The organism is Tepidimonas alkaliphilus (assembly GCF_007556595.1).
In the GTDB taxonomy this organism is placed as follows: Bacteria; Pseudomonadota; Gammaproteobacteria; order Burkholderiales; family Burkholderiaceae_C; genus Tepidimonas; species Tepidimonas alkaliphila.
Window position 1 is genome coordinate 1 of record NZ_VJNB01000009.1, and the last position, 54,161, is coordinate 54,161.

At 68.0% G+C, this 54,161-nt stretch carries 53 protein-coding genes, 3 tRNA genes and 2 pseudogenes (1 of these 58 running past the window's edge); 31 read left to right on the forward strand and 27 right to left on the reverse strand.

The features are described from left to right. From Talka_RS08700 to Talka_RS08725, 6 genes and pseudogenes are all read left to right on the forward strand, one after another. Positions 1 to 136: pseudogene (locus Talka_RS08700) on the forward strand (signal recognition particle-docking protein FtsY); the annotation flags it as partial. A 113-nt stretch (positions 137 to 249) separates the two neighbouring features. Then, positions 250 to 1,635 carry a M16 family metallopeptidase gene (locus tag Talka_RS08705; RefSeq protein WP_143890737.1) on the forward strand — a complete coding sequence of 462 codons (1,386 nt, stop codon included), beginning with the start codon at positions 250 to 252 and terminating at the stop codon, positions 1,633 to 1,635. Next, positions 1,632 to 2,981, forward strand: coding sequence for a M16 family metallopeptidase (locus tag Talka_RS12110; RefSeq protein ID WP_143890739.1), 1,350 nt, complete (start codon positions 1,632 to 1,634; stop codon positions 2,979 to 2,981). The genes Talka_RS08705 and Talka_RS12110 overlap by 4 nt, the downstream gene beginning before the upstream one ends. Then, the gene (gene rsmD, locus Talka_RS12115) at positions 2,873 to 3,583 is read left to right on the forward strand and encodes a 16S rRNA (guanine(966)-N(2))-methyltransferase RsmD (RefSeq protein ID WP_425472662.1); all 711 of its coding nucleotides are present in this window, start codon (positions 2,873 to 2,875) and stop codon (positions 3,581 to 3,583) included. The genes Talka_RS12110 and rsmD overlap by 109 nt, the downstream gene beginning before the upstream one ends. Then, a complete protein-coding gene (gene coaD, locus Talka_RS08720; RefSeq protein ID WP_143890742.1) occupies positions 3,580 to 4,095 on the forward strand; it encodes a pantetheine-phosphate adenylyltransferase in 516 nt (171 codons plus the stop codon). The genes rsmD and coaD overlap by 4 nt, the downstream gene beginning before the upstream one ends. Before the next feature lie 18 nt (positions 4,096 to 4,113). Further along, complete coding sequence (locus Talka_RS08725; RefSeq protein WP_143890744.1) at positions 4,114 to 4,425, forward strand: YfhL family 4Fe-4S dicluster ferredoxin; 312 nt, start codon at positions 4,114 to 4,116, stop codon at positions 4,423 to 4,425. On the opposite strand, the gene pth is transcribed toward Talka_RS08725, so the two are convergent. From pth to Talka_RS08760, 7 genes are all read right to left on the reverse strand, one after another. Beyond that, on the reverse strand, positions 4,407 to 5,063 hold the full coding sequence (gene pth / locus Talka_RS08730) for an aminoacyl-tRNA hydrolase (protein WP_143890746.1): 657 nt from the start codon (positions 5,061 to 5,063) through the stop codon (positions 4,407 to 4,409). The two genes, Talka_RS08725 and pth, sit on opposite strands and share 19 nt — an antisense overlap. A 141-nt stretch (positions 5,064 to 5,204) precedes the next feature. Then, entirely contained in the window at positions 5,205 to 5,837 is a 633-nt protein-coding gene (locus tag Talka_RS08735; RefSeq protein WP_143890749.1) for a 50S ribosomal protein L25/general stress protein Ctc, read from the reverse strand. A 91-nt stretch (positions 5,838 to 5,928) separates the two neighbouring features. Next, positions 5,929 to 6,924 carry a ribose-phosphate pyrophosphokinase gene (locus Talka_RS08740; protein WP_143890751.1) on the reverse strand — a complete coding sequence of 332 codons (996 nt, stop codon included), beginning with the start codon at positions 6,922 to 6,924 and terminating at the stop codon, positions 5,929 to 5,931. A 27-nt stretch (positions 6,925 to 6,951) separates the two neighbouring features. Further along, positions 6,952 to 7,028 (reverse strand) — tRNA-Gln (locus Talka_RS08745). Between the two features lie 120 nt (positions 7,029 to 7,148). Continuing rightward, entirely contained in the window at positions 7,149 to 8,015 is an 867-nt protein-coding gene (locus tag Talka_RS08750) for a 4-(cytidine 5'-diphospho)-2-C-methyl-D-erythritol kinase (protein ID WP_143890753.1), read from the reverse strand. Between the two features lie 15 nt (positions 8,016 to 8,030). Next, positions 8,031 to 8,531, reverse strand: a complete 501-nt coding sequence (locus Talka_RS08755; protein WP_246100639.1) for an outer membrane lipoprotein LolB — start codon at positions 8,529 to 8,531, stop codon at positions 8,031 to 8,033. Positions 8,532 to 8,548: 17 nt separating this feature from the next. Next, complete coding sequence (locus Talka_RS08760) at positions 8,549 to 9,970, reverse strand: tetratricopeptide repeat protein (protein WP_143890755.1); 1,422 nt, start codon at positions 9,968 to 9,970, stop codon at positions 8,549 to 8,551. Between the two features lie 40 nt (positions 9,971 to 10,010). Between Talka_RS08760 and mutM the strand changes: the two genes are divergently transcribed. Next, positions 10,011 to 10,820 carry a bifunctional DNA-formamidopyrimidine glycosylase/DNA-(apurinic or apyrimidinic site) lyase gene (mutM, locus tag Talka_RS08765; RefSeq protein ID WP_143890757.1) on the forward strand — a complete coding sequence of 270 codons (810 nt, stop codon included), beginning with the start codon at positions 10,011 to 10,013 and terminating at the stop codon, positions 10,818 to 10,820. Then, positions 10,817 to 11,911 carry an A/G-specific adenine glycosylase gene (locus Talka_RS08770; RefSeq protein ID WP_143890759.1) on the forward strand — a complete coding sequence of 365 codons (1,095 nt, stop codon included), beginning with the start codon at positions 10,817 to 10,819 and terminating at the stop codon, positions 11,909 to 11,911. Before mutM ends, Talka_RS08770 begins: the two co-directional genes overlap by 4 nt. On the opposite strand, the pseudogene rapZ reads toward Talka_RS08770, so the two are convergent. From rapZ to Talka_RS08785, 3 genes and pseudogenes are all read right to left on the reverse strand, one after another. Then, positions 11,896 to 12,762 (reverse strand): annotated as a pseudogene (gene rapZ, locus Talka_RS08775) (RNase adapter RapZ); the annotation flags it as partial. The gene Talka_RS08770 and the pseudogene rapZ overlap by 16 nt on opposite strands. Positions 12,763 to 12,770: 8 nt before the next feature. Beyond that, on the reverse strand, positions 12,771 to 14,420 hold the full coding sequence (recN, locus tag Talka_RS08780; protein WP_143890762.1) for a DNA repair protein RecN: 1,650 nt from the start codon (positions 14,418 to 14,420) through the stop codon (positions 12,771 to 12,773). Positions 14,421 to 14,448: 28 nt separating this feature from the next. Further along, on the reverse strand, positions 14,449 to 15,375 hold the full coding sequence (locus tag Talka_RS08785; protein ID WP_143890764.1) for an NAD kinase: 927 nt from the start codon (positions 15,373 to 15,375) through the stop codon (positions 14,449 to 14,451). Between the two features lie 36 nt (positions 15,376 to 15,411). On the opposite strand from Talka_RS08785, the gene hrcA reads away from it, so the two are divergent. From hrcA to Talka_RS08805, 4 genes are all read left to right on the forward strand, one after another. After that, positions 15,412 to 16,434, forward strand: coding sequence for a heat-inducible transcriptional repressor HrcA (gene hrcA, locus Talka_RS08790; protein WP_143890940.1), 1,023 nt, complete (start codon positions 15,412 to 15,414; stop codon positions 16,432 to 16,434). 111 nt (positions 16,435 to 16,545) lie between these two features. Continuing rightward, positions 16,546 to 16,622: transfer RNA gene (locus Talka_RS08795), tRNA-Ile, on the forward strand. Between the two features lie 118 nt (positions 16,623 to 16,740). Then, positions 16,741 to 17,004: a hypothetical protein gene (locus tag Talka_RS08800; RefSeq protein WP_143890766.1), complete on the forward strand. Its 264-nt coding sequence runs from the start codon at positions 16,741 to 16,743 to the stop codon at positions 17,002 to 17,004. Positions 17,005 to 17,160: 156 nt separating this feature from the next. Beyond that, entirely contained in the window at positions 17,161 to 17,421 is a 261-nt protein-coding gene (locus Talka_RS08805) for a hypothetical protein (protein ID WP_143890768.1), read from the forward strand. Between the two features lie 275 nt (positions 17,422 to 17,696). Here Talka_RS08805 and Talka_RS08810 read toward each other — a convergent pair. Beyond that, positions 17,697 to 17,782, reverse strand: a tRNA-Leu gene (locus Talka_RS08810). Between the two features lie 142 nt (positions 17,783 to 17,924). Here Talka_RS08810 and Talka_RS08815 point away from each other — a divergent pair. Then, positions 17,925 to 18,533, forward strand: coding sequence for a DUF6806 family protein (locus tag Talka_RS08815; protein ID WP_143890770.1), 609 nt, complete (start codon positions 17,925 to 17,927; stop codon positions 18,531 to 18,533). Between the two features lie 84 nt (positions 18,534 to 18,617). Here Talka_RS08815 and Talka_RS08820 read toward each other — a convergent pair whose 3' ends face one another. After that, the gene (locus Talka_RS08820; RefSeq protein ID WP_143890772.1) at positions 18,618 to 20,168 is read right to left on the reverse strand and encodes a fumarate hydratase; all 1,551 of its coding nucleotides are present in this window, start codon (positions 20,166 to 20,168) and stop codon (positions 18,618 to 18,620) included. An 86-nt stretch (positions 20,169 to 20,254) separates the two neighbouring features. Continuing rightward, positions 20,255 to 20,857 carry a TIGR00645 family protein gene (locus Talka_RS08825; protein ID WP_143890774.1) on the reverse strand — a complete coding sequence of 201 codons (603 nt, stop codon included), beginning with the start codon at positions 20,855 to 20,857 and terminating at the stop codon, positions 20,255 to 20,257. Positions 20,858 to 21,039: 182 nt separating this feature from the next. On the opposite strand from Talka_RS08825, the gene acs reads away from it, so the two are divergent. Then, entirely contained in the window at positions 21,040 to 23,034 is a 1,995-nt protein-coding gene (acs, locus tag Talka_RS08830; RefSeq protein ID WP_143890776.1) for an acetate--CoA ligase, read from the forward strand. A 158-nt stretch (positions 23,035 to 23,192) separates the two neighbouring features. On the opposite strand, the gene Talka_RS08835 is transcribed toward acs, so the two are convergent. Further along, entirely contained in the window at positions 23,193 to 23,498 is a 306-nt protein-coding gene (locus Talka_RS08835; protein ID WP_143890778.1) for a c-type cytochrome, read from the reverse strand. 144 nt (positions 23,499 to 23,642) lie between these two features. On the opposite strand from Talka_RS08835, the gene Talka_RS08840 reads away from it, so the two are divergent. Both Talka_RS08840 and ilvD read left to right on the forward strand, forming a co-directional pair. After that, positions 23,643 to 23,885 carry a TIGR04438 family Trp-rich protein gene (locus tag Talka_RS08840; RefSeq protein WP_143890780.1) on the forward strand — a complete coding sequence of 81 codons (243 nt, stop codon included), beginning with the start codon at positions 23,643 to 23,645 and terminating at the stop codon, positions 23,883 to 23,885. A gap of 128 nt (positions 23,886 to 24,013) precedes the next feature. Then, positions 24,014 to 25,876, forward strand: a complete 1,863-nt coding sequence (ilvD, locus tag Talka_RS08845) for a dihydroxy-acid dehydratase (RefSeq protein WP_143890782.1) — start codon at positions 24,014 to 24,016, stop codon at positions 25,874 to 25,876. Positions 25,877 to 25,920: 44 nt separating this feature from the next. Here ilvD and Talka_RS08850 read toward each other — a convergent pair whose 3' ends face one another. After that, positions 25,921 to 26,157 carry a hypothetical protein gene (locus Talka_RS08850; protein ID WP_143890784.1) on the reverse strand — a complete coding sequence of 79 codons (237 nt, stop codon included), beginning with the start codon at positions 26,155 to 26,157 and terminating at the stop codon, positions 25,921 to 25,923. Between the two features lie 124 nt (positions 26,158 to 26,281). Here Talka_RS08850 and lgt point away from each other — a divergent pair, with 124 nt between their 5' ends. From lgt to Talka_RS08905, 11 genes are all read left to right on the forward strand, one after another. Beyond that, a complete protein-coding gene (lgt, locus tag Talka_RS08855) occupies positions 26,282 to 27,082 on the forward strand; it encodes a prolipoprotein diacylglyceryl transferase (protein ID WP_143890786.1) in 801 nt (266 codons plus the stop codon). A 38-nt stretch (positions 27,083 to 27,120) separates the two neighbouring features. Then, positions 27,121 to 28,677 (forward strand): malonate--CoA ligase, encoded by a 1,557-nt coding sequence (locus tag Talka_RS08860; RefSeq protein WP_143890788.1) that lies wholly within the window; start codon positions 27,121 to 27,123, stop codon positions 28,675 to 28,677. 84 nt (positions 28,678 to 28,761) lie between these two features. Then, a complete protein-coding gene (locus tag Talka_RS08865; protein ID WP_143890790.1) occupies positions 28,762 to 31,140 on the forward strand; it encodes a heavy metal translocating P-type ATPase in 2,379 nt (792 codons plus the stop codon). Between the two features lie 36 nt (positions 31,141 to 31,176). Continuing rightward, positions 31,177 to 31,314, forward strand: coding sequence for a cbb3-type cytochrome oxidase assembly protein CcoS (gene ccoS / locus Talka_RS08870; RefSeq protein WP_143890792.1), 138 nt, complete (start codon positions 31,177 to 31,179; stop codon positions 31,312 to 31,314). A 116-nt stretch (positions 31,315 to 31,430) separates the two neighbouring features. Further along, positions 31,431 to 32,867 carry a cytochrome-c oxidase, cbb3-type subunit I gene (ccoN, locus tag Talka_RS08875; protein WP_143890794.1) on the forward strand — a complete coding sequence of 479 codons (1,437 nt, stop codon included), beginning with the start codon at positions 31,431 to 31,433 and terminating at the stop codon, positions 32,865 to 32,867. A gap of 21 nt (positions 32,868 to 32,888) precedes the next feature. Next, entirely contained in the window at positions 32,889 to 33,593 is a 705-nt protein-coding gene (gene ccoO, locus Talka_RS08880) for a cytochrome-c oxidase, cbb3-type subunit II (RefSeq protein ID WP_143890796.1), read from the forward strand. A 30-nt stretch (positions 33,594 to 33,623) separates the two neighbouring features. Further along, entirely contained in the window at positions 33,624 to 33,764 is a 141-nt protein-coding gene (locus Talka_RS08885; protein WP_143890797.1) for a cbb3-type cytochrome oxidase subunit 3, read from the forward strand. 26 nt (positions 33,765 to 33,790) lie between these two features. Next, complete coding sequence (gene ccoP, locus Talka_RS08890) at positions 33,791 to 34,699, forward strand: cytochrome-c oxidase, cbb3-type subunit III (protein ID WP_143890799.1); 909 nt, start codon at positions 33,791 to 33,793, stop codon at positions 34,697 to 34,699. An 89-nt stretch (positions 34,700 to 34,788) separates the two neighbouring features. After that, entirely contained in the window at positions 34,789 to 36,201 is a 1,413-nt protein-coding gene (gene ccoG / locus Talka_RS08895) for a cytochrome c oxidase accessory protein CcoG (RefSeq protein WP_143890801.1), read from the forward strand. Positions 36,202 to 36,345: 144 nt separating this feature from the next. After that, positions 36,346 to 36,579 (forward strand): hypothetical protein, encoded by a 234-nt coding sequence (locus tag Talka_RS08900; RefSeq protein WP_246100641.1) that lies wholly within the window; start codon positions 36,346 to 36,348, stop codon positions 36,577 to 36,579. A gap of 63 nt (positions 36,580 to 36,642) precedes the next feature. Beyond that, the gene (locus Talka_RS08905) at positions 36,643 to 36,957 is read left to right on the forward strand and encodes a hypothetical protein (RefSeq protein WP_143890803.1); all 315 of its coding nucleotides are present in this window, start codon (positions 36,643 to 36,645) and stop codon (positions 36,955 to 36,957) included. 21 nt (positions 36,958 to 36,978) lie between these two features. Here Talka_RS08905 and fnr read toward each other — a convergent pair whose 3' ends face one another. Then, positions 36,979 to 37,698, reverse strand: coding sequence for a fumarate/nitrate reduction transcriptional regulator Fnr (fnr, locus tag Talka_RS08910; protein ID WP_143890805.1), 720 nt, complete (start codon positions 37,696 to 37,698; stop codon positions 36,979 to 36,981). A 174-nt stretch (positions 37,699 to 37,872) separates the two neighbouring features. Between fnr and hemN the strand changes: the two genes are divergently transcribed. Continuing rightward, the gene (gene hemN / locus Talka_RS08915) at positions 37,873 to 39,258 is read left to right on the forward strand and encodes an oxygen-independent coproporphyrinogen III oxidase (RefSeq protein ID WP_143890807.1); all 1,386 of its coding nucleotides are present in this window, start codon (positions 37,873 to 37,875) and stop codon (positions 39,256 to 39,258) included. 41 nt (positions 39,259 to 39,299) lie between these two features. Further along, positions 39,300 to 39,971 carry a sulfite exporter TauE/SafE family protein gene (locus Talka_RS08920; protein ID WP_143890809.1) on the forward strand — a complete coding sequence of 224 codons (672 nt, stop codon included), beginning with the start codon at positions 39,300 to 39,302 and terminating at the stop codon, positions 39,969 to 39,971. Here the strand turns inward: Talka_RS08920 and Talka_RS08925 are convergent. The 6 genes from Talka_RS08925 to metG form a co-directional block, all read right to left on the reverse strand. Further along, a complete protein-coding gene (locus Talka_RS08925; protein WP_143890944.1) occupies positions 39,940 to 40,884 on the reverse strand; it encodes a DMT family transporter in 945 nt (314 codons plus the stop codon). The genes Talka_RS08920 and Talka_RS08925 overlap by 32 nt on opposite strands. 2 nt (positions 40,885 to 40,886) lie before the next feature. Next, positions 40,887 to 42,512 (reverse strand): L-aspartate oxidase, encoded by a 1,626-nt coding sequence (gene nadB / locus Talka_RS08930; protein WP_143890811.1) that lies wholly within the window; start codon positions 42,510 to 42,512, stop codon positions 40,887 to 40,889. A 30-nt stretch (positions 42,513 to 42,542) separates the two neighbouring features. Beyond that, entirely contained in the window at positions 42,543 to 43,409 is an 867-nt protein-coding gene (locus tag Talka_RS08935; protein ID WP_185970117.1) for a segregation and condensation protein A, read from the reverse strand. Then, positions 43,406 to 43,618, reverse strand: a complete 213-nt coding sequence (locus tag Talka_RS08940; protein ID WP_143890813.1) for a DUF3460 family protein — start codon at positions 43,616 to 43,618, stop codon at positions 43,406 to 43,408. The genes Talka_RS08935 and Talka_RS08940 overlap by 4 nt, the downstream gene beginning before the upstream one ends. Then, positions 43,615 to 45,342: a SulP family inorganic anion transporter gene (locus Talka_RS08945; RefSeq protein WP_143890815.1), complete on the reverse strand. Its 1,728-nt coding sequence runs from the start codon at positions 45,340 to 45,342 to the stop codon at positions 43,615 to 43,617. Before Talka_RS08945 ends, Talka_RS08940 begins: the two co-directional genes overlap by 4 nt. A gap of 121 nt (positions 45,343 to 45,463) precedes the next feature. After that, complete coding sequence (gene metG / locus Talka_RS08950; protein ID WP_143890817.1) at positions 45,464 to 47,581, reverse strand: methionine--tRNA ligase; 2,118 nt, start codon at positions 47,579 to 47,581, stop codon at positions 45,464 to 45,466. A 140-nt stretch (positions 47,582 to 47,721) separates the two neighbouring features. Between metG and apbC the strand changes: the two genes are divergently transcribed. Beyond that, positions 47,722 to 48,813: an iron-sulfur cluster carrier protein ApbC gene (gene apbC / locus Talka_RS08955; RefSeq protein ID WP_143890820.1), complete on the forward strand. Its 1,092-nt coding sequence runs from the start codon at positions 47,722 to 47,724 to the stop codon at positions 48,811 to 48,813. Here apbC and Talka_RS08960 read toward each other — a convergent pair. From Talka_RS08960 to Talka_RS08980, 5 genes are all read right to left on the reverse strand, one after another. After that, entirely contained in the window at positions 48,791 to 50,299 is a 1,509-nt protein-coding gene (locus Talka_RS08960; RefSeq protein WP_143890822.1) for an O-antigen ligase family protein, read from the reverse strand. The two genes, apbC and Talka_RS08960, sit on opposite strands and share 23 nt — an antisense overlap. 107 nt (positions 50,300 to 50,406) lie before the next feature. Then, on the reverse strand, positions 50,407 to 50,850 hold the full coding sequence (locus Talka_RS08965) for a pilin (RefSeq protein WP_143890824.1): 444 nt from the start codon (positions 50,848 to 50,850) through the stop codon (positions 50,407 to 50,409). A 167-nt stretch (positions 50,851 to 51,017) separates the two neighbouring features. Further along, positions 51,018 to 51,557, reverse strand: coding sequence for a ribonuclease HepT family protein (locus Talka_RS08970; protein WP_143890826.1), 540 nt, complete (start codon positions 51,555 to 51,557; stop codon positions 51,018 to 51,020). Next, positions 51,554 to 51,853, reverse strand: a complete 300-nt coding sequence (locus Talka_RS08975) for a nucleotidyltransferase domain-containing protein (protein ID WP_143890828.1) — start codon at positions 51,851 to 51,853, stop codon at positions 51,554 to 51,556. The genes Talka_RS08970 and Talka_RS08975 overlap by 4 nt, the downstream gene beginning before the upstream one ends. After that, the gene (locus tag Talka_RS08980; RefSeq protein ID WP_143890830.1) at positions 51,844 to 53,475 is read right to left on the reverse strand and encodes an ATP-binding protein; all 1,632 of its coding nucleotides are present in this window, start codon (positions 53,473 to 53,475) and stop codon (positions 51,844 to 51,846) included. The genes Talka_RS08975 and Talka_RS08980 overlap by 10 nt, the downstream gene beginning before the upstream one ends. A gap of 74 nt (positions 53,476 to 53,549) precedes the next feature. Between Talka_RS08980 and folE the strand changes: the two genes are divergently transcribed. Beyond that, a protein-coding gene (gene folE, locus Talka_RS08985; RefSeq protein ID WP_143890948.1) for a GTP cyclohydrolase I crosses the window boundary here: on the forward strand, positions 53,550 to 54,161 show its 5' portion. It continues 120 nt past the right edge of the window; the window shows 612 of its 732 coding nt (coding positions 1–612); it begins with the start codon at positions 53,550 to 53,552; the stop codon falls past the right edge of the window.

The window sequence follows — 54,161 nt, forward strand, 5'->3', positions numbered from 1 at the left end:
GGTCATTGTGGACACCGCCGGGCGGCTGCCAACGCAGCTGCACCTGATGGAGGAGCTGCGCAAGGTCAAGCGCGTGGTGGCCAAGGCCGAGCCGGGCGCGCGCCGCCGAAGAACTTTTCCTTTAGAAAGCGAAACATAGTCTGGGCACTGCCTAGAATGGAGCACCATTCTATGAAAGCGTCGAAACTGTTACCGAATGCCCTCGGTATGCGCCCGCGCGCGGCGGCGAGGCGAGCCGCATGGCTGGCGATGGCGCTGCTGGCCGGCGCGGCGCTGGCCGATTCCTCGGCGCCAGCTGCCGCGCCCGACGCGCCGCCGGCCGCGGCGTCGCTGGAGGCCCCGGCCGCCGCGCGCCCGCACGTGACCACGCTGCCCAACGGCCTGACGGTGATCGTGCAGGTGGACCGCCGCGCCCCCACGGCGGTGCAGATGCTGTGGCTGCGCGTCGGTGCGGTGGACGAGACCGACCGCGAGGCCGGCGTGGCGCACGTGCTGGAGCACATGATGTTCAAGGGCACACCGACGCTGGCCGAGGGCGAGTACTCGCGCCGCATCGCCGCGCTGGGCGGGCGCGACAACGCCTTCACCGCGCGCGACGTCACCGCCTACCACGTGCAGGTGCCTGCCGGCGCGTTGCGCGAGGCGATGGCGCTGGAGGCCGAGCGCTTCGCGCGCAACGCCTGGACGGCCGAAACCTTGCAGCGCGAGCTGGCGGTCATCCGCGAGGAGCGGCGCCAGCGCATCGAGGACGATCCACAGGCGCAGTTTTATGAGCAATTCATGGCCACCGCGCTGGTGGCGCACCCGTATCGCCGTCCGGTGATCGGCTGGATGGCCAACTTGGAGGCGCTGGACGCCGCCACCGTGCGCGCGTTCCACCAGCGATGGTACGCGCCGAACAACGCCGCGCTGGTGGTGGTGGGCGACGTCGAGCCGGCCCAGGTGGTGCGCTGGGCCGAGGAGCTGTTCGGCGCGCTGCCGCCGCGCGTGCTGCCGGCGCGCGCGCCCGAGGCCGAGCCCGAGCAGCGCGGCGCGCGTCGATTCGAGTGGCTCGGGCGCGTGCGTCAGCCTTCGCTGCTGATCGGCTGGCGCGTGCCGCGCCTGCCGCATCCGGACGACGACAGCGAGGCCGCGCGCGACGCGCTGGCGCTGGCGCTGCTGGCCGGCGTGCTGGATGGGCACAGTGCGGCGCGGCTGGAGCGCGCGCTGGTGCGCCCGCCCGATGGGCGGCGGCTGGCGGATGCGGTCGGCGTCGGCTACGGTCTCGGTGGGCGCGGGCCGGAGCTGTTCCTCGTCTCGGCCACGGTGCGGCCAGGGGTGGAGCCGGCGCGCGTCGAGCAGGCGCTGCGCGAGGAGATCGCGCGCGTGGCGCGCGATGGCGTCAGCGACGCCGAGCTGCGCCGCGTCAAGAACCAGTGGGCGGCGGCGGAGGTGTTCAAGCTGGATTCGCCGTTTGCGCAGGCGCGCGAGCTCGGCCAGCAGTGGGCGCTGGGCTGGCCGCCGGATGCGCAGGCGCGGCTGCTGGCGCGCGTGCAGGCGCTCACCGCCGCCGACGTGCAGCGGGTGGCGCAGCGCTACTTCGGCGAGCGGCAGATGACGGTGGGCTGGCTGCTGCCGGAGGAGGGCGCCCGATGAAGGGCTTCGTGGCACGATGGCGCATCGCGGCGCTGGCGCTGCTGACGTGGGGGATGCTGTGGGCACCGGCGGCCTGGGCTGGCCCGGCGATCGAGCACTGGGTGCGACCGGACGGCGCGCGCGTGTACCTGGTGCGCAACGACGCGCTGCCGATGCTGGACGTGCGGCTGGAGTTCGACGGCGGCAGCCGGCGCGACCCGCCGGCGCAGGCGGGGCTGGCCGGCGCGGTGGCGCTGATGCTCGGCAAGGGATCGGCGGCCTGGGACGATCAGCCGGCGCGCGACGAGGAGGCGCTGGCGGAGGCGTGGGCCGACCTGGGGGCGCAGTGGTCGGCCACGGCGACGCTGGACCGCTTCAGCCTCGCGCTGCGCACGCTGACGCGCGCGGACGTGCTGGAGCCGGCGGTGGCGCTGCTGGCGCAGCAGCTGGCCGCGCCGGCGTTCGACGAGGCGGTATGGGCGCGCGAGCGCGAGCGCCTCGTGGCGGCCTGGCGCCAGGCGCAGGCGCAGCCGGAGACGCGCGCGCAGCGGCTCTACGCCGAGGCGCTCTACCGCGGCCATCCATACGGCCGCGAGGCCACGCCCGAGACCTGGGCCGCGATCGACGCGGCGGCCATGCGCACGTTCTGGCAGCGCCACGCGCGCGCCTGCGACGCGCGGCTGACCTTTGTCGGTGCGGTCGATCGGGCGCAGGCCGACGCGATCGCCGCGCGGCTGCTGGCGGGCTGGGCCGCGCACGGCTGCACGAAGCTTCCGGCGTTGCCGGAGGTGGAGCCGCTGCCCGAGGCGCGCACGATCGCCGAGCCGTTTGCCGGCGCGGCGCAGGCGCAGATCCTGATCGGCCAGCCGGGCGTGGCGCGGCGCGATCCGGACTTCCTCGCGCTGCAGGTGGCCAACCACATCGTCGGCGGCGGCGGCTTCACGTCGCGCCTGATGCGCGAGCTGCGCGAGCGCCGTGGCCTGACTTATGGGGTTTACAGTTACTTTTTGGCCGGGCGGCACGCTGGCGCCTGGACGGTGACGATGCAGACCCGGCCCGATCAGGCCCAGCAGGCGGTGGCGCTGATCCACGACGTGCTGCACCGCTTCGCCGAGGAGGGGCCGACCCCGCAGGAGCTGGCCGAGGCCCAGCGCAGCCTGGTGCAGGGGCATGCGCTCAAGCTCGACAGCAACCGCAAGATCGCCGACCAGGTGGCGGCGCTGGCGTGGGCGGAGCTGCCGCTGGACGAGCTCGACACCTGGCCGCGGCGCGTGCAGGCGCTGACGCGCGACGATCTGATGCGCGCCTGGCGGCGCGTCATCGACCCGCAGCGGCTGGTCACCGTCGTCGTCGGAGGCGCGCCGTGAGCGCGCCGGTGCGCCGCGGCGCGCCGCCGGGCGAGGTGCGCATCGTCGGCGGGCGCTGGCGGCGCAGCAAGCTGCCGGTGCCGCCGCTGCCGGGCCTGCGTCCGACGCCCGACCGCGTGCGCGAGACGCTGTTCAATTGGCTGGGTCAGCACCTGCACGGCTGGCGCTGCGTCGATGCGTTCGCCGGCACCGGGGCGCTGGGGCTGGAGGCGGCTTCGCGCGGCGCGGTGGAGGTGGTGCTGGTGGAGCGCCAGCCGCAGCTGCTGCGCGCGCTGCACGAGCACGTGCAGCGGCTGCAGGGGGCCTCCGACGTGGTGCGCGTGGTCGGCGGCGAGGCGCTGGGGGTGTTGGCGGGGCTGCCGGCGGCGCGTTGGCACTTGGTGCTGCTCGACCCGCCGTTCGACGGCGGCGCGGCGCTGTTCGAGGCCGCGCTGCGCCAGGCGCGCCGGCTCGTCGCCGCGGACGGCCTGGCCTACCTGGAGGCGCCGCAGCCGTGGGACGAGGCGCGGCTGGCGAGCCTGGGTTGGGCGGTGCAGCGCCACCTGCGCGCCGGGCAGGTGCACGCGCACCTGCTGCGCCCGCTCGATAATCTGCAGCCATGACCGAGTCCGCCGTTCCCTCCCTTTCGCCGCGCGTGGCCGTCACCAGCGGCACCTTCGACCCGATCACGCTCGGGCACGAGGACGTCATCCGTCGCGCGGCGGCGCGCTTCGAGCGCCTGATCGTCGCCGTGGCGGCGGCGCACCACAAGACGACGCTGCTGCCGCTGCAGGAGCGGCTGGCGCTGGTGCGCCAGGTGCTGGCCGACTGCCCCAACGTCGAGGCGCACCCGTTCGACGGCCTGATCGTGGACTTCTGCCGTGCGCACGGCGCCGGCACGATCGTGCGCGGCCTGCGCCACGGCACCGACCTCGACTACGAGACGCCGATGGCCACGCTCAACGCCCGGCTTGCCCCTGGCGTTGAGACGGTGTTCCTGCTGCCGCAGCCGCAGCTGCAGTGCATTTCCAGTACCCTCGTGCGCGAGATCGTGCGCCTGGGCGGCGACGTGTCCGCGCTGGTCAGCGCGCCGGTGGCGCAGGCGCTGCGCGCGGCTTGCGCGGCGTGCGGCTGAAACGCGAGGAGTGCGGCGATGGCCCTGATGATCACCGACGAGTGCATCAACTGCGACGTCTGCGAGCCGGAGTGCCCGAACCAGGCCATCTCGATGGGCGAGGAGCACTACGTCATCGACCCGCAGCGCTGCACCGAGTGCGTGGGCCACTTCGACGAGCCGCAGTGCGTGCAGGTCTGCCCGGTCAGCTGCATTCCGCTCAACCCGCAGTTCGTCGAGAACCGTGCCACGCTGTGGGAAAAATATCGCCGGCTGCAGGCGGCCAAGGTCGCTGCGGCACCGTCGCAGTCGCCGGCACTGCCACAGCCGGCTCAGGCCGACGGCGGCTGAGCGGTGGCGCTGTCCGCCGGCTCGGTCTGCGCTGGCGGCGGGCGGCGCGGCGGCTTGGGCCGCGGCGGCTGCGTGGTGTGAATCTGGCTCGTGGCCTTGGCGACATCGCCAGCCAGCAAGAGCGGCAGCGCGCGTGCGGCGCGCTCGATCGCGGCGTCGATCGCCTGGCGCTGCTCCTGCGGCGGCCGGCGCAGCACCCAGTGGGCCACCTCCGCCTTGACGCCCGGATGGCCGATGCCCAGCCGCAGCCGCCAGTAATCGGCGCTGCCGAGCTGCGCGTGGATGTCGCGCAGGCCGTTGTGGCCGGCGTGTCCGCCGCCGCGCTTCAGGCGCGCGTCGCCCGGCGGCAGATCCAGCTCGTCGTGCGCCACCAGGATTTCGTGCGGCGCGATTTTGTAGAAGCGCGCCAGCGCCGCTACGGCCTGCCCGGAGCGGTTCATGTAGGTGGTGGGCTTGAGCAGCCACAGGGTGTGGCCCTGCACCTGCGCGCGCCCGGCCAGGCCGAAAAAGCCGCGCTCCGGGTGCAGCGTGGCCTTCAAGTCGGCGGCGATGCGATCCAGCCACCACCAGCCGGCGTTGTGGCGCGTGTCCTCATACTCCGGCCCGGGGTTGCCCAGGCCCACCAGCAGCTTGAACATCGATGCAGGCCCTCGTGCGCGTGGCGTCGCCCGCGCATCATCCCATGAAACGCAAGGCCCGCGCGAGGCGGGCCTGCAGAAGCGCCGTCCGCCTCAAGAGCGGTTGGCGTGGGGCTGGGGGCTGCGCGGCCCCCGCGGGCGTCATTTCTTGCCCTTCTTGCCCTTCTTGTCGTCGGCAGCCGCAGCGGCGGCCTGCGGCTCGGCCACCACCTCTTCCACCGGCTCCACCACGGTGGCGATCGTCGGGTTGGGCTTGCCGTGCGTGACGACCTTGACGCCCGGGCCAAGCTTGAGGTCGCTGACGTGCAGGCTCTGGCCCTTGTGCAAGTGGCCCAGATCCACTTCGATAAAGTCGGGCAGCTGGGTGGCCAGGCACTCGATCTCCAGCTCGGTGACGACGTGGTTGATCAGGCACTTGTCGGTCTTGACCGCCGGGCTGTTGTCGGCGTTGACGAAGTGCAGCGGCACCTTCTTGCGCAGGCGGGTGGTTTCGTCCACGCGCTGAAAGTCCACGTGCAGCACCTGCGGCTTAAACGGGTGATACTGCACATCACGCAGCACCACTTTGGTGGTTTGGCCGCCCAGCTCCATCTCCAGAATGGAGGTATGGAAAGCCTCCTTTTGCACCGCTTGCCACAGGGCGTTGTGGTCGAGCTCGATTGGTTGCGGCGGCGTGCTGCCGCCATAGACGATGCCCGGCACCTTGCCGGCGCGGCGCAGGCGGCGGCTCGCACCCGTGCCCTGCGCTTGACGCTCGAAAGCGACAAATTTCATTGGATGACACTCCAAACAACGAGGTGGGGCGGCCGCGACCAGCGCGCCCCAGTTGAGAATGCCGCACAAATGTGCGGCGCCACAAAAAAGCTTAGGCCGCGGCCACGGCGGCCTCCATTTCGGCAAACAAGCTCATGACCGACTCGCCGCTGGCGATGCGCGCGATCGTTTCGGCGATCAGCGGCGCGACGGTCAGCTGGCGGATCTTGCCGCAGGCGCGCGCCGCGTCGCTGAGCGGGATCGTGTTGGTGACGACCAGCTCATCCAGCGCGTCGCCGCGCGCCACGCGCTCCACCGCCGGGCCGGACAGGATCGGGTGCGTCACGTAGGCAAACACCTTGGCCGCGCCGCGCGCCTTGAGCACCTCGGCGGCCTTGACCAGCGTGCCGGCGGTGTCCACCATGTCGTCCATGATGACGCAGTGGCGGCCCTCGATGTCGCCGATCACGTGCATGACCTCCGACACGTTCGGCTTGGGGCGGCGCTTGTCGATGATGGCCATGTCGCAGTCGAGCTGCTTGGCCAGCGCGCGCGCGCGCACCACGCCGCCGACGTCGGGCGAGACCACCAATAAATCGGGGTGGTTCTTTTGTTTGAGGTCGCGCAGCAGCACCGGCGACGCGTAAATGTTGTCCACCGGGATGTCAAAGAAGCCCTGCACTTGGTCGGCGTGCAAATCCATCGTCAGCACGCGCTCCACGCCGACCACCTGCAGCATGTTGGCCACGACCTTGGCGCTGATCGGCACGCGGCTGGAGCGCGGACGCCGATCCTGGCGCGCGTAGCCAAAGTAAGGGATCACCGCCGAAATCCGCGCGGCCGAGGCGCGCTTGAGCGCATCGACCATGATGACGAGCTCCATCAGGTTCTCGTTGGTCGGCGGACAGGTCGGCTGGATGATGAAAACGTCGCGCGCGCGCACGTTTTGGCCGATTTCGACCATCACTTCGCCGTCGGAGAACCGACCGACATGGGCCTGCCCCAGCGGCGTGCCCAGATACTGGGCAATCTCGGCAGCCAGCGCGGGATTGGCGTTGCCGGTAAAAAGCATGAAGTCAGGCGTGGGCGCTGGCGTCGAGCGTTCCATGGTCAACCGGCGTTGGGAGGATGAATTTGGCAGGGGAGGAAGGATTCGAACCCTCGCATGTCGGAATCAAAATCCGATGCCTTAACCAGCTTGGCGACTCCCCTACACAGGCTTGCTGCTGACGCGGCACGCCTTAGTCGCTTTTCGCAAGACCGTTGTCGGCTGCGAGACTTGAATTATAGCACGTTTTAGATCCCGTGCTGAGCGGGGGAGGCCGGTTGCGCTTACCAGGCGGCAAGCGGCAAGCGCGGCAGCGTCGGACCGCGCCAGATCGTCCAGCCTGCCGGCCAGCGCGCTGCGTCCTCCAGCCCGGCGGGAGCGCCCGCCGGCAGCACGGCAAAGACCGCGCTGCCGGAGCCGCTCATGCGCGGGGCGAGCCCCAGGTCGCGCAGACGCTGCAGCGCCTGGGCCACATCGGGGCACAAGCGCGCGGCCACCTCCTGCAGGTCGTTGCCGCCCCAGCGCAGCAGGGGATCGGCCTGCAGCCGTGCCAGCGCCTCGGTCACGACGGCGCGCGGCGTGGCGCGCGGCAGGTCCGGCGCGCTGAATACCGCAGCGGTCGGCACGCCGCTGGGGGGCTTGACGACCAGCAGCTCGCGCGGCGGCAGCTCCACCGGCGTGAGCCGCTCGCCAATGCCCTCCACCCACGCCGGCCCCGGCCCGAGGAAGAACGGCACGTCGGCGCCGAGCGTCGCCGCCAGCGCCGCCAGCCGCGCGCGCGGCCAGTGCAGCCCCCACAGGCGGTTGAGGCCCAGCAGCACGGTGGCGGCGTCGCTGGAGCCGCCGCCGAGTCCCGCCTGCTGCGGCAGGCGCTTGTCCAGCGCGATATGCGCGCCAAGCGCCGTCCCGCTGGCCTGCTGCAGCGCGCGTGCGGCGCGCAGGCACAGGTCATTGACTGGCAGGCCGGCGCTCGCGTGCAGATCCTCGCGGCTCAGTCCCCCGTCGCGGCGCAGCTCGAGGTGAATCACGTCGTGCCAGCCCAGCGGCACGAACAGCGACTGCAGCTCGTGGTAGCCGTCGGCGCGGCGGCCAACCACGTGCAGAAACAGGTTGACCTTGGCGGGGGCAGGCAAATCGAGCAGGCGCTGCATGGCGATTGCGTTTCGTCAGGGCCGCTGCCACGCCAGCCGCAGCTCCACCACCGGCGCGGGCGCGTCGCGGCGCGCGTGCAGCCGGCCCTGCGCGGCGTCCAGCTGCAACAGCGTCCAGCCCGGCACGTTGGCGGGGCGCCCGTCCAGCCAGTCGAACAGTGCCGGCAGCGGCAGCGCCGCGCCGGTCAGCGCTTCGGTCAGCGCCGCCACGTCGGCGTAGCGCTGCGGCTCGGCGTCGGGGCGCTCCAGCCACGCCCCGCCGTCGTCCCAGCGCACGCGCGCCGCCAGCTGGCCCAGCGGGGTGCTCAGCAGCAGCTCGCCGCGCTGCGGCGCGCCGCGCAGCTCGAAGCCGGCGCTGGCGCGCTGCGGCGGCTCGCCGTGCACCGTCAGCGCCAGCCGCCCACTCCAGCCGGAGGTGGCAGTGTCGGCGGGGGAGCGCGGCGGCGGGGCCGCGCAGCCGGCCAGCAGTGCGGCGGCCAGCGCCAACCCGATCCCGCGTCGTCGCCAGGCGGTCACCGAGCGCGCCCCGATCCTCACGGCTCGACGCCGAAGCGGCGCAGCGTCTCGCGCAACGTGCGGTTGCGCGCATCCAACTCCAGCCCCTGGCGCCAGATGCGGCGCGCTTCGTCCCGTTCGCCGAGCACCCACAGCACCTCGCCGAGGTGGGCGGCGATCTCGGCGTCAGGCTTGAGCTCCATCGCGCGCGCGAGCCAGCGCCGCGCCTCGGCGACGTTGCCGAGCCGGTATTCCACCCAGCCCAGACTGTCGATGATGTAGCCGTCGTCGGGGGCACGGCGCAGCGCCTCCTGGATCAGCTGGCGCGCCTCTTCCAGCCGCACGCCGCGGTCGGCCAGCGAGTAGCCCAGCGCGTTGTAGGCGTGCGGGTCGTCCGGGCGGCGCGCGATCAGCTCGCGCAACAGACGCTCCATTTCATCGTGGCGGCCGAGCCGCTCCGCGCTCATGGCCAGCTCGTAACTGAGGTCGGGGTCGTCGGGGTGCGCACGCAGGGCTTGCGCCAGGGTGTCGTAGGCGTCTTGGTCGCGTTCGGCTTCGCGCAACAGGCGGGCTTGCGCCATCCAGAGACGGCGCTGTTCGGCGCTGTCGCGCACCCGGCTGGACTGCAACAACGCCAGCGCGGCATCGAGCTCGCCGCGGCGCGCCAGCGCCTGCGCCCAAGCAATGGGCACATCGGCGCTGGCTGCGGGCTGATCGCGCGTGGCTTGCTGATACCGGTAAAGCAGCGCACGGGCGGCTGCAGGGTCGGTCTCGATCAGCTCGGCTGCCAACAGGGCGCCAGCGGGATAAGCGGCGTCGGCCTGAACCGCGCGCGTGGCCGACTGCAGCGCGTCCTCCTTCAGACCAGCGCGCCACTGCACGGCACCCAGCGCGGCCCAAGCCGCAGCGGCGGTGGGGGGGCGCTGCAGCCAGGCTTGCAACGCTGTGCGTGCGGCAGCCACGGCTTGCGCCGGCTCAGCGCTGCGGGCCAACAACGCTGGGATGGCGTCGATGATCTCCAGCCGCCGGCTCGGCGAGGCCACTTGCAGCCAATCGCGCAGGGCTGTGCCGAGCTCCTCGGTGCGCTGCAGGCCAGCCAGCAGCTGAACCAGCACCCGGCGGGCGTCTTCGTCGTCGGATTGGGCGCGTACCCAGGCGCGGGCGGCATCCAGCGCGGCATTCGGCGCGCGACCACTGAGCGCAATGTCCACCGCGCGACGGAACAAGTGCGGATGGCCGCTGCGGCGCGCGGCTTCCAGAGTCAGCGAATACGCGGCGCCGGGATCATCCCGTCGGGTCAGCTCAGCCAGCAGGAGCTGATAGAACAGCTCCGCATCCAATCCCTGCTCGGCAGCGGCGTGGGGCGCACCCTTGGGGCGAGCCTGCGCGGCGGCGCACCCAGTGGCCGTCAGCGCCACGGCCAGCAGGGGCCCAAGCAGCAGCAAGCGCGCGGCGGTCATGCGGCCATCATAATCGAGCCTTTGCCTTTATGCCTGAGCCATGCCGGAACTGCCTGAAGTCGAGGTGACCCGCCTGCGCATCGCGCATGCGCTGCAGGGCGCGCGCATCACGGCGCTGCGGCTCGGCAAGCCGCTGCGCTGGCCGCTGGGCGCGCCGCCGGAGGTGCTCCAGGGCCGCGTGGTGCAGGCGGTGCGCCGGCGCGGCAAGTACCTGCTGCTGCCGCTGGACCGCGGGCTGCTGTTGATGCACCTGGGCATGTCCGGCAGCCTGGCGTGGCTGCCGCAGGCGCCGCCGCCGGGGCCGCACGACCACGCCGACCTCGTCACCGACCGCGGCACGCTGCGGCTACACGATCCGCGCCGCTTCGGCGCCGTGCTGTACGCCGACGGCGAGGACGACGCGCGTGTGCGCAAGCTGCTGGGTGGGCTCGGCGTGGAGCCGCTGACGCCGGACTTCACGCCGCAGCGGCTGGCCGAGGGCCTGCGCGGGCGGCGCGCGCCCATCAAACAGGTGCTGCTGGCCGGCGACGTGGTGGTCGGCGTCGGCAACATCTACGCCAGCGAGGCGCTGTTCCTGGCCGGCATCCGCCCGACGACGCCGGCGGCGCGGCTCGGGCGCGCGCGCATCGAGCGGCTGCACGCGGCGATCCGGCAGGTGCTGGCGCGTGCGGTGGAGGTCGGTGGCAGCTCGCTGCGCGACTTCCGTGTCAACGGCCAGTCGGGGCATTTCCAGGCCGAGCTGTGGGTGTATGGCCGCGCCGGCGAGCCGTGCCGCGCCTGCGGCACGCCGATCCGCCCGCTGCGGCAGGGGCAGCGCTCCAGCTTCTACTGCCCGCGCTGCCAGCGATGAGTGCGGGCCAGCCCAGCTTTTTCGAGCGCCTCGTGGCCTGGCAGCGCGCCTGCGGCCGCCACGACCTGCCCTGGCAGGGGACGCGCGACCCGTACCGCGTGTGGCTGTCGGAAATCATGCTGCAGCAGACCCAGGTGGCCACCGTGCGGCGCTACTACGAGGCGTTTCTGGCGCGCTTTGCGGACGTGCAGGCGCTGGCGCGCGCGCCGCTGGACGAGGTGCTGGCGGCCTGGAGTGGACTCGGCTACTACCGGCGCGCGCGGCTGCTGCACGCGGCGGCGCGGCAGGTGGTCGAACGGCTCGGCGGGCGCTTTCCGCACGATTTCGACGGCTGGCGCGCGCTGCCCGGTGTGGGCGACTCCACCGCGGCGGCGATCGCGGCCTTCTGCCACGGGCAGCCGGTGTCGATCCTGGACGGCAATGTGCGCCGCGTGTTGCAGCGCTGGAGCGGTGCGGCAGGGGCCGAGGCCACCCCGCGCGCGCTGTGGCGGCGCGCGCAGGCGCTGTTGCCGCCGCAGCCGCCAGCCGAGGCGATGGCGGCCTATACGCAGGGGCTGATGGACCTGGGCGCCACGGTCTGCACGCCGCGCCAGCCGCGCTGCCCGGCGTGCCCGCTGCGCGCCGACTGCGCCGCGCACGCCGGCGCCGCACCGCTGGCGTCCGCTCCGCCGCGCCGCGCCGCGCGGCGGGCCGAGGCGTGGTGGCTGCCGCTGTGGGTGCGCGCCGACGGGGCGCTGTGGCTGCAGCGCCGTCCCGCACGCGGCATCTGGGCCGGGCTGTGGGCGCCGCCGGTGCTGGTCGGCACCGAGGGCGAGCAGGCGCTGCGCGCGGCGCTGGCGACGCAGCCTGCGCAGGCGCTGCGGTGGCTGCCGCCGCTGGCGCACGCGCTGACGCACCGCGACCTGACGCTGCACCGCGTGCAGCTGCGCTGGGACGGGCCGGATGAGGCCGCGCCGGACGGCCCCGGCGTGCAGCCGGATCAGGGCGCCTGGTGGACGCCGTCGGCGGCGCTGGCGCTGGGGTTGCCGGCGCCGGTGCGCGCCTGGCTGGCCGGGGCCGGGCCGGCCAGCCGCACGTCCAGCTCGCGGTGACGGCGCAGCACCGGCCAATGCGGCGCGAAGCGCTGCGCCAGCCGTTCCACCAGGTACACCGAGCGGTGCTGTCCGCCGGTGCAGCCCACCGCCACCGTGACGTAGCTGCGGTGGTCGCGCGCCAGCCCGGGCAGCCAGTGGTCGAGGAAGTCGCCGATGTGCGCGAGCATGCGCGCCACCTCCGGCTCGCCGGCCAGGAAGGCCGCCACTGGCTCGTCCAGCCCGGTGAGCGCGCGCAGGTCGGGTTCGTAGTGGGGGTTCGGCAGCATGCGCACGTCGAACACGAAGTCTGCATCCAGCGGCACGCCGCGCTTGAACGCGAACGACTCAAACACCAGCGTCGGCGCGTGCGGCTCGGCGGCCAGCAGCGCCTTGACCTCGCTGCGCAGCTGCGCGGCGCGCAGGTGGCTGGTGTCGATGACGAGCGCCCCCTCGCGCAACTCGGCCAGCAGCTCCCGCTCGAGCTTGAGCGCCTCCAGCAGCGCGCGGCGCTGGTCGGTGCTGCCGCGCACCGACAGCGGGTGCAGCCGCCGCGTCTCCGAGAAGCGCCGCACCAGCACGTCGTCGGCGGCGTCGAGGAACAGCACCGTCAGTTCCAGGCCCTGCCGCCGCAGCACCTGCAGCCGCTGTGGCAGTCCGGGCAGCGAGGCGGCGCTGCGCACGTCGATCGCCACGGCGATCTGGCGCGCCTCGTGCGTGCGCTCCACGGCAACGAACGCCTCCAGCAGCTCCGGCGGCAGGTTGTCCACGCAGTAGAAGCCCGCATCCTCCAGCGCGTGCAGCGCCACCGACTTGCCGGAGCCGGACATGCCGGTGATGAGGACGAGCTGCAAGGGCTTGGCGGCGTCCATGGCGATGGTCAGGCCTGCAGCAACTCGCGCGCGTGCGCCAGCGCCGCGGCGGAGTCGCCGCCGCCCAGCATGCGCGCGATCTCGTGTACGCGCGCCGGCGCATCCAGCGGTGTGACTTCGCTGACGGCGCCGCCGCCGCGCGCGGCCTTGGCCACGCGCAGGTGGTGGTGCGCGCACGCCGCCACCTGCGGCAGGTGCGTGACGGCCAGCACCTGGCGCTGCGCGCCGAGCTCGCGCAGCAGCCGCCCAACGGTGTGCGCCACGCGCCCGCCGATGCCGCTGTCGATCTCGTCGAAGATCAGCGTCGGCGCCTCGCCCAGGGCGCTGGTGACGACCGCGATCGCCAGCGCCAGCCGCGACAGCTCGCCGCCGGAGGCGACCTTGGCCACCGGGCGCGGCGTGGCCCCGGCGTGCCCGGCCACCCGCAGCTCGACGCGCTCCAGCCCGTGCGCGGCGGGCTCAGCGAGCGGCTCCAGCCCCACCTCGAAGCGGCCGCCTTCCATGCCGAGCGATGGCAGCAGGGCGCTGACCGCCTCGCCGAGGCGCTGCGCCGCCGGCGCGCGCTGCGCCGAGACGGAGCGCGCCGCCTCCAGGTAGCGCTGGCGCGCCTGCGCGGCGCGCGCGGCCAGCGCGTCGAGGTCGGCGACGGCTTCAAGCGCCTGCAGCTGCGCGCGCCACGCCTTCAGGCGCGCCGGCAGTTCCTGCGGCGGACAGCGATGGCGTCGCGCCAACGTGATCCAGCGGCCGAGCCGCTCGTCGAGCGTGGCCAGCGTGTCGGGGTCGAGCTCGGTGTGGTGGGCCAGATGCTGCAGGTCGCGGCAGGCGTCGTCCACCTGCGCCTGCGCCGCCTGCAGCACCGCGGCCAGCTCGCCGTAGCGCGGCTCGATGTGCGCCTGCGCCTGCAGCGCGGCGATGGCCTGCGCCAGCAGCCGGTGGGCGCTGAGCTCGCGGCCGTCGAGCGCCTCCAGCGCCTCGTGCGCGGCATCCAGCAGCGCCTGCGCGTGCGCCAGCCGCGCGTGCTGGCGGTTGAGCTCGTCCCACTCGTCGTCGCCGGGGTTGAGGCGCGCCACCTCGTCGATCTGCCACTGCAGGCGCTCGCGCTCCTGCTGCGCGCGGCTCTGGTGCTGGCGCGCCTGTTCCAGCGCCGCTTCGGCCGCGCGCCAGTCGTCCCAGGCGGCGCGCAGCGCGGCGGTGTCGATGCGGCCGTAGCCATCCAGCAGCGCGCGCACCGCGTCGGGCCTCATCAGGCTCTGCCAGGCGTGCTGCCCGTGGATGTCCACCAGCCAGTCGCCCAGCGTACGCAGCTGCGTGGCGGTGGCCGGGCTGCCGTCGATCCAGGCGCGGCTGCGGCCCTGCGCATCGACCACCCGGCGCAGCAGCAGCGGCTCGCCGTCGCCGGCCGGCTCGAAGCCCTGCTCGGCCAGCCACGCGCGCACTGCGGGCGGGGCGTCGAATTCGCCGGCCACCTCGGCGCGCGCCGCGCCCTCGCGCACCAGCGCGCCGTCGGCGCGCCCGCCCAGCAGCAGCTGCAGCGCGTCGATCAGGATGGACTTGCCGGCGCCGGTCTCGCCGGTCAGCGCGGTGAAGCCGCTGTTGAGTTCCAGCTCCAGCCGCTCGACGATGACGAAGTCGCGGATCGTCAGCCGCAGCCAGCCCATGGTTTGCCGTCTCCTCCTCGGGGCCCGATCATGCCACCACGCCCTCGTTCCAGTGCAGCTTGCCGCGCAGCGTGTCGAAGTAGTTCCAGCCGAGCGGATGCAGCAGCCGCAGCACGTGCTGCGAGCGGCGCACGACGATGCGGTCGCCCTCCAGCAGGCTGGTGAAGGTCTGCATGTCGAAGTGGGCGCTGGGGTCGCGCGCGGCCACCACCTCGATGGCGATGGTGCTGCTGGCCGGCAGCACCACCGGCCGGTTCGACAGCGTGTGCGGCGCGATCGGCACCATCACCCAGCCGTCGATGGCCGGGTGCAGCAGCGGCCCCCCAGCCGACAGCGCGTAGGCGGTGGAGCCGGTCGGCGAGGCGATGATCAGCCCGTCGGCGCGCATGTTGGCGACGAAGTGGCCGTCCACCTCCACGCGCAGCTCCACCATGCTCGGCGCGCCGCCGCGGTTGACGACGACGTCGTTCATCGCGATGGTGTCGAACTCGCAGTGCCCGTCGCGCCAGACCCCGGCCTGCAGCAGCGCGCGGCGCTCCTCCAGGTAGGCGCCGCACAGCATCGGGCGCAGCACCGCCTCGAAGCCGTCGAACGGAATGTCGGTGATGAAGCCGAGCCGCCCCTGGTTGATGCCAATCAGCGGCACGCCCCACGGCGCCAGCCGCCGCCCGATGCCCAGCATCGTGCCGTCGCCGCCGACCACCAGCGCGAGCTGGCAGTGCGCGCCGATGCCGGCCACGTCGGCCACGCGGTCGCCCAGCGCGCCGACGTGCTGCGCGGTGTCGTGCTCCAGCGTCACCTCGCAGCCCTGCGCGTGCAGGAAGTCCACCACGCGCGCCAGCGTCGCGCCGCTGCCGGCGGCGTTGGGTTTGCCCACCAGCGCTACGCGCTCGAAGCACAGCGCGCCGGCCACGGCGGCGGCTCGGTCGGCGGGATGCGCAGCGCGTCGATTCATGCTCAAATTACAACATGTTCTCTTGATCCTGCCATGATGCTGGACGAGCGCTCGAAACTGTTGCTGAAGGCGTTGGTGGAACGCTACATCGCTGAAGGGCAGCCGGTCGGCTCGCGCACGCTGTCCAAGGCGGCGGGGCTGGATCTGTCGCCGGCCACGATCCGCAACGTGATGAGCGACCTGGAGGAGCTGGGCCTGGTGACCAGCCCGCACACCTCGGCGGGGCGGGTGCCCACCGCGCGCGGCTACCGCTACTTCGTCGACACGATGCTGACGGTGCGCCGCGCCGACCTGCCGCCGGAGGTGCTGCCGGGCGCGCAGGCTTTGGTGGCCGACCAGCCGAGTCAAGTTCTCAGCCAGGCGGCGCAGCTGCTGTCGCAGCTGTCGCACTTCGTCGGCGTGGTGCGCGTGCCGCGGCGGCCCGTGGTATTTCGCCACATCGAGTTCCTGCGCCTTTCGGAGCGGCGCGTGCTGGTCATCCTCGTCACCCCCGAAGGGGAAGTGCAGAACCGCATCCTGCACCCCGCCACCGAGTTCACGCAGGAGCAGCTGCAGACTGCGGCCAACTACCTCAACGCCCACTATGCCGGGCTGACGCTGGATGCGGTGCGCGAGCGGTTGCGCGGCGAGGTTGATGCGCTGCGCGGCGAAATCGCCGGGCTGATGGTCAAGGCGGTGGAGGCCAGCTCTGAGGCCGCGCAGCAGGACGACGTCGTCATTGCCGGCGAGCGTAATTTGCTGGAAGTGGATGACTTTGCGCGCAACATGGACCACCTACGCCGGCTGTTTGACCTGTTCGAGGAAAAGACGCAAGTGATGCGGCTGCTGGACATCTCCAGCCAGGCCGACGGCGTGCGCATCTTCATCGGCGGCGAAAGCCAAGCGGTGCCGTTCGAAGAGCTGTCGGTGGTCAGCGCCCCGTTCGAGGTGGATGGCGAGGTGGTCGGCACGCTCGGGGTCATCGGCCCGCAGCGCATGCCCTACGAGCGCATGATCCAGATCGTCGACATCACCGCCAAGCTGGTCGGCAACGCACTGAGCCAGACGCGCGGGGAGTGACGCAAGGCTCTGAGCGCCGATCCACTTTCGCTGGAATTGGCAGCGGGGCTCCCGCGCCATCGACAAGCAGGAAGGCAACGAGCGGCCCGCCCTACAATCCCGCTTTGGGTCGGGGCGTTAGCTCAGTCGGTTAGAGCAGGGGACTCATAATCCCTTGGTCGCAGGTTCGAGTCCTGCACGCCCTACCAGCGAAATCAACAATTTACATCACATCAGCGGCATCCAAAGTTCGCCCGTTCCGATCCGTGTAGCCACGATGTAGCCAGTTTTGGCAAGAGGCGGGTCGTCCGCTCCGGCCGCGTAGGTGTGGCCGGGAAAGGCTACCACGACGGCGGGCTGGGCGGCAAGCTGCGCGCTGACCTGCGCGAGTGGTGGCCGCGCCTTGGCCCGCAGGTTGACGGCGCCCCGTTTGCGGTGCTGTTCCTGATGCTGCAGTCGGTCATCTTGAGCGCCTGCATGCACTACCCGCGCGCCGACCAGGATCCGGAGCGGGCGCGGGAGATGGCGCCTTACATCCGCTACGCGGTGCAGGTCATTCTGGGGATCGAGGAACGCGAGAAAGCGCAATGAAGCCCTTACAGGGCTGTTACAAGGAGATGCACCATGGGGCTCATCACCCCGATCGGCTTCTTCAGCATCGTCCAGAAACCCAGCGACCGCACCCACGACACCCTGACCGTTCGCGCGCGCATGCGTGGCGATCTGGCGGCTCTCAAGTAGCATTACTTGCTTGGCCTCGGGCCGATCCGGGAAGGCCGCGGCACCGATTACCGCTACCGGGCGGTGGCGCCGCGCGCCGAGGTCGCCGCGGCGATGGCCCGCATGGTCCAGGAGCTGAGCTACACCAACTTCAAGTCCGAGGTCTCCCGACGCCAGGGACACCCACGCGCCAACCTCGACCACAGGGTCTGGGATGTGCTCGACGACCTGCAGACCGATCCGATTTGGGCTGGTTCGGGGCTGCCACTAGTTGGAGGTGTCGGTTAGCAGGGCCTCGATCAAGGTCGGTAGGGAGGATGGATGTGAGCCTGCATGAAGACCTCCGTCATGCGACAAAGGCCGCCTTGTCATGAGGGCTGGGTAATCCGGCAAATTTCAGAAGGTGATTTCGCCAGCACGCGCCAACGATTCAGGCGATTCAGAAGGCGGAGATCAGCTGCGATCCGATGGTGTCCACAGGCAGCTGCTTTCGAGTTGCGCCCGAGTGACTGCGGTCGCAGCGGATTGAAACCACCGCTTGCCCAATGAAGAGAGGGGCAGCTTGGTGCGGGTGGCGGGACTTGAACCCGCACGGCTTAACGCCCCAGGATTTTAAGTCCTGTATGTCTACCGATTCCATCACACCCGCGCAAGCTTTTTGGAATTGTATGCGGGGTATGCGGGTCGGCTTCGCCCAAGAGAGGGCCCGCGAGGGGGCCAGCCCTGCAGACGCCGGGGTGACGAGGCGGCAGCCTTAAAATGGGCTCTTTGACCCCCAAACGGTGGCGAGCATGAGCCAAGACAATCCGCCTTTTGAGATCCATGTGCACGGCGACGTGCCGCTGCGCGACGACGTGGACTTTCCGCAGATCCAGGAGGCGCTGCGCCCGCTGTGGCAGTATGTTGGCGCCCGCTCGCTGGTGGATGCGGCGGCGAGCAACTACGAGGAAGAGCCCGGCATCCGCTTCGACCCCAAGGCCCACTTGTTGCAGATGTGCTGGACGATCGAAGGCGACGAGGATTTTCGCTTGGCGATCGAAGAAGCCTGCATGGGCCTCAATGAAATTTCGGCCATGGGCGCGGCGATCGAGGTGTCGTTCTACGACCTCGAATACGATGAGGAGGAGGCTAGCCCCGAGGCGCAGGCACGCGATGACTTTTTGATGTGTTTTGTAGGCCCGACGCCGGCGGCCATCATGCAGGTGCAGCGCGACATGCTGGTGCGCGATGTGGTGGAGCTCATGGAGCGGCACTTCGACGCCTCGGAGTTGGGCGGCGTCATCGAAGCGATTGACCGCTTGTTTGCCAATCGTTTCGATGCCATGGTCAATTCGCTGCAGCTGGGCAAGCCACCCCGCGGGGGGCATGGCGGCCCGCGCAAGCCGCGTCATCTGCACTGACGCGACCTGGCGCGGGCAGTCGGCGATGCCGCTGGCTGGGGCGCCCGGCGCGGCCGGCCCTGCGGGTCGCGGAGCCGAGGAACGTCAGGCGACGCTGATGGCGATGCCCTTGAACTCGCCGCGGGCGATGCGCTGGCGCCACTCAGCCGGGCCGCTTTCGTGCACGCTGGTGCCGTTGGCGTCCACCGCCACCGTCACCGGCATGTCGCGCACCTCGAACTCGTAGATCGCCTCCATGCCGAGGTCCTCGAAGGCCACCACGCGCGCGGCTTTGATCGCCTTGGCCACCAGGTAGGCGGCGCCGCCGACCGCCATCAGATAGGCGCTGCGGTGGTCGCGAATCGCCTCGATCGCCACCGGGCCGCGCTCGCTCTTGCCGATCATGGCGATCAGGCCGGTCTTCTCCAGCATCATGCGCGTGAACTTGTCCATGCGCGTGGCGGTGGTGGGGCCGGCGGGGCCGACCACCTCGTCGCGCACCGGGTCCACCGGGCCGACGTAGTAGATGACGCGGTTGGTGAAGTCCACCGGAAGCTTCTCGCCGCGCGCCAGCAGGTCGGCGATGCGCTTGTGCGCGGCGTCGCGTCCGGTCAGCATCCGGCCGTTGAGCAGCAGCTTGTCGCCCACCTTCCAGCTTGCCACTTCCTCGCGCGTGAGCGTGTCGAGGTTGACGCGGCGCGCGCTGCGCGTATCGGGCGTCCAGGTCACCGCCGGCCAGTCCTCCAGCCGCGGCGGCTCCAGCCGCGCCGGGCCGCTGCCGTCCAGCTCGAAGTGCACGTGGCGCGTGGCGGCGCAGTTCGGGATCATCGCCACCGGCAGGCTGGCCGCGTGCGTGGGGTAGTCGAGGATCTTGACGTCCACCACGGTGGTCAGGCCCCCCAACCCCTGCGCGCCGATGCCCAGCGCGTTGACCTTTTCGTAGAGCTCCAGCCGCAGCTCCTCCACGCGCGTCAGGCGCTCGCCGCGGCGGTGGCGCTCGATCAGCGCGTGGATGTCCACCGGCGCCATCAGCGCTTCCTTGGCCAGCAGCATGGCCTTCTCCGGCGTGCCGCCGATGCCGATGCCGAGGATGCCCGGCGGGCACCAGCCCGCGCCCATCGTCGGCACGGTCTTGAGCACCCAGTCCACGATCGAGTCCGACGGGTTCAGCGCCGCGAACTTGGTCTTGTTCTCCGAGCCGCCGCCCTTGGCGGCGCAGATCACCTCGACCTTGTCGCCGGGCACGATTTCCACGTGCAGCACCGCCGGGGTGTTGTCGCGGGTGTTGCGGCGCGTGCCGGCCGGGTCGGCCAGCACCGAGGCGCGCAGCGGGTTGTCCGGGTGGGTGTAGGCGCGCCGCACGCCCTCGTCCACCATCTGCTGCAGGCTCATGGTGGCGTCGGGCCACGTCACGTTCATGCCGACCTTGAGGAACACCACCGCGATGCCGGTGTCCTGGCAGATCGGGCGGTGGCCCTCGGCGCTCAGGCGCGAGTTGGTCAGGATCTGCGCAATCGCATCCTTGGCGGCAGGGCTCTGCTCGCGCTCATAGGCTTGACCCAGCGCCCGGACGTAATCCACGGGGTGGTAGTAACTGATGAATTGAAAGGCGTCGGCAATCGATTGGATGAGGTCGTCCTGGCGTATGGCGGTCATGATTCGTTCCTAATTCGTAACCTTTGACGGCCCAAATCCTACCGCTGGCTAAGCTAGGCAGGGCTATGACGGGCAGGGCAGCGACTTTAACGATGATCGTCGTCGTCACCCGGATGGTGAATCAGCTTTTCGGTCAACGCAATCGCCAACGCGCTGAGTAAGAAAACCGCATGAATCACGGTTTGCCACAGCAGCACCTTGTCGGTGTAGTTGGCGGCGTTGATGAACGTCTTGAGCAAGTGGATGGAGCTGATGCCGATGATGGCGGTGGCGAGCTTGACCTTTAGCACGCCGGCGTTGACGTGGTTGAGCCACTCAGGCTGGTCGGGATGACCCTCCAGTCGCAGACGGCTGACGAAGGTCTCAAAGCCGCCGACGATGACCATGATCAGCAGGTTGCTGATCATCACCACGTCGATGAGCGCCAACACCACCAGCATGATGATGGTTTCATTGAGCCCCTCCAGCGGGGCGTTGGGAACGTAGCCGATGCTGTTGACCAGCTTGTCCAGCGCCTTTTGATTACCAAATGCGGCCTCGATCAAATGCACCAACTCGACCCAGAAGTGATACACATACACCATCTGGGCCACGATCAGGCCGATGTAGAGCGGCAGCTGCAGCCAACGGCTGGCAAAAATCAGGCGCGGCAGCGGCGCAATCGGTTTGAGATGGGCGTCCGGTTGCATTCTGGGTTGAGGAAAGCCACAATGGTCAGGTAAGCGACAAGATTGTAGTGCGCAGCTTGCCGTCGCGGGTTTGCGCGCACCCCGTCCGCCCAGCGTAAGGGCCCCGTCAGCGGCGCGCGGCACAGTGCGCGCGCAGAATCCAGAGTCGGGTCTTGCTTTGCCAGCCGAGGAGATTGAACAGTATGGCCGAACCGAGCGCCGCCATTGCATCGATGTTGGTGGAAAACCGCGTCTTCGAACCCAACCCGCAGCTGGTCGCGCAGGCGCGCATCAGCGGCATGGATGCCTACCGCGCCCTGTGCGCCGAGGCCGAGGCCGACTTTGAAGGGTTCTGGGCGCGCCGCGCGCGCGAGCTGCTGCACTGGCACAAGCCGTTCACGCAGGTGCTGGACGAGTCCAATAAACCGTTCTACAGGTGGTTTGCTGACGGCGAGCTCAACGCCTCCTACAACTGCCTTGACCGGCACATCGGCACGCCGGTGGAGCACAAGACCGCCATCATTTATGAGACCGATGACGGCCAGGTTACGCGCGTGACCTACCGCGAGCTGCTGCAGCGCGTGGCGCGCATGGCCAACGCGCTGAAAAGCCTGGGCGTCGGCAAGGGCGACCGCGTCGTCATCTACATGCCGATGAGCATCGAGGGCGTGGTGGCGATGCAGGCGTGCGCGCGCATCGGCGCCACGCACAGCGTGGTGTTCGGGGGCTTTTCGGCCAAGGCGTTGCAGGAGCGTATCCAGGACGCCGGCGCGGTGGCTGTGATCACCGCCAACTTCCAGATGCGCGGCGGCAAGGAGCTGCCGCTGAAGGGCATCGTCGATGAGGCGCTGGCGTTGGGCGGCTGCGACAGCGTGCGCCACGTCATCGTCTGGCAGCGCACCGCCACCGCCTGCAACATGGTCGCCGGGCGCGACCTGTGGCTGCACGAGGTCGTCGCCGGCCAAAGCGAGGACTGCCCGCCGGAGATCGTCGGCGCCGAGCACCCGCTGTTCATCCTCTACACCTCCGGCTCCACCGGCAAGCCCAAGGGCGTGCAGCACTCCACCGGCGGCTACCTGCTGTGGGCCAAGCAGACCATGCTGTGGACCTTCGACCTGAAGGACAGCGACGTCTTCTGGTGCACCGCCGACATCGGCTGGATCACCGGCCACACCTACGTCGCCTACGGGCCGCTGGCCGCCGGCGCCACCCAGATCGTCTTCGAGGGCGTGCCGACCTACCCCAACGCCGGGCGCTTCTGGCAGATGATCGAGCGCCACAAGGCCACCATCTTCTACACCGCGCCCACCGCCATCCGATCGCTGATCAAGGCCAGCGACACCGACGACAAGGTGCACCCGCGCAACTGGGATTTGTCATCGCTGCGCATCTTGGGTTCGGTTGGCGAGCCGATCAACCCCGAGGCGTGGATGTGGTACTACAAGCACGTCGGCGGTGAGCGCTGCCCGATTGTGGACACCTTCTGGCAGACCGAGACCGGCGGCCACATGATCACGCCGTTGCCGGGCGCCACGCCGCTGGTGCCGGGCTCGTGCACGCTGCCGCTGCCGGGCATCTTCGCCGCTATCGTCGATGAGCAGGGCAACGACATGCCACATGGCCAGGGCGGCATCCTGGTCATCAAGAAGCCGTGGCCGTCGATGATCCGCACCATCTGGGGCGATCCGCAGCGTTTCAAGAAGAGCTACTTCCCCGAGGAGCTCAAGGGCTACTACCTGGCCGGCGACGGCGCCGTGCGCTCCGAGGACCGCGGCTACTTTCGCATCACCGGCCGCATCGACGACGTGCTCAACGTCAGCGGCCACCGCATGGGCACGATGGAAATCGAGTCGGCGCTGGTGGCCAAAACCGACCTCGTGGCCGAAGCGGCGGTGGTGGGGCGCCCGGATGACGTCACCGGCGAGGCCATCGTTGCCTTCGTCGTGCTGAAGCGCCCGCTGCCGCAGGGCGAGGAGGCCAAGCGAATCGCCGATGAGCTGCGCGCCTGGGTGGCCAAGGAAATCGGCCCGATCGCCAAGCCGAAAGACATCCGCTTTGGCGAAAACTTGCCGAAGACCCGTTCCGGCAAGATCATGCGCCGCCTGCTGCGGGCGATTGCCAAGGGCGAAGCCATCACCCAGGATATCTCCACGTTGGAAAACCCCTCCATCTTGGAGCAACTGGCCAAGACCAACTGAGTCCTCAGTGGCATGCTGCCGCGGCGGATCGCCGCGCGGTTCGATTCGGTCGTCGGCTCGCTTGTCAAACAAAAGCCCCGCGCGCAGCGGGGCTTGGTTTTGGGAGGATGAGCTTCGGTTTGATGCCGCCTGGCTTGACGGGGCGGTTTTTCAACCCATTATTTCAGGCTGAGCACCCAGGCCGCCAGCTTCTTGGCCTCGGCGTCGTTGACCTGGGGGTTAGCCGGCATCGGCACCGCGCCCCAAACGCCAGCGCCGCCCTTTTGGATTTTGTGCGCCAGCATGTCCACCGCCTTGGCGTCGCCAGCGTATTTCTTGGCGATGTCCTTATAAGCGGGGCCAACCAGCTTTTTGTCCACCGCGTGGCAGGCCATGCAGTTTTTTGCCTTGGCCAGCGCTTCGTCGGCCAGTGCGGGGCCAGCCACGGCGGCGGCGGCTGCCACGATCAGCAGAGCACGTTTCATGTTCGTAACCTCCTAAGCTATGAGGGGGTGAGGGCCACGACGGCATTCTAGCCAGCCGTCTCCGCGGCACAATGCCGGCTTACACCTTGTTGCAACCGATACAGCCAGGCTGTCCAGCCTGCTTCCAGAGGGGGGCGTTGACGCATGCCGATGTTGATGTTGGGTTTGCTGCTGTTGGCGTTGAAAGCCGGCGGCTGGGTGCAGCTCGGCTGGCCATGGGTGCTTTCGCCGTTTGGGCTGGCGCTGCTGTGGTGGTGGTGGGCCGACTGGTCGGGCTACACCCAGCGTCAGGCGATGCGCAAGGATCAAGCGCGCCGCGAAGCGCGGCTGGCCAAAGCTCGGGCGCAGCTGCGCGCAGACTCCGACGTCGGATCGCGAGGAAAATAAAGCGCACCCATCCACGGGGCTGGGGTGCTGGCACAATCCAACGCAACGGGGGATCCGGGCGCTGTTGGCTGAGCCTGGCGTCCCCCGCGCCGATGTTCGCCCTTGACCACGCTGCCAAGAGAGTTGCCATGCCCGCCTACCGCTCCCGCACCACCACGCAAGGTCGCAACATGGCCGGCGCGCGCGCCCTGTGGCGCGCCACCGGCATGAAGGATGGCGACTTCGACAAGCCCATCATCGCCGTGGCCAACTCGTTCACGCAGTTCGTGCCCGGCCACGTGCACCTGAAGGATCTGGGCCAGCTCGTCTGCCGCGAGATCGAGGCCGCCGGCGGCGTGGCCAAGGAGTTCAACACCATCGCCGTGGACGACGGCATCGCGATGGGCCACGACGGCATGCTGTACTCGCTGCCCAGCCGCGAGCTGATCGCCGACAGCGTCGAGTACATGGTCAACGCGCACTGCGCCGACGCGCTGGTGTGCATCTCCAACTGCGACAAGATCACGCCGGGCATGCTGATGGCGGCGATGCGCCTGAACATCCCGACCGTGTTCGTTTCCGGCGGCCCGATGGAGGCCGGCAAGGTGCGCCTGGCGGCGCCGGGCGAGCAGACCGTGCAGATCAAGAAGCTCGACCTGGTCGATGCGATGGTGATGGCCGCCGACCCGCACGTCGACGAGGCCACCGTGGCGGAGGTCGAGCGCTCGGCCTGCCCGACCTGCGGCTCGTGCTCCGGCATGTTCACCGCCAACTCGATGAACTGCCTGACCGAGGCGCTGGGCCTGTCGCTGCCGGGCAACGGCACGGTGCTGGCCACGCACGCCGACCGCGAGCAGCTGTTCCGTCGCGCCGGGCGGCTGATCGTCGAGCTGGCGCGCCGCTACTACGAGCAGGACGACGCCTCGGTGTTGCCGCGCTCGATCGCCAGCTTCGAGGCGTTTGAGAACGCGATGTCCCTGGACATCGCGATGGGCGGCTCCACCAACACGATTCTGCATTTGCTGGCCGTGGCGCAGGAGGCCGGTGTGCCGTTCACCATGGCCGACATCGACCGTTTGTCGCGCCGGGTGCCAACGCTGTGCAAGGTCGCGCCCAACACCCCGCTTTATCACATCGAAGATGTACACCGCGCTGGCGGCATCATGGCTATTTTGGGCGAGTTGGCGCGCGCCGGCCTGCTGCACACCGGCGTGCGCACCGTGCACAGCGCCACGCTGGCCGAAGCGCTGGCGCGCTGGGACGTCATGGTGACCGAATCGGAGGATGTGCGCACGTTCTACCGCGCTGGCCCGGCGGGCATTCCAACCCAGCAGCCGTTCAGTCAAAGCACGCGCTGGCCCACGCTTGATTTGGATCGCGCGCAGGGTTGCATCCGCTCCGTAGCCCACGCTTACTCGCGCGACGGCGGGCTGGCGGTGCTGCGCGGCAACCTGGCCCCAGACGGCTGCGTGGTCAAAACCGCGGGCGTGGATGAGAGCATCCTCGTGTTTGAGGGCGTGGCGCACGTGGTCGAATCGCAAGAAGAGGCGGTCGAGCACATCTTGGGCGACCGCGTTCAGCCCGGCGAGGTGGTGGTGGTGCGCTACGAAGGCCCGCGCGGCGGCCCCGGCATGCAAGAAATGCTCTACCCGACTTCGTATCTCAAGTCCAAGGGTCTGGGCAAAGTCTGTGCGCTGCTGACCGACGGGCGCTTCTCGGGCGGCACCTCGGGGCTTTCGATCGGTCACGTGTCGCCGGAGGCTGCGGCGGGCGGGCCGATCGGCCTGGTGCGCGACGGGGACCGCATTCGCATCGATATCCCCAACCGTCGAATCGATGTGTTGGTGTCCGATGAGGAGCTGGCGCGGCGTCGCGCCGAGCAGGATCGGCTGGGCTGGAAGCCGGCTCGTCCTCGGGCGCGCAAGGTTTCCACCGCGCTGCAGGCCTACGCCCTGCTGGCCACGTCGGCTGATCGTGGCGCGGTGCGGGATGTCAGCCGGTTGTCGGTGTGAGGCGTGGGCGAGGCCGTGCGGCTGCGCGTCTCGCCACGGTGCGCTCAGTGCGAACGGGATGGACGAGACCAAGCCGCCTGCAGCGCCACCGACAACACCATCACTTCCTCTTGCGTCAGGTCAGGGTAGAGTTCGCGCACCCGCAGCGGCACTTGGTGGGTGAGGGCATGCCCGGCGATGCCCTGGGCAGGGTCCAGCAGCGGGCGGCAAAGCTCCAGCGCTTGCTCGAACACGGCTCGCACGCGGTGGTAATGGCGCCGTTCCTCCGTTGGGGCGTCCATGGCTGCACTCCTGTTGGGTTTTGTCGCAGACGCGTCAGGTTGCTCGCATCGAAGACCTGCCATCATAGCCGCGCAGCCGCCTTCGGGGCGGCGCGGCGGGCCGGCCATCGTTTAGGATCCGCCCATGCTGATTCATCCCGGCTTCGATCCAGTGGCGGTGCGCATCGGCCCGCTGGCCGTGCATTGGTATGGCCTGATGTATTTGGCCGGCTTTGCGGCTTTTCTTTGGCTGGCGCGCCGCCGTCTGCGCCATGAGCCGTTTCGCTCACTGGGATGGCAGCCGCGCGACGTGGAGGACATGCTGTTCTGGGGCGTGCTGGGCGTCATCCTGGGCGGTCGGCTGGGCTATGTGCTGTTTTACAAGCCAATGACCTACCTGGCAGAGCCTTGGCGGATCGTGGCCGTCTGGGAAGGCGGCATGAGCTTTCACGGCGGGCTGCTGGGCGTGCTGCTGGCCATGGCGTGGTGGGCGCGACGCCAGCAACGCCCGTGGCTGCAAGTGATGGATTTTGTGGCACCTTGCGTGCCGGTCGGGCTGGCGCTGGGGCGGCTGGGCAACTTCATCAACGGCGAACTGTGGGGGCGCCCCGCGCCGCCGCAGCTGCCATGGGCGATGGTCTTTCCGGCGGCTGGGCCGCAGCCGCGCCATCCCTCTCAGCTGTATCAGATGGCGCTGGAGGGTCTGCTGCTGTTTGCGTTGTTGTGGTGGTTCGCTCGCCGGCAGCGCCGAACCGGCGAAGTCTCGGCGGCGTTTTTGGTGGGCTACGGCGTGATGCGCTTTGCCGCCGAATATTTCCGCGAGCCCGACGCCCATCTCGGGCTGTTGTCGTTGGGCTTCAGCATGGGGCAGTGGCTGAGCCTGCCGATGATCGTGGCCGGCGTGGCCCTTTGGGCCTGGGCGCGACGGCGGTCAGCTGCATTGTGATCCAGCCGGGCTTTTGACGGACCAAAACCGTGGCGGCGATGAATCTTGAGACGTGCTCCAACCTTTACGCGGCGCTGCGCGCGGGCTTTCCCGCCGATCTCGACGCCACCGCCATCGAAACCGAGACCGGCCTGCGCTACACGTGGCGCGACCTGGAGCGCGGCAGCGCCATGCTGGCCCATGAGCTGCTCAGCCGCGGGCTGCAGCCTGGCGAGCGGGTCATGGCCCAGGTGGACAAGTCGGTCGAGGCGTTAATGCTGTATCTGGCGGCGCTGCGCGCGGGGCTCGTCTATGTGCCGCTGAACCTTGCTTACACCGACGCCGAAGTGGAGTTCTTTTTGCACGACGCCAAGCCGTCGGTGCTGGTGTGCACCCCAGGCCGGTTTGGGCGTCTCAGCCAGCTGGCTTTCGTCGCCGGGGTGCGCGTGGTTTACACGCTGGGAGCCGACCGCAGCGGCAACTTGTTGGATCGCGCCGCCCAGCGTGCCGAGGCGCACGAGCCCGTCGCGGTGGGGCCGCAGGCGCTGGCCAGCATCATTTACACCAGCGGCACCACCGGGCGCAGCAAGGGCGCGATGCTGACGCACGCCAACTTGCTGGCCAACGCCCGCGTGCTGCACGACTACTGGGGCTGGCAGCCCGGCGACGTCTTGATCCACGTGTTGCCGATCTTTCACGTGCACGGGCTGTTCGTGGCGGTGCACGGCGCGTTGCTCAGCGGCAGCCCGATGCTGTGGGCGGCTAAGTTTGAGCCCGCCGCCGTGCTGCGCTGGCTGCCGCGCGCCACCGTGTTCATGGGGGTGCCAACGCTCTACACCCGCTTGCTGGCCGAGCCGGGCCTTAACCCAGCCGTGTGCGCGCGGATGCGGTTGTTCATCAGTGGCTCCGCGCCGCTGACCTTGCCCACGTTCACCGCCTGGCAACAGCGCACCGGGCATACCATCTTGGAGCGTTACGGCATGAGCGAAACGCTGATGCTGACCTCCAACCCTTACAAGCCGGATCCGCGCTACGGCGGGCAATCCGAGCGTCGTGGCGGCACGGTGGGTTTTCCTTTGCCGGGAGTGGAGCTGCGCATCGCCGATGAGGCCGACCGGCCGCTGCCTGCGGGCCAGGTGGGCGGGGTTCAAGTGCGCGGCCCCAGCGTGTTTGCGGGCTACTGGCGCTTGCCCGAAAAAACCCGCGCCGAATTCACCGCCGACGGCTGGTTTCGCACGGGCGACGTCGGGATGCTTGACGAACGGGGCTATCTCACGCTGGTCGGGCGCAGCAAGGACGTGCTGATCAGCGGCGGCTACAACGTCTATCCCGCCGAGGTCGAGGGCGCTATTCTGGATCTGCCAGGCGTGGCCGACTGCGCGGTCATTGGCGTGCCGCACCCGGACTGGGGTGAGGCCGGCGTCGCGCTGGTGGTGCCGCAGCCCGGCGCCGCGCTGGATCCAGCGACCTTGCTGGGTCTGTTGCGGCAGCGCTTGGCCGCCTACAAAATCCCCAAGCACTGCGCGCTGGTGGAGGATTTGCCGCGCAACGCCATGGGCAAGGTGCAGAAGAACGTGCTGCGCGAGCGCTGGCGCGGATGCTTTGGCGGGGTCTGAGCCCGCCGGGCCGACCTGTGCGTCAAGCAGGTCTTTTTGACCCGCATCAAGCCCTAGGGAGGGGGTGCGGGATAATCTGAACCGATGGCCGATCCTCAACCCGTTGCGGTGTCCACCTCAACGGCGCCGTGGTCGCCCTGGAGCGGGCACCGCGGCCCGCTGGAGGTGCACGACGACTTCCGCGTGCTGGACGACCCGCTGGAGCAGCGCGACTTCACCGAAGTGCGCGAGGAGGGCGGCCGCACCGTCTGCGAATCGACGCTGGTGGTGCAGGGCATGTATTGTGCCGCCTGCGCCGACACGGTGGAGGCGGCGCTGGCCGGCCGCGGCGGCGTGCTGGAGGCGCAGGTGCACGCCGCCACGCGGCGCCTGACGCTGCGCTGGGATCCGGCGCGCACGCGCCTGTCGGAACTCGCGGAGGCGGTCGGCCGCGTCGGCTACCGGCTGCTGCCGATGCAGCAGGCTTTTGCGGTCAGTGAGCGCACGCGCGAGACGCGCCGCGCGCTGTGGCGGCTGTTCGTGGCGGGCTTTTGCATGATGCAGGTGATGATGTACACGTGGCCCGAGTACGTCACCGAGCCGGGCCAGATCCCGGCCGACCTGCTGCAGCTGCTGCGCTGGGCCTCGTGGGTGCTGAGCCTGCCGGTGCTGCTGTTGGCCAGCGGGCCGTTCTTCGGCAGCGCCTGGCGCGACCTGCGCCAGGGCCGCATCGGTATGGACGTACCGGTGTCGCTGGGCATCCTGATCACTTTCGTCGTCAGCACGCTGGCCACCTTCGACCCCACCGGGCCGTGGGGGCACGACATCTGGTACGACTCGCTGACGATGTTCGTGTTCTTCCTGCTCGGCGGGCGCTACCTGGAGCACAAGCTGCGCGACCGCACCGCCGGCGCCCTGGACGCGCTGATGAACCGCCTGCCGGAGGTGGTGCAGCGCGAGCGCGCCGACGGCGCGCTGGAGGCGATCTCGCTCAAGCGCCTGCAGGCCGGCGACGTGGTGCACGTGCAGGCCGGGCAGGCGTTCCCGGGCGACGGTGAGGTGTTGTCCGAGGCCGCCACGGTGGACGAGGCGCTGCTGACCGGCGAGTCGCACCCGGTGACGCGCCGCCGCGGCGAGATGGTGGTGGCCGGCAGCCACAACCTCGGCGGCACGGTGCGCGTGCGGCTGCAGCGCGTCGGGCGGCAGACGCGCTTCGCGCAGATCGTCGCGCTGATGGAGCAGGCCAGCACCGACAAGCCGCGCCTGGCGCGGCTGGCTGACCGCATCGCTGCGCCGTTCCTGGTGGCGGTGCTGCTGGCGGCGGGGCTGGCCGGACTGTACTGGTGGCAGTTCGACCCCAGCCGCGCGCTGGCGGTGGCGGTGGCGGTGCTGATCGTCACTTGCCCGTGTGCGCTGTCGCTGGCCACGCCGGCGGCGATGCTGGCCGCCGCCGGCGCGCTGGCGCGCCGCGGCATCCTGACGCGGCGGTTGCAGGCGTTCGAGGCGCTGGCCGCGGTGGACACGGTGGTGTTCGACAAGACCGGCACGCTGACGCAGGACCGCGTGCTGGTGCGCGACGTGCTGACGCGCCCCGGCGTGACGCGCGCGCAGGCGCTGGCGGCGGCCTGGCCGCTGGCGCGCGCCTCGCTGCACCCGGTGTCGCGCGCGCTGGTGGCCGCCGCCGGCAAAGGGCCCGACGCCCCGGCGTGGGAGGTGCGCGAGACCCCGGGCCGGGGTTTGACCGCGCAGGGGCCGGATGGCCAGACGTGGCGGCTGGGTTCGGCGGCGCATTGCGGACTCGACGAAGCGACCCTGCTGGCCAGCGGGCGCACGCTGGCCGACGTGCCGTGCGCTTATCTATGCGACGAGCAAGGGTGGCTGGCCACCTTCGTGCTCGACGAGGGCGTGCGCCCCGAGGCCCGCGAGGCGATCGAGCGGCTGCGCGCGCTTGGGCTGCAGGTGCGGCTGCTGTCGGGCGACCGGCTCGGCGCCGCGCAGCGCGTGGCCCGTATGCTCGGCATCGAGCACGTCGTCGCCGGCGTCAGCCCCGAGGACAAGCTTGCCACGCTGCGCCGCTGGCAGGCTGAGGGGCGGCGCGTGGCGATGGTCGGCGACGGCCTCAACGACGGCCCGGTGCTGGCGGCGGCGGACGTCTCGTTTGCGCTTGGCCACGGTGCGCCGCTGACGCAGACCCGTGCCGACATGGTCGTGCAAAGCGGACGCTTGACCGATATCGTGGCCACCGTCGAGATGGCGCGCGCCACGTTGCGGGTGGTGCGCCAGAACCTGGCTTGGGCGGCGGGCTACAACGCGCTGGCGGTGCCGCTGGCGGTGGCCGGCTACATGCCGCCGTGGGCGGCGGGCCTGGGCATGGCCGCAAGCTCGCTGCTGGTGATCGGCAATGCGCTACGGCTGGGGCGGCGCACGCCGCTGCTGTTGCAACAGGCTCCACGCGCCATGCCGGCTCAGCCCGCGGCTACATGATCAAGCAGCAACCGCTTTGAAACGGAGACGCAAGCGATGGAAATCCTCTACCTGTTGGTGCCGCTGTCGGTGGTGCTGGTGCTGCTGATCATCGGCGTGTTTTGGTGGGCGCTGCAGTCGGGTCAGTTTGACAACGTCGAGCGCGAGGGTGAACGCATCCTTAGGCAAGATTGATATGGGTCAGAACCTCGGGTTTCCCCGGAGTTCGGTTTGACATATATCAACAGATGCTGATGCGCGTTTCGCCATACTGCTGGGCCGGGTGAGTTTCACACAACAGGAGCGTTTCTATGTCTGCAACCACGTTGGCCCCGGCCACAGGGGTCTATAACGACAAGGTCGTGAGGCAGTTTGCCATCATGACTGTGGTGTGGGGCATCGTCGGCTTTTTGGTCGGCGTCATCATCGCCGCCCAGCTAGCCTGGCCGGAGCTGAACTTCGGTATCGAATATATCACCTACAGCCGGTTGCGACCGCTGCACACCAGCGCCGTGATCTTCGCTTTCGGGGGCTGCGGCCTGTTCGCGACGGCCTACTACGTGGTGCAGCGCACCTGTCAAACCCCTTTGTTTGCGCCCGGGCTGGCGTCGTTTACGTTCTGGGGCTGGCAGGCGGTGATCGTGCTGGCGGCCATCACGTATCCGCTCGGCTACACGCAAGGGCGCGAGTATGCCGAGCTGATCTGGCCGATCGACGTGCTGGTGGCCGTGGTGTGGGTGGCCTTTGCGATCGTGTTTTTCGGCACGATCAGCCAGCGCAAGGTCAAGCACATCTACGTGGCCAACTGGTTCTATGGCGCGTTCATCATCGCGGTGGCGATGCTGCACATCGTCAACAACATCCAGATTCCCACCAGCCTGACGCACTCTTACTCGGTCTATGCCGGCGTGCAGGACGCCATGGTGCAGTGGTGGTACGGCCACAACGCGGTGGGCTTCTTCCTGACCGCGGGCTTCCTGGGCATGATGTATTACTTCATCCCGAAGCAGGCCGAGCGCCCGGTGTATTCCTATCGGCTCTCGATCGTGCACTTCTGGGCGCTGATCTTCACCTACATGTGGGCAGGCCCGCACCACTTGCATTACACCGCGCTGCCAGACTGGGCGCAGTCGCTGGGCATGGTGTTTTCGCTCATCCTGCTGGCGCCGAGCTGGGGCGGCATGATCAACGGCATCATGACGCTGTCGGGCGCCTGGCATAAGCTGCGTGACGACCCAATTTTGCGCTTCCTGATCGTGTCGCTGTCCTTCTACGGTATGTCCACCTTCGAAGGACCGATGATGTCGATCAAGACCGTCAACGCGCTGAGCCACTACACCGACTGGACCATCGGCCACGTGCACTCTGGCGCGCTGGGCTGGGTCGGCCTGGTGACAATGGGTTCGCTCTACTACCTCATTCCACGCCTGTTCGGCCAGAAGCGCATGTATAGCATCAAGGCCATTGAGGTGCACTTCTGGATCTCGACGATCGGCATCGTGCTCTACATCGCCTCGATGTGGATTGCTGGCGTCATGCAAGGCTTGATGTGGCGCGCGGTCAACCCGGACGGGTCGCTCACCTACACCTTCGTGGAGTCGGTCAAGGCGTCGTATCCGTTCTACGTCATCCGCTTGTTGGGCGGGGTGCTCTACCTCGCAGGCATGTGCGTGATGGCCTGGAACGTCTGGAAGACCGCCCAGCAGGGCAAAGTGGAGCCGGTGGCCATTCCCGCGCCCGCGCACTGAGCTTGATCAAGGGGACTTGCCATGGCTGAACACGATCACAAGCCCACAGGCCACGAGCGCATCGAGACCAACAATTTCCTGATGATCGTCCTCATCACCCTGGTGGTGGCGGTGGGCGGTCTGGTCGAGATCGTGCCGCTGTTCTTCCAGCACTCCACGACCAAACCGATCGAAGGCGTCAAGCCTTATACGGCCCTGCAACTGGCCGGGCGCGATATCTACATCCGCGAAGGCTGCTACGTGTGCCACTCGCAGATGGTGCGCCCTTTCCACGCCGAAACCTTGCGTTACGGGCCGTATTCGGTCGCAGGGGAGTTTGTGTATGACCATCCGTTCCAGTGGGGCTCCAAGCGCACCGGGCCGGACCTGGCGCGCGTCGGCGGTCGTTACTCGGACGAATGGCACCGCATCCACCTGATCAACCCGCGCGACCTGGTGCCGGAGTCCAACATGCCGGCCTACCCCTGGCTAGAGCGGCGGCAAGTGGACGCCGATGTGTTGCCCGGCCGTATGGCGGCGTTGCGCAAGCTCGGCGTGCCTTACACCGACGAGGAAATCGCCAAAGCGGCCGATGAGGTGCGGGGCAAAACCGAAATGGAGGCGCTGATTGCCTACCTGCAAAGCCTGGGCACTGCACGTTCGTGGGACAAGTTGGCGCAGCCGTCGGCCCAAACCGCGCAAACCTCGCCCGCTGCCGAGGCGGCTTCAACCCAAGCCGCTCAATGACGCCGTAGCCAACCAAAAAGGGAGCATGCCATGGACATCAATGACTTGCGCTCGCTCGTCACGGTGCTGAGTCTGATCACGTTCGTGGGCATTTGGGCCTGGGCGTGGTCGCGCAAGAACAAGCAACGTTTCGACGAGGCCGCCAAGCTGCCTTTTCAGGGCGATGACTAAGGGCATGCCGCCACGGAGCATCCATCATGAGCGATTTCACCAGCGATTTTTGGCACTTTTATGTCGGTGGCATCACGCTGCTGAGCATTTTGGCGTGTGCGTTTTTCCTCTGGGTCAGCGGCACGACGCGCGTCAAGGCCGCAGCGGACAACACCACGGGCCATGTGTGGGATGGCGATCTACGTGAAATGAACAACCCGCTGCCGCGTTGGTGGGTGTATCTGTTCATCATCACGGTGGTGTTTGCGCTCATTTATGGCGCGCTGTACCCCATGTTTGGCAAGATGGGGGGCATTTTGAACTGGTCCTCGCATGACCAGTGGGCGCGTGAGCGTGAGCGTGCCCTGGCCGCTGTGGAGCCCCTGTATGCCAAGTTCCGCGGCACCGATCCGAAAGATTTGGCGAAAGATCAAAACGCCATGGCGGTGGGTGAGCGACTTTACATGAACTATTGCGCCCAGTGCCACGGCTCTGATGCGCGCGGCAGCAAATCCTTTCCGAACCTGACCGACAACGACTGGCTCGGCGGCGACGGCGAGCCGGAGTACATCAAGACGGTGATCACCCAAGGTCGGGTCGGCGTGATGCCGCCGATGGCTGCGGCAGTCGGCACGCCTGAAGACGTGCGCAATCTGGCTCACTATGTGTTGAGTCTGTCTGGCAGCCCGCACGACGCCGTGCGCGCCAGCTTGGGGCAATCGAAATGGGGCGCATGCGCCGCCTGCCACGGACCTGACGGCAAAGGCATGCACGCCACCGGCGCGCCCAATCTGACGGATCAGATCTGGCTGCACGGCTGGGGCGAGGAGGCGATCGTGAAAGCGATCAACGAAGGCTTCAACAACGTGATGCCGGCGCAGAATGCGTTACTGACGCCCGACCAAATTCACGTGTTGACCGCATACGTGTGGAAACTCTCGCATCAAGCCCAATAACGTCAGCCTTGCGCTAGGTCAAGCCAGCCCACAACCGACTCGGATACGATGATCCGAGTCGGTTTTGCTCTTCCAGGAGGCTCATCATCATGAGCGCCAGCACCCAGCCCAAAATAGCCCAAGACGATGAGATCGAAATCTCGCTTTATGCGGCGCGCAAAAAGATTTATCCGCGCGCGGTCACGGGTTTGTTTGCCAAATGGCGATGGTTTTTTGTCTGGTTGACGCAAGCGATTTTTTACGGCCTGCCGTGGCTGACATGGGGGCAGCGGCAAGCCGTGCTGTTTGATCTGGAGGCGCGGCGGTTTTATATTTTTGGGCTGGTTTTGTATCCGCAGGATTTTATTTATTTGACCGGCATCCTGGTGGTGTCGGCGCTGTCGCTGTTTTTGTTTACCGCCATTGCGGGGCGGCTGTGGTGCGGCTACGCCTGTCCGCAGACGGTTTATACAGAAATTTACTTGTGGCTGGAAAAGCTGTTTGAGGGCGATCGTTCCGCTCGCATGCGGCTTGACCAAAGCCCATGGAACTTGAACAAGATCGCGCGCAAAACCGGCAAGCAGCTGGCGTGGATCGCGGTGGGGTTGTGGACAGGCTTTACCTTTGCCGGCTACTTCACCCCGATCCGCGAACTCGGGCAAGCGGTGCTGACGTGGGAGTTGGGCCCGTGGCAGACCTTTTGGATTTTCTTTTACGGTTTTGCGACCTACGGCAACGCGGGCTACATGCGCGAGCAGGTGTGCAAATACATGTGTCCTTATGCGCGTTTCCAAAGCGCGATGTTCGACAAGGACACGATGATCGTCACTTACGACGCGCAGCGCGGGGAGCCGCGCGGGCCGCGCAAGAAGTCCGCTGAACCGCAAGCGCTGGGGCTTGGTCACTGCATCGACTGCACGCTGTGCGTGCAGGTTTGCCCCACAGGCATCGACATCCGCAACGGCTTGCAATACGAGTGCATCGGCTGCGGGGCTTGCGCCGACGTGTGCGACGAGGTGATGGAAAAAATGGGCTATCCCAAAGGCCTGGTCAAATACTCCACGCAAAACGGCATGGAGCATGGGTGGAGCCGGGCGCAGATGATTCGGCGCGTTTTTCGTCCGCGCGTTTTGATATACAGCTCGATCCTGCTGGCCATTGTGGCGGCTTTGGGGGTCAGTTTATGGTTGCGGGTGCCGCTGAAGGTCGATGTGATCCGCGACCGCGGGGCGCTGGCGCGGGTGGTGGAGATGGGGCGCATCGAAAACGTTTATCGCATTCAGTTGATGAACGCGTCGGAAGAGCCGCGCGAGCTGCGCATCGAGGTGCAAGGTTTGCCGGGCATCGAGCTGGCATCCGAGCCGGTCGTGCATCTGTTGCCGACGGAAGTGCGCTCCGTGGCGGTGCGGGTGCAGGTGCCGCCAGGGCAGCCCAGCGGCACGCATCCGATCGAATTCCACTTCCGCTCGACGGATGGCAAGATCGAGGTGCGGGAGCGCACAACCTTTTTGGTTCCGCGTTAAGCGGGGGTGGCGCTGGTCGGCCCGCTTATTTCTAGGGTTGTTCCCTAAACCGGGTTTAAGCTGAGGCGATAAACTATGAATCCAATGCCGTCCACACCCGCAACCGCGCCCAATGAGCGGCGTCCATGGTTCCGCGAGCCCATCATGTGGCTGGTGGTCGGTGGCCCGCTGGCGGTGGTGGTGGCCTCGTTGATCACGGTTTGGATCGCGGTGCGCCATGCAGACACGGTGCTGCCCCGTGAGGCGGCGCCGGCGCGCGTGGCGGAGCCTTTGGAGCGGCTCAGTCCCGAAGAGCGATTGCAGGCCGAAAAAGCGGTGTTGCCCGCTGGGCAGGCTCGCAACCACGTGGTCTCGCCCACGCTGCCCAAAGGGGACTGAACCCCGCGGCGCGGGCAGGGCGAGGCGCCGTGAGGCGGCCAACGACGACAGGAGACCTCGACCATGACCCGCGTACAGCAGATCCTCTGGATTGCTTGGCCGGCCTTTCTGATGGCGGCGTTGATCGAGATGGTGGTGTTCGCCTTCGTCGATCCGCACGAGCTGCACTGGGCGGGCGAGTCGCTCGGCTGGTCGCGCCAAGCGGTTTACACGCTGGCGTTTTTTGTGTTCTGGGGCTTGACGATGGCCTCCAGCGCCTTGACGACGCTGCTGTCGAAGTCGCCGTGGGAAATCAATCGCTGTCCGCTGCCGGAGCAGCAGCGGCCGTCGGCTTGCCCTCGCTCCGACAGCCAGGCGCAGCGTCATGACCCATCTTGATGATGGGTCAAACCCGCTGGCTCAAAGCGGCTCGCCTTGGTTGACGATGGCTTGCAGTGCTTCGGGCTTGAGGATGCGCACGTAGCGCTGCCGCACCTCGATGATGCCCTCGTCCTGAAAACGTGAGAACGTCCGGCTGACGGTTTCGAGTTTCATGCCGAGGTAGCTGCCGATTTCCTCGCGAGTCATGCGCAGAATCATTTCCGAACGGGAAAACCCGCGGGTGTGCAGTCGTTGCACCAAATTCAGCAAAAAGGCCGCCAGCCGCTCTTCCGCGCGCATGCTGCCGAGCAACAGCATTACCCCTTGGTCGCGCACAATTTCGCGGCTCATGATGCGGTGCACATGGTGTTGCAGCGTGCTGAATTCGCGCGACAGGGCTTCCAGCTTGTCAAACGGCAGCACGCAGACCTCGGCGTCTTCCAGCGCCACTGCGGAGCACGAATGCTTGTCTTGCACGATGCCGTCCAAGCCAAGGATTTCGCCGGCCATTTGAAAGCCCGTCACTTGATCGCGTCCGTCGGCGGTGTTGATCACAGTTTTAAAGAAGCCCGAGCGCACGGCATACAGCGAGGTGAACGGATCGCCCGCTGCGAACAGCATGCCACCGCGGCGTAACCGCCGTCTTGTGGTGATCAGGTGATCCAGGCGCGCCATCTCCTGGGCATTGAGACCGACGGGCAGGCACAGCTCGCGCAAATTGCAGCTTGAGCAGGCGACTTTGATGGCATGCAGATCCATGATGCAAAGCGGGGCGCAAGACGAAGTGACGCCGATGATAGCAACCCACCCCATGCCAGACGGCGACGGGCGGCTTGCTCTCTTGCCTGATAGGGCGTCCGACCGCCTTTTGATACACGTCAACAGGGGGGTGGAGGCGCTGCGGCATAGTCGGACAGCCGTCCAAGCAATGGTATGACCGTGAAGCACGTCATCGATGAGGGCTTGTTGCGCCGCTTCGACATTCCCGGCCCGCGTTACACCTCGTACCCGACCGCGGATCGCTTTGTCGAAGCGTTTGGCGAGCGCGACTACATCCAGGCGCTGCAACAACGCCGCGCCGGCTCGCTGGCGCTGCCGTTGTCGGTGTATGTGCACATCCCGTTCTGCGCTTCGCTGTGCTACTACTGCGCGTGCAACAAGATCGTCACGCGCCATCACGAGCGGGCCGCTGAGTATCTGCGCTACCTTGGGCTGGAGCTGGAGCTGCAGACGCGCCACCTCGGGCGCGGGCAGCGCGTCAGCCAATTGCACTTGGGCGGTGGCACGCCCACATTTTTCTCCGACGATGAGCTCAGCGACTTGATGGCGCTGCTGCGCCGCCACTTTGAGCTGGTGCCGGGGGGCGAATACTCCATCGAGATCGACCCCCGCACGGTGACGCCGCAGCGCCTGGCGCACCTGCAGCGGCTCGGCTTCAACCGCCTGAGCTTCGGGGTGCAGGATTTTGACCCGATGGTGCAGCGCGCGGTACACCGCATCCAGCCCGCCGAGCAGGTGTTTGCGCTGGTGCAGGCGGCCCGGGAGCTGGGGTTTGAATCGCTCAATGTCGATCTGATCTACGGCTTGCCTCGACAGACGCCGGAGTCGTTGCGGCGCACGCTGGAGCAGGTGGCGCAGCTGCGCCCGGATCGCCTTGCGCTGTATGCGTATGCGCACTTGCCGGCGCGCTTCAAGCCGCAGCGGCGCATTGTGGCCGCCGAGCTGCCCAGCGCCGCAGACAAGCTGGGGATGCTGGCGCTGGCGTTGGACATGCTCAGCGCCGCTGGTTACGACTACATCGGCATGGATCACTTCGCGCTGCCGGACGACGCGCTGGCGGTGGCCAAGCGGCAGGGGCGGCTGCACCGCAACTTTCAAGGCTACAGCACGCAGCCGGACTGCGACCTGGTCGCGCTGGGGGTGTCGGCGATTGGGCGCATTGGCGCCACCTACAGCCAGAACGCCAAGACGCTAGAGGACTATTACGACGCGCTGGATCAGGGCCGGCTGCCCATCGTGCGCGGGCTGGCGCTGACGCGCGACGACCTGCTGCGCCGCAGCGTCATCATGGCCATCATGTGCCATGGGCTGGTGGACTACGAGTCGATCGGGCTGGCGTACCTGGTGGACTTCCGCCATTATTTCGCGCGCGAGCTGGAGCAGCTGCGTGAGCTGCAGCAGCACGGGCTGGTGCGGCTGCACGAGACGCATCTGGAGGTGACCCCCACCGGCTGGTATCTGGTGCGAGCGATCGCCATGGTGTTTGATCGCTACCTGCAGGTCGATCAAGATCGCGCGCGCTTTTCCAAAATCATTTGAAGGCGACGGGGGGTTGGCCGTTCGCGCTACGATAGCCGTCGATGTGGGAATCGATGACGCTGTCGGCGCTGCTGATGGGCCTGGTCGGCGGGCCGCATTGTGTGGCGATGTGCGGCGCGGCCTGCGCCGGCATCGCCCGCGCCGGCGCGCCGCGCGAGCAGCGCGCGCTGTGGACATGGCAGGCCAGCCGCGTGGTTGGTTATGCCTTGCTGGGGGCGCTGGCCGGCGGCACGGTGCAGGGCATGGGCTGGCTCGGCCAGCAGACGGTGGTGTTGCGGCCACTTTGGACCATGCTGCACGTGGCGGCGCTGTTGCTCGGTTTGCTGATGGTGGTGCAAGCGCGCCAGCCGGCTTTTCTGGACGGCTGGGCGCAGGCGGTGTGGCGACATGCGCGTCCGGTGCTGGCGCGGCTGGGGCCGCGCGCGCCCGTGGTGCTGGGATTGGGCTGGGCGCTGATGCCGTGCGGGCTGCTGTATTCGGCGTTGTTGGTGGCTTCGTTGTCGGCATCGTGGTGGCACGGCGCGCTGATCATGGCAGCCTTTTCGGCTGGCACCATGGTGTCGCTGACAGCGGGCCCATGGCTGCTGCTGAAGTTGGCCCAAGCGCGCAGTGGCGGCTGGGGCATCCGGCTGGCGGGTGTGGCGCTCGCCGCCACTTCCGGCTGGGCGCTGTGGATGGGCATTACCCAACCGACGGGTCTGTGGTGCGCGTAGAGGGCGTAGGCCAGGCGGCCACCGCCAACCCTGCGAGCGCCAACCCGAAGGCTGCCCATTGCAGTGGCGACAAACGCTCGCCCATGAACAACACGCCGACCGCGGCGGCACTGACCGGCAGCATAACGGTAAAAACCCCAGCGCGCGCCGCGGGCACATGGTGCAGACCGGTCATCCACAGCCACACGCTCCATACGCTGGCCGCCAGACCGTAAAAAACCAGCAAGCCCCACAAAAGCAGGCTCATGCGGCTCCAGTCGTAGTCCCAGGCCGCCCACGCGCCCAGCGGCGTCATCAACGCCAGGCCCCACAGGTTGATCAACGCCGCGATGCGTTTCGGGCCTAACTGTCCGGTCAGTCGCTTGCCGATGACCACATACGCGGCTTCGCAGGCCACCGCCGCCAGCACCAGCAGGTTGCCCCACAGCGCCAGCGGCACGCCGAGCCAGGCGCCGCTGGCCGCGGCCGGCGCCGGTGCGGCCTTGTCCAGCGAAAACAGCGCGATACCCGCGGCCGCCAGCGCGATGGCCGCCAGCGCGCGGCCGTCGAGCCGCTCGCGCAGGAACAGCCACGACTGCAGCGCCACCATCGCCGGGATGGCGGCCATGATGACACCGGCGGCGCTGGCGGTGGTCAGCCGCAGGCCGGTCAGCATGCAGATCGTGAACAGGAAGTTGCCCAGCAGCGCCTGCCAGAACAGCAGCGCCAGCGTCGCGCGGTCCAGCGGCGGTTCGTGCGGCGCCCGGCGCAGCCAGTGCGGCATGGCCGCCGCGCCGATCAGGTAGCGCAGCCAAGCCAGCAGCACCACGGGCATGGCTGTCGCCAAGGGTTTGGAAAGCGCAACATAGGTACCCACCATGGCCATGCTGGAGGCCAGCGCAGCGTAAGCCCAGCCGGTGCGAGACAACGCCATCTTCATCGACGAGGTGGCGCCAGCACCGTGGGCCGGGCTTGCGGCAAGGTATAGGGGTGATCGCGGCTGTAGTGCAAGCCGCGGCTTTCCTGCCGGCTGCGCGCGCTGCGCACGATCAGGTCGGCCACCTGCACGAGGTTGCGCAGCTCCAGCAGGTCGCGCGTGACGTGGAAGCTGGCGTAGAACTCGTGGATCTCGTGGCGCAGCAGCTCGATGCGGTTGGCTGCGCGCTCCAGCCGCTTGTCGGTGCGCACGATGCCGACGTAGTCCCACATGAAGCGGCGCAGCTCGTCCCAGTTGTGGCTGATGACGACCTGCTCGTCGGCGTCGCTGACGCGGCTGTCGTCCCACGGGCGCACAGTGACCGGGGGCGGCGCCGGGTGCGCCACCATGTCCTCGGCGGCGGCGCGCGCGAACACCAGGCACTCCAGCAGCGAGTTGCTGGCCAGCCGGTTGGCGCCGTGCAGGCCGGTGTAGCTGGCCTCACCGACGCAATACAAACCCGGCAGGTCGGTGCGCGCGCGCAGGTCGGTGACCACGCCGCCGCAGGTGTAGTGCGCCGCCGGCACCACGGGGATGGGCTCGCGCGTGATGTCGATACCCAGCTCCGCGCAGCGCTTCAGGATGTTGGGGAAGTGTTCGTGCAGGAAGGCCGGCGGTTGGTGCGAGATGTCCAGATAGACGCACGGGATGCCGTGCTTTTTCATCTCGAAGTCGATCGCGCGCGCGACGATGTCGCGCGGGGCCAGCTCCGCGCGCGGATCGTGGTCGGGCATGAAGCGGCGGCTGCCCAGGTGTGGCGGCAGCTTCAGGATGCCGCCTTCGCCGCGCACCGCCTCGCTGATCAAAAAGCTTTTGGCCTTGGGATGGTAGAGGCAGGTCGGGTGGAACTGGATGAATTCCATGTTGGCCACCCGGCAGCCGGCGCGCCAGGCGGCGGCGATGCCGTCGCCGGTGGCGGTGTCGGGGTTGGAGGTGTAGAGATAGACCTTGCCGGCGCCGCCGGTGGCCAGCACCGTGTGCGGCGCGACGAACACGTCCACTTCGTCGCGCGCTTCATCCAATACGTAGGCGCCAAGCACCCGGCGCGGCTGTTGCGGCGCGGTGGCGTGTCGATCGCTGAGCAGCAGATCCACCAGCACATGGGATTCGAAGACGTCGATGTGCGCCGCAGCGCGTACGCGCTCGATCAGCGTTTGCTGCACCGCCCAGCCGGTGGCGTCGGCTGCGTGCACGATGCGGCGGTGGCTGTGACCGCCTTCGCGCGTCAGGTGCAGCGCCGCGCCGTCCTGCGTGAAGGGGGTGCCCAGCGCGCGCAGCCAGGCGATCGCCTGCGGTGCGTGCTCGACGACGAAGCGCGTGGCCTGCGGGTCGCACAGGCCGGCGCCCGCAATCAGCGTGTCCTGCACGTGGGCATCGAAGCTGTCGTCCTCGCCCAGCACGGCGGCGATGCCACCCTGCGCCCAAGCGCTGGAGCCATCGGCGATGCTGCGCTTGGTCACGATGGCCACACGCCAGTGGGACGGAAGCTGCAGCGCCGTGGCCAGACCGGCCAGGCCGCTGCCGATGATCAGCGCGTCGTAAACGTGCGTGCGAGCGCCCTGCGCGCGACGTGCAGAACTCCCCATCCCCACATCGTAACAGCTGCGCCACCTTGATCAGGTCGTGGCGGTGAAAGTTAGCCGCACAAACAGAGGCGCATACGGCTCGGCTTGGGTCACCTCCACCAACCCCTCTTTGCCCAGCTCCAGCAGCGCAATGAAGGTCACCACTGCGTGCGCCACCCCGCGCGCAGGGTCAAACAGCTCGGCGAACTCAGCAAAGCGCCGCCCTTGCAGGGTTCGCAACAGCTGGCTCATGGTTTCGCGCACCGACAGCGCCTCGCGCTGGATGGTGTGCCGCTGCACCAGACGGGCACGGCGCAGGATGTCGCGCCAGGCGGCGCGCAGCTCCTCGGGATCCACGTTGGGCCAACGCGACGGCAGCGCCAGCTCCACATGCACGTGCGCGCGCCAAAAATCACGCCCTTGTTGGGGCAGGGCATCCAGCGCCTGCGCCGCCAGCTTGATGCGTTCGTACTCCAGCAGCCGGCGCACCAGCTCGGCGCGCGGATCCTCCGGCTCCGGTTCGCCTTCGGCGCGCGGCGCCGGCGGCAGCAGCAGGCGCGACTTGATCTCGATCAGCATCGCCGCCATCAGCAGGTATTCGGCGGCCAGCTCCAGGTTGCGCGCGCGGATCTGCTCCACGTAACCCAGGTACTGGCGCGTCACCTCCGCCAGCGGGATGTCCAGGATGTTGAAATTCTGGCGCCGGATCAGGTACAGCAGCAGATCCAGCGGCCCCTCGAACGCCTCGAGGAACACCTCCAGCGCGTCCGGCGGGATATACAAATCCTGCGGCAGCGCAAACAAGGGCTCGCCGTAGAGGCGTGCCACGGCGACTTGATCGACAGTCGCAAGGGTGCTGGGCGCGCCCTGCGGCGGCGGGGGCAGCGCCGCGGCGTCAGCCTCAGCCGCCGCAGTCACGACAGCGTCGGTTCAGTCTGATAAACGTAGGGCTTTTGCGGCACGCGGGCGGCCTGCGCCTGGCGCCAGAATTCGCGGTCCAGCGGTCGATCCCACAGCAGCGCACGCCCAGCCCGTTGCTCGGCTTCCAGTTGCGGCTTGGCGCGCTTGAGCTCTTGCAAAAACTGGGTGGTGTCGGAGATGTAATCGGGCAGACCCAAAAAGTTCATGGCGGATCGCGGCGTTCGGTGGAACGATCAACAAACCTTGATTGTAGGTCGCCAGCGGCGGCCGTGTTGCTGCCACCGCGCTCCCACGCCGTCCAGCCGGCCAGCCGCGGCAGGAAACCCGCGCGCTCCATCAGCGAGCGCGGCTGCTCGTGCAGCCCGTCGATGGCGAGCGTGCCGCCGCGGCGCTCGATCGCCTCCAGCAGGCTCTCCAGCGCGTCCAGCCCGGTGGTGTCCAGCAGCTGCAGGTCGCCGGCGTCGAGCCGCACCGCCACGCCCGGCTCGGCGCGGTCCACCGCGTCGTTGAGCGCATCGAGCTTGGTCACCGCGCCGAAGAACAGCGAGCCGTACAGGCGCGCCTCGATGCGTGCGGGCTCCACGCGGTCCAGCGTGACGCGAAACAGGCTGCTCTGGCGCCGCACGAACAGCACCACCGCCAGCACCAGCCCCAGCTCCACCGCCACCGTCAGGTCGAAGATCACCGTCACCGCAAACGTGCTCAGCAGCATCAGGCGGTAGTGCATGCTGAACTGGCGCAGGCGCGCGAACTCGCGCCACTCGCCCATGTTCCAGGCGACGAACAGCAGGATGCCGGCCAGCACCGCCAGCGGCACGTGGCGCGCCAGCGGCGCGGCCAGCAGCACGATGGCCGCCAGCGCCAGCGCGTGCACCGCGCCCGCGACGCCGCTGGTGGCGCCGCTGCGGATGTTGGTGACCGTGCGGGCGATGGTGCCGGTGGCCGGCATGCCGCCGATGAACGGCACCACCGCGTTGGCGATGCCCTGCGCCATCAGCTCCTGGTTGGGGTTGTGCTTGCGCCCGCCGTGCAGCTGGTCGGCCACGCGCGCGCACAGCAGCGACTCGATGGCGCCCAGCGCCGCGAGGGTCAGCGTCGGGATCACCAGCTGGCGCACCGTCTGCCACGACACGTCCGGCCACACCAGCGCCGGCAGTCCCTGCGGGATGCCGCCGAAGCGGGAGCCGATGGTCTCCACCGGCCACTCCAGCGCCCAGGCCAGCAGCGACAGCGTCACCAGCGCCACCACCGGCGCCGGCAGGCGCGAGGTGGCCTGCAGCGCGCTGACACCCTGCAGCCCGGCCAGCCGCTGGCGAAACGCCGAATCCACCGCCCACAGGCGCGGCCACACCAAGAGCCCAACCACGCACAGCCCCGCCAGCGCCACCGCGTACGGGTTGACGGTGGTGAGCGCCCCGCCCACCGTGTGCAGGATGCCGAAGAAGTCCGCCGGCATCTTGGCCACCTGCAGCCCCAGCGCGTCGCGCAGCTGCGACAGCGCGATCAGCACCGCAATCCCGTTGGTGAAGCCGATGACCACGCTGACCGGCACGAAGCGCACCAGCGTGCCCAGCCGCAGCCAGCCCATCGCGAACAGCAGCAGCCCGGCGCAGAAGGTCGACACCAGCAACCCGCCGACGCCGTGGCGCTCGACGATGCCGTAGACGATGACGATGAAGGCGCCGGCCGGTCCGCCGATCTGCACCGACGTGCCGCCCAGTACCGCGATCAGGAAGCCGGCGACGATGGCGGTCCACAGGCCGGCGGAGGGTTGCAGGCCGCTGGCGATCGCGAACGCCATCGCCAGCGGCAGCGCCACGACGCCGACGGTGACGCCGGCGCCGAGGTCGCGCATCAGGCGCGCCCGGTCGTAGGCGCGCAGGTCATCGAGCAGACGGGGACGAAAGGGATGCAATGCCAGACGGGCCATGCCGAACCTCCACGGAAACGATGCGGGAACGCGGGACGAGCGGAGGTAGGCACGGACGGCGGCCCGCAGTGGCGCTGGCGCGTGATGAAGCGCCTGCGCGCACTCAGGCCGGCGGCTCGCATCACCGCACCCGCATGCCCGGCTCGGCGCCGGCGTGCGGCTCCAGGATGAACAGCCCCGGGTGCGCCTGGCCGTCGGCGTGGCTGGCGGCCAGCACCATGCCTTCGCTGACGCCGAACTTCATCTTGCGCGGGGCGAGGTTGGCCACCAGCACCGTCAGCTTGCCGATGAGCTGCTCCGGCGCATAGGCCGAGGCGATGCCGGAGAAGACGTTGCGCGTGCGGCCCTCGCCAACATCCAGCGTCAGCCGCAGCAGCTTGGTGGAGCCCTCCACGCGCTCGCAGGCCACGATGCGCGCGATGCGCAGGTCCACCTTGGCGAAGTCGTCGATCGTGATCGTCGGCGCGATGGCCTCGCCGCCGGGCTGCGGCGCGCCTTCGGCGGCCGGGGTGGCCGCGTCGGGGGCCGCGGCCGGCGCGGGTGGCTCGAAGAGCGCCTCCAGCAGCTTCGGGTCGACGCGCTGCATCAGGTGCTCGTACGGCGCGATCGCGTGCCCGGCCCCCAGCGGCTGCGCGGCGTTGGCGAAGTCCAGCGGCGCGCAGCGCAGGAAGGCCTCCACCCGCTCGGCGGTGGCGGGCAGCACGGGCTTGAGCATCGCGGTGAGGATGCGAAACGCCTCTAGGCAGGTGGTGCAGACGTCGTGCAGCCGCGCGGCGAGTTCCGGCTGCTTGGCCAGCTCCCACGGCTTGTTCTGGTCCACGTAGGCGTTGACGCGGTCCGCAAGCGCCATCACCTCGCGCACCGCCTTGCCGTACTCGCGCTCGGCCCAGAGCTCGGCCACCGCCGGCAGCGCGGTCTGCAGCGCGTCCAGCAGCGCCTCGCCGTCGGGCGAGACGGCGCCCAGCCGCCCCTCGAAGCGCCTGGTGATGAAGCCCGCCGCGCGCGAGGCGATGTTGACGTACTTGCCGATCAGGTCGCTGTTGACGCGGGCGACGAAATCGTCGGGGTTGAAGTCCACGTCCTCCACGCGCGGGTTGAGCTTGGCCGCCAGGTAGTAGCGCAGCCACTCCGGGTTGAGCCCCAGGCGCAGGTAGCGCAGCGGGTCGATGCCGGTGCCGCGGCTCTTGCTCATCTTCTCGCCGCTGACGGTGATGAAGCCGTGCACGAACACGTGCGTCGGCGTCTTGCGGCCGGAAAAATGCAGCATCGCCGGCCAGAACAGCGTGTGGAAGTAGGTGATGTCCTTGCCGATGAAGTGGATCTGCTCCACCGCCGGGTCGGCGACGAACTCCTCGAACGTCTGCGTCGTGCGCGACGGCGCGTGCCAGTGGTTGGCCGCCTGACCCTTGTCGAAGTGGTTCTTGAGGCTGGCCAGATACCCGATCGGCGCGTCCAGCCAGACGTAGAAGTACTTGCCCGGCGCATCCGGGATCTCGATGCCGAAGTACGGCGCGTCGCGGCTGATGTCCCAGTCGCCCAAGCCCCCGCGGCCGTCCTTGTCCTTGGCGAACCACTCGCGGATCTTGTTGACCACCTCCGGCTGCAGCCGGCCTGGCGCGGAGGTCCACTCCTCCAGGAACTGCACGCAGCGCGGGTCGGAGAGCTTGAAGAAGAAGTGCTCCGACTGGCGCAGCTCGGGCGTGGCGCCGGACAGCGCCGAGTACGGGTTCCTCAGCTCGGTGGGGGTGTAGACGGCGCCGCAGGCCTCGCACGCGTCGCCGTACTGGTCCGGCGCGCCGCAGCGCGGGCACTGGCCCTTGATGTAGCGGTCGGGCAGGAACATGCCCTTGACCGGGTCGTAGAACTGCTCGATGGTGCGCCGCTCGATCAGCCCGGCGGCCTGCAGCGCCCGGTAGATGGCCTGCGCCAGCTCGTGGTTTTCCGGCGCGTCGGTGCTGTGCCAGTTGTCGAAGCGGATGTGAAAGCCGTCCAGGTAGGCGGCGCGGCCGGCGGCGATGTCGGCGACGAACTGCTGCGGCGTCTTGCCGGCCTTCTCCGCCGCGATCATGATCGGCGCGCCGTGCGCGTCGTCGGCGCCGACGAAGTGCACCTCGTGCCCCAGCAGCCGCTGCGTGCGCACCCACACGTCGGCCTGGATGTACTCCATGATGTGGCCGATGTGGAAGTGGCCGTTGGCGTAGGGCAGGGCGGTGGTGACGAACAGACGGCGCTTGGACATGGCTGGGCGACTTGGCGCACGAGGGGCAAGCCCGGGATTGTACTGAGGGCTCTGCCGCGGGCGCCAGCGGCGCGGGCGGCGCCTGGCGCTAGACTGTGCGCCTGCGCGACCCCCCACGACACGCGAGGAGCGAGGCGACGATGAGCATCGACACCCAGGCCCTGCTGCAGGCGCTGCAGACCGTGGCCGACCCCAACACCGGCAAGGACTTCGTCACCACCAAGGCGATCAAGAACCTGCAGATCGACGGCGGCGACGTCAGCTTCGAGGTCGAGCTCGGCTACCCGGCGCGCAGCCAGCACGCCGCGCTGCGCCAGGCGCTGGTGGCCGCGGCGCGGCGCGTGCCGGGCGTGGGCAACGTGTCGGTGCAGATCGTCACGCGCATCATCGCCCACGCCGTGCAGCGCGGCGTGGCGCTGCTGCCGCAGGTGCGCAACATCGTCGCCGTGGCCTCCGGCAAGGGCGGCGTCGGCAAGAGCACCACCGCCGTCAACCTGGCGCTGGCGCTGGCGGCGGAGGGGGCTTCAGTGGGCCTACTGGACGCCGACATCTACGGTCCCAGCCAGCCGATGATGATGGGCATCGAGGGCCGCCCGGAAAGCCTGGACGGCCAAACGATGGAGCCACTCGTCAACTACGGCGTGCAGGTGATGTCGATCGGCTTCCTTGTGGACAAGCACGAGGCCATGATCTGGCGCGGCCCGATGGCCACGCAGGCGCTGGAGCAGCTGCTGCGCCAGACGAACTGGAAGGACCTGGACTACCTGGTGGTGGACATGCCGCCCGGCACCGGCGACATCCAGCTGACGCTGGCGCAGCGCGTGCCGGTCACCGGCGCGGTCATCGTGACCACGCCGCAGGACATTGCGCTGCTGGACGCACGCAAGGGTATCACGATGTTCCAGAAGGTCGGCGTGCCGATCCTGGGCATCGTGGAGAACATGGCCGTGCACGTCTGCCCGAACTGCGGCCACGTCGAGCACATCTTCGGCGCCGAGGGCGGCCAGCGCATGGCGGCAGAACTCGGCGTGCCGTGCCTGGGCTCGCTGCCGCTGGATCTGCGCATTCGCGAGCAGGCCGACGGCGGACGCCCCACCGTGGTGGCCGACCCCGACAGCGACCTGGCCGAACGCTACCGCGCCCTGGCTCGCCAGGTCGCGCTGACGATCGCGGGCTTGGCCAAGGATTATTCGAGCAAGTTTCCGGTGATCACGGTGAGTCGAGGGACGTGATCAACCCGCGAGACCAAAAACGAGGTAGGCGCCACTCGATGCATGGGGCTGAGCAGGTGTCTTGCGTCAACCATGGGTCTGCATGCATCAACTGCCAGCCCAAAACAGCTGAGGCTCCCCAGAAAACAACCAAAAGGAAAATGAATAAAAAAATTCTTTGGACGGAGCTTGTCAAGATGTTGCCTTTAGCTAGATCGGCGTTGTATTCTGGGTGCGGAGGATGAGCAGTCGAGCTGGCGCTTAGCCACCAGCCTAGAATAATAGCCCCAAGAGTCTGGGAAAAAGGCATGACATAGATGCCGTCAACAAGTGACTGAGCGGTTGCGGCCACAAGCGACAGCGTGGTTCCAGCGGCGGCGGCACGGACTTTGCGATCCACTTCGGCCAAAAGGAAGGTTGACTTGATTCGCTCCCATCCTTTTTTGCTGGCGCAAAAAAGCAAAATAGTAAACATGAAAGTAAAAGGGGTTCCCCACTCAGCCAACAGTTGCAATGGTAAATTGTGTGGGTGAGCTCCATAAGGTTGTTTCAGAGTTGCGAAACCCATTGGCCCTAGGCCCAGCCATGGGTTTTGCAGCCACATGTGCATGGCTGCGGACCATAAATCGATGCGACCTGATGTTGAAACAGTCATACGCGTGGCCAGACTGTTAGACACCTCCAAGTGAAGAGCACGGGGGAGCCACTCGCTTAGAAGAATCTGCATTCCAAAGCCGGCTAAACCTAAAACTCCAATCCATCGTGCGACCTGTCTCAAAGAGCCGCCCAGAAGCCAACCCGCGACGATGCTGATGGTCAAAGCCATCCAAGTGCCGCGCGTGCCTGACATCCATCCGAGCCAACACCAAATTGTTAGGAGTGTAATTACAAAATATCTTGTCATTGAAGAAAGATTTCGGTAAAGCAGGATGGAGGCAGTGATAGGGACAGTGAATGTGACAACGTGGCCAAAGTGCCGTGGATTGGAGAAGCCCGTCAGCAAAACCCATGGGTCGAGAGGGTGGGAGTTCCAAAGCGCAGCGATCCAAGAGACTGAAGTTTGAGTCGATAGAATTGCGATTAAAGCCGCAAGCATTACCCAGGCGGCTCGATCGAAAGCTTCTTTGAATCGGGAGCGCACCCAGGTGACGATCCAGGCGACCGCCAGCAAACCGACAAAAGTAGCCCACTCCGTCCAGTTCCACAGCCCCAGAGGGGAAGCCCAGCAAATGGCGGCGCCGAAGAGGACGACAGCGGCGAGCAAAGCGGCGGTAGCGTTCGATATTGGCAAGCGAAACCAAGCCAGCCATGGCGCCAATCCAAGTGCAGCCAACATAAGCCACAGCTGGCCAAGGCGCTGTTGATCGTGCCAAATCAGATTGGTAAATGAATGAGTTGGCGCAACAATAATCCAGCTTGCTGTTGCTGAAACAAAGACTAGAGAGGTGGTTTGCAAAACGAGAGGCAGGCTTTTAGCAATAGAATAGTGGATTTTAAACTTCGACATGCTATGTTATTTTTCAACCCTATCAACCTTGTTTTAGGATAGGGCTCCCTGAGCGAGAGTTAAGGTGACAAAAAGGCTGCCTGCCGGCAGCCTTTGATTTAGTTAGATTAGGTTCCAGCCGTGCATCCAGCCGGGTAATAGCTGTCTTTCCATCCCGTCGGACGGTTGGCAACGGTGCAGCTCCAGACCCCATTAGCGTCGCGACCGAGGCGAATCTGAGCCCCATTGACGCGAGGGTTGGAGTTGCGCAGCTGACACTGAAGCGCGTTGGCGGCTGCCCCATTGGTCGGCGCGTTCACCGTCAAAGTGCAGCGCTCAGTCGGCGACGTCAGCCCCATGTTTGCTAAATTGAAGTAGCTGTTATCTCGACCTTCATTGACGCCAACTTCATAGTTGGTTCGAGCGCCCGAAATTTCGGATAGGCCTGCTGCGACCTGGCTGCGCGCCACGTAATCCTGATAGGCAGGGACGGCAATCGCCGCCAGAATGCCGATGATCGCCACGACGATCATCAGCTCGATGAGCGTGAAGCCCTGTTGGACACGTTTCATGAATTAAAACCTCCTTTGAGAAGATCTTTACCCCGCCGACGTGACGAGGTCGGAAACACCTTAGCAGCTTTCATGCCAGTGGCTGGCGTGGCTTCGACCCTTGGGAGCTTCCAGGCGACCGGGCGATTCGCCCTAGCGTCAAGCCAGCTTGACGTGAAGGCTTAACGTTAAATTTTGATGTTCAACGTTGGTGGCAATCGGTCCCTCGGCACGCCCAGGCGCCGGTGCGCATCCTCACGCAGGCGGTCGTAGGTGTGCAGAAGCAACCGCGCGGCCTCCTGGGCCAGCTGCAGATCCTGCGCGAAGGTCTCGGCGTCGGTCTGGTACTCGTGCACCAGCCGGTTGCGCAGGTTGCGCGCCGCGACCCACTCCTCCGCGGAGTCCAGCACGCCCAGCCGTTCCGCGCGGCGCAGGTTTTCGATCATGCTGGCGGGCCGTTCCGACAGGGCCGCCAGCCAGCGCGGCAGCAGCTTGTCGCCGATCGTGTCCTGCATGCGACCGAAGCGCGAGACGAACGCCTCCAGCCGCTCGGCGTCCTCCGGGCGGGATTCCAGCGCCCGCACCCAGTCGGCATCGGGCTCGCCCGCGCCGAACATCCGCTGCAAGCTCCAGCGCAAGTGGACACCCTCGCGGTGCACGATGTCGAGCGTAGCCAGAAACCGCTCCAGCGGCGTGGGCGGCGCGATGCGCTCAGCCGGGGTTGTCATACGGCGATGCCGGTGTGCTGGGCCACCCGCACGATGGGAGTGGCGGGGGTGGTAGGGTCAACCACGAGGGCGTCGATGCGCTGGTCGCCCAGGCGCATTTGCAGGCGAGCGACCAGCCGGTGGGTGCGCGCGGCGCGGTCCGGCAGCGGCTCGGGGCACTCGATCAGCAGGTCGATGTCGCCGCCGCGCGCCGCATCGTCGGTGCGCGAGCCAAACAGCCGCACCCGCGCCTGCGGGCCGAAAAGCTCGCGCACGGTGTCGCGGATGACGGCGCGTTCCGTCTCGCTCAGCCGCATGCCACCTCCCACCCCACGATCTGCCGCCGCGCGCGGCTGAACTCCACGCCCAGCTCGATCACTTCCGTGATGCCCGGCGCGCCGCGGTGCTTGGCGGCGTAGTCGCGGGCCTTGAGCTGGCGCATCGCCTCGCCGGTGGGGGCGTCACCATCGATGACCTTGAACTCGATCACCCAGGCACGATTGGCATGGCGGATGACAAGGTCGCACTGGCCCGGGTTGGAGACTTCCTCCGGCACGATGTCGAGCCCGAGGCTGGCCAGATGGCTGTAGAAGACGCTGGCGTAATAGCCCTCATACTGGGCGATGGGGTTGGCGCGCACCCAATCGTGCGGGATGCTGGCGTAGAGCCGCTCGAAGTGCGCGCGCAGGCCATCGGTGTCGGCTTGCAGCAGCATCTGATAAAGCGCGCGCGGCTGCAGCAGCTGGCGCTGCTCGGCTGGATACCAGCCAAAATAGAGCAACGCGCGATTGAGCGCGCCGCGCACTTCGCGATTGGGCACGCCGAGTTCATAGCTCAGCAGCCCGCCGCAGTTTTCCACGCGCTGGATCGTCAGGTAGCCGGTCTGCCACAGCATCGCCTCCACGGCGATGTCGTCCACATCGAAGGCCGACAGCAAATCCTCTTCCGCGAGCATGCGCTCCAGCCGCGGCGTGAAAAAACCCTTGCCGCGCAGCCACTGCACCAGAAAGGTCGGCGTGCCGGTCTCAAACCAGTGCGCGCGAAACTGCCGCTCCGCCAGCAGCAACAGCACGTCAAACGGGTTGTAAACGCTCACCGGGCCCCAGCGGTAGCCGTTATACCAGCGCCGGATCTCCTCCCGATCCAGCGGCTGGCCCTCTTGCTCGGCAGCCTCCAGCTCCGGCGCAAACACCGTGTCGATGTCCTCATCGGTGTAGCCGCAGATCGTGCCGTATTCGGGCGACAGCGTGATGTCGCGCAGGTTGTTGAGCCCTGAGAAGATCGAGACCTTGCTGAATTTGGACACCCCCGTCAGCAGCACAAAGCGCAGGTCGGCGTCTCTTCCCTTGATGACGCTGTAGAGGTTGCGCAAGCCCTCGCGCATGGCGCGGGCGATCTCAGGCGCTTCGAGGTTGTCGAGGATGGGCTTGTCGTATTCATCGACCAGCACCACGGCTTGGCGCTGGTGCTGCTCAGCGGCGCGGCTGATGAGCTCGGCGAAGCTGCCGGGGATGTCGTCAGGGTCTTCCAACGCCACGCCCAGGCGCTGCGCCTGCTCGCGCAGCTGGCGGCGGATGTGGCGGTCAAGCTCGTCGCGCTTTTCCAGACGGCCTTCGGCAAAGCTTAAGCGAATCACGGGGTGGGGCTTGGCCCAGTCCCAGTGGTCGGCAAGGAAGAGCTTGTCGCGCGGCGCCGTGCCGTCCGATCCGTCGTGTGCGTCGAACAGCTGCCGCTTGCCTTCGAAGGCGCAGGCGATGGTGTCCAGCAGCAGGCTCTTGCCGAAGCGGCGCGGGCGGGAGAGAAAGTAGAACTTACCGCTGTCCACCAAGCGCGCGACGAGCGGCGTCTTGTCCACGTAGTAGTAGCCGCCCTCGCGGATGTCGCGCAGGGTCTGGATGCCGATCGGCAGTTTGCGGCGCAGCGTGGGCAGGGAGCTCATGTTTAAGATGGTAGCGCGGATCCCCGCAAGGTTGGCGTGGCGGGCGCTTCGGTGCTAGCATGCGTTCCATGCTGATGCCTCACCCTGATGCCATGACTGCCCGCGCAAACAGCGAAGAGGAGGGCGTGCCGGTTTCGGTGCGGATCCGGGAGCGGCTGCGCGCTGCGCGCAAGCGTTTCCACGCCAATGACAACATCGCTGATTTCATTCAGCCCGGCGAGCTGGAGGAGTTGCTCGATGAGGTGACCGAAAAAATGCAGGCGGTGCTGGACAGCCTGGTGATCGACACCCGCAGCGACCACAACACCGAAGACACCGCCCGCCGGGTGGCCAAGATGTATATAAAAGAAGTGTTCGCGGGCCGCTACGTCAAGGCGCCGGCGATCACCGAATTTCCGAACGCAGAGCATCTAAACGAACTGATGATCGTCGGCCCGATCACCGTGCGCAGCGCCTGCAGTCATCATTTCTGTCCGGTGATTGGGCGGCTCTGGATCGGCGTGATGCCCAATGAGCACACCAATGTGATTGGCTTGTCCAAATACGCCCGCCTGGCTGAATGGATCATGAGTCGCCCGCAAATCCAAGAAGAGGCGGTGGTGCAGCTGGCTGATCTCATCCAGGAAAAGACCCAGCCGGATGGTTTGGCCATCGTCATGGAGGCCACCCACTACTGTATGGCATGG

Excerpts from the sequence above, each read along its gene's own strand:
- Talka_RS08705 (WP_143890737.1), top strand. The coding sequence starts at position 250 with ATGGCGCTGCTGGCCGGCGCGGCGCTGGCCGATTCCTCGGCGCCAGCT.
- Talka_RS12110 (WP_143890739.1), top strand. The coding sequence starts at position 1,632 with ATGAAGGGCTTCGTGGCACGATGGCGCATCGCGGCGCTGGCGCTGCTG.
- coaD (WP_143890742.1), top strand. The coding sequence starts at position 3,580 with ATGACCGAGTCCGCCGTTCCCTCCCTTTCGCCGCGCGTGGCCGTCACC.
- Talka_RS08725 (WP_143890744.1), top strand. The coding sequence starts at position 4,114 with ATGGCCCTGATGATCACCGACGAGTGCATCAACTGCGACGTCTGCGAG.
- pth (WP_143890746.1), bottom strand. The coding sequence starts at position 5,063 with ATGTTCAAGCTGCTGGTGGGCCTGGGCAACCCCGGGCCGGAGTATGAG.
- Talka_RS08735 (WP_143890749.1), bottom strand. The coding sequence starts at position 5,837 with ATGAAATTTGTCGCTTTCGAGCGTCAAGCGCAGGGCACGGGTGCGAGC.
- Talka_RS08740 (WP_143890751.1), bottom strand. The coding sequence starts at position 6,924 with ATGGAACGCTCGACGCCAGCGCCCACGCCTGACTTCATGCTTTTTACC.
- Talka_RS08750 (WP_143890753.1), bottom strand. The coding sequence starts at position 8,015 with ATGCAGCGCCTGCTCGATTTGCCTGCCCCCGCCAAGGTCAACCTGTTT.
- Talka_RS08760 (WP_143890755.1), bottom strand. The coding sequence starts at position 9,970 with ATGACCGCCGCGCGCTTGCTGCTGCTTGGGCCCCTGCTGGCCGTGGCG.
- mutM (WP_143890757.1), top strand. The coding sequence starts at position 10,011 with ATGCCGGAACTGCCTGAAGTCGAGGTGACCCGCCTGCGCATCGCGCAT.
- Talka_RS08770 (WP_143890759.1), top strand. The coding sequence starts at position 10,817 with ATGAGTGCGGGCCAGCCCAGCTTTTTCGAGCGCCTCGTGGCCTGGCAG.
- recN (WP_143890762.1), bottom strand. The coding sequence starts at position 14,420 with ATGGGCTGGCTGCGGCTGACGATCCGCGACTTCGTCATCGTCGAGCGG.
- Talka_RS08785 (WP_143890764.1), bottom strand. The coding sequence starts at position 15,375 with ATGAATCGACGCGCTGCGCATCCCGCCGACCGAGCCGCCGCCGTGGCC.
- hrcA (WP_143890940.1), top strand. The coding sequence starts at position 15,412 with ATGCTGGACGAGCGCTCGAAACTGTTGCTGAAGGCGTTGGTGGAACGC.
- Talka_RS08815 (WP_143890770.1), top strand. The coding sequence starts at position 17,925 with ATGAGCCAAGACAATCCGCCTTTTGAGATCCATGTGCACGGCGACGTG.
- Talka_RS08820 (WP_143890772.1), bottom strand. The coding sequence starts at position 20,168 with ATGACCGCCATACGCCAGGACGACCTCATCCAATCGATTGCCGACGCC.
- Talka_RS08825 (WP_143890774.1), bottom strand. The coding sequence starts at position 20,857 with ATGCAACCGGACGCCCATCTCAAACCGATTGCGCCGCTGCCGCGCCTG.
- acs (WP_143890776.1), top strand. The coding sequence starts at position 21,040 with ATGGCCGAACCGAGCGCCGCCATTGCATCGATGTTGGTGGAAAACCGC.
- Talka_RS08835 (WP_143890778.1), bottom strand. The coding sequence starts at position 23,498 with ATGAAACGTGCTCTGCTGATCGTGGCAGCCGCCGCCGCCGTGGCTGGC.
- Talka_RS08840 (WP_143890780.1), top strand. The coding sequence starts at position 23,643 with ATGCCGATGTTGATGTTGGGTTTGCTGCTGTTGGCGTTGAAAGCCGGC.
- ilvD (WP_143890782.1), top strand. The coding sequence starts at position 24,014 with ATGCCCGCCTACCGCTCCCGCACCACCACGCAAGGTCGCAACATGGCC.
- Talka_RS08850 (WP_143890784.1), bottom strand. The coding sequence starts at position 26,157 with ATGGACGCCCCAACGGAGGAACGGCGCCATTACCACCGCGTGCGAGCC.
- lgt (WP_143890786.1), top strand. The coding sequence starts at position 26,282 with ATGCTGATTCATCCCGGCTTCGATCCAGTGGCGGTGCGCATCGGCCCG.
- Talka_RS08860 (WP_143890788.1), top strand. The coding sequence starts at position 27,121 with ATGAATCTTGAGACGTGCTCCAACCTTTACGCGGCGCTGCGCGCGGGC.
- Talka_RS08865 (WP_143890790.1), top strand. The coding sequence starts at position 28,762 with ATGGCCGATCCTCAACCCGTTGCGGTGTCCACCTCAACGGCGCCGTGG.
- ccoS (WP_143890792.1), top strand. The coding sequence starts at position 31,177 with ATGGAAATCCTCTACCTGTTGGTGCCGCTGTCGGTGGTGCTGGTGCTG.
- ccoN (WP_143890794.1), top strand. The coding sequence starts at position 31,431 with ATGTCTGCAACCACGTTGGCCCCGGCCACAGGGGTCTATAACGACAAG.
- ccoO (WP_143890796.1), top strand. The coding sequence starts at position 32,889 with ATGGCTGAACACGATCACAAGCCCACAGGCCACGAGCGCATCGAGACC.
- Talka_RS08885 (WP_143890797.1), top strand. The coding sequence starts at position 33,624 with ATGGACATCAATGACTTGCGCTCGCTCGTCACGGTGCTGAGTCTGATC.
- ccoP (WP_143890799.1), top strand. The coding sequence starts at position 33,791 with ATGAGCGATTTCACCAGCGATTTTTGGCACTTTTATGTCGGTGGCATC.
- ccoG (WP_143890801.1), top strand. The coding sequence starts at position 34,789 with ATGAGCGCCAGCACCCAGCCCAAAATAGCCCAAGACGATGAGATCGAA.
- Talka_RS08900 (WP_246100641.1), top strand. The coding sequence starts at position 36,346 with ATGTGGCTGGTGGTCGGTGGCCCGCTGGCGGTGGTGGTGGCCTCGTTG.
- Talka_RS08905 (WP_143890803.1), top strand. The coding sequence starts at position 36,643 with ATGACCCGCGTACAGCAGATCCTCTGGATTGCTTGGCCGGCCTTTCTG.
- fnr (WP_143890805.1), bottom strand. The coding sequence starts at position 37,698 with ATGGATCTGCATGCCATCAAAGTCGCCTGCTCAAGCTGCAATTTGCGC.
- hemN (WP_143890807.1), top strand. The coding sequence starts at position 37,873 with ATGACCGTGAAGCACGTCATCGATGAGGGCTTGTTGCGCCGCTTCGAC.
- Talka_RS08920 (WP_143890809.1), top strand. The coding sequence starts at position 39,300 with ATGTGGGAATCGATGACGCTGTCGGCGCTGCTGATGGGCCTGGTCGGC.
- Talka_RS08925 (WP_143890944.1), bottom strand. The coding sequence starts at position 40,884 with ATGGCGTTGTCTCGCACCGGCTGGGCTTACGCTGCGCTGGCCTCCAGC.
- nadB (WP_143890811.1), bottom strand. The coding sequence starts at position 42,512 with ATGGGGAGTTCTGCACGTCGCGCGCAGGGCGCTCGCACGCACGTTTAC.
- Talka_RS08940 (WP_143890813.1), bottom strand. The coding sequence starts at position 43,618 with ATGAACTTTTTGGGTCTGCCCGATTACATCTCCGACACCACCCAGTTT.
- Talka_RS08945 (WP_143890815.1), bottom strand. The coding sequence starts at position 45,342 with ATGGCCCGTCTGGCATTGCATCCCTTTCGTCCCCGTCTGCTCGATGAC.
- metG (WP_143890817.1), bottom strand. The coding sequence starts at position 47,581 with ATGTCCAAGCGCCGTCTGTTCGTCACCACCGCCCTGCCCTACGCCAAC.
- apbC (WP_143890820.1), top strand. The coding sequence starts at position 47,722 with ATGAGCATCGACACCCAGGCCCTGCTGCAGGCGCTGCAGACCGTGGCC.
- Talka_RS08960 (WP_143890822.1), bottom strand. The coding sequence starts at position 50,299 with ATGTCGAAGTTTAAAATCCACTATTCTATTGCTAAAAGCCTGCCTCTC.
- Talka_RS08965 (WP_143890824.1), bottom strand. The coding sequence starts at position 50,850 with ATGAAACGTGTCCAACAGGGCTTCACGCTCATCGAGCTGATGATCGTC.
- Talka_RS08970 (WP_143890826.1), bottom strand. The coding sequence starts at position 51,557 with ATGACAACCCCGGCTGAGCGCATCGCGCCGCCCACGCCGCTGGAGCGG.
- Talka_RS08975 (WP_143890828.1), bottom strand. The coding sequence starts at position 51,853 with ATGCGGCTGAGCGAGACGGAACGCGCCGTCATCCGCGACACCGTGCGC.
- Talka_RS08980 (WP_143890830.1), bottom strand. The coding sequence starts at position 53,475 with ATGAGCTCCCTGCCCACGCTGCGCCGCAAACTGCCGATCGGCATCCAG.